This is a genomic window from Micromonospora sp. NPDC049081 (assembly GCF_040648835.1).
GTDB classification, from domain to species: domain Bacteria; phylum Actinomycetota; class Actinomycetes; order Mycobacteriales; family Micromonosporaceae; genus Micromonospora; species Micromonospora antibiotica.
This window is the reverse complement of the sequence record NZ_JBEZEK010000007.1, coordinates 125,646-183,316: the sequence shown is the minus strand read 5'-3', so window position 1 is coordinate 183,316 and position 57,671 is coordinate 125,646. Positions and strand designations below refer to the sequence as shown.

The 57,671-nt window shown below is 74.2% G+C and carries 38 protein-coding genes and 1 pseudogene (1 of these 39 only partly in view); 26 read left to right on the top strand and 13 right to left on the bottom strand.

All coding sequences use genetic code 11. The features are described 5' to 3' along the window. The 7 genes from AB0B63_RS13565 to npdG form a co-directional block, all read left to right on the top strand. A protein-coding gene (locus tag AB0B63_RS13565; protein ID WP_357017978.1) for an LLM class flavin-dependent oxidoreductase crosses the window boundary here: on the top strand, positions 1 to 521 show its 3' portion. The gene continues 481 nt to the left of window position 1, outside the view; the window shows 521 of its 1,002 coding nt (coding positions 482-1,002); its start codon lies beyond the left edge, outside the window; it ends in the stop codon at positions 519 to 521. Between the two features lie 86 nt (positions 522 to 607). Then, positions 608 to 2,374 carry an AMP-binding protein gene (locus AB0B63_RS13560; protein WP_357017975.1) on the top strand — a complete coding sequence of 589 codons (1,767 nt, stop codon included), beginning with the start codon at positions 608 to 610 and terminating at the stop codon, positions 2,372 to 2,374. After that, entirely contained in the window at positions 2,371 to 3,363 is a 993-nt protein-coding gene (locus AB0B63_RS13555) for an LLM class flavin-dependent oxidoreductase (protein WP_357017972.1), read from the top strand. Before AB0B63_RS13560 ends, AB0B63_RS13555 begins: the two co-directional genes overlap by 4 nt. Before the next feature lie 15 nt (positions 3,364 to 3,378). Continuing rightward, the gene (locus AB0B63_RS13550; RefSeq protein ID WP_208566406.1) at positions 3,379 to 4,350 is read left to right on the top strand and encodes an enoyl-CoA hydratase/isomerase family protein; all 972 of its coding nucleotides are present in this window, start codon (positions 3,379 to 3,381) and stop codon (positions 4,348 to 4,350) included. Positions 4,351 to 4,358: 8 nt separating this feature from the next. After that, positions 4,359 to 5,342, top strand: a complete 984-nt coding sequence (locus AB0B63_RS13545; protein ID WP_357017967.1) for an LLM class flavin-dependent oxidoreductase — start codon at positions 4,359 to 4,361, stop codon at positions 5,340 to 5,342. Next, a complete protein-coding gene (locus tag AB0B63_RS13540; protein WP_357017964.1) occupies positions 5,339 to 5,674 on the top strand; it encodes a VOC family protein in 336 nt (111 codons plus the stop codon). Before AB0B63_RS13545 ends, AB0B63_RS13540 begins: the two co-directional genes overlap by 4 nt. Before the next feature lie 224 nt (positions 5,675 to 5,898). Next, complete coding sequence (gene npdG / locus AB0B63_RS13535; protein ID WP_357017961.1) at positions 5,899 to 6,561, top strand: NADPH-dependent F420 reductase; 663 nt, start codon at positions 5,899 to 5,901, stop codon at positions 6,559 to 6,561. Between the two features lie 137 nt (positions 6,562 to 6,698). Here npdG and AB0B63_RS13530 read toward each other — a convergent pair whose 3' ends face one another. From AB0B63_RS13530 to AB0B63_RS13520, 3 genes are all read right to left on the bottom strand, one after another. Further along, entirely contained in the window at positions 6,699 to 7,358 is a 660-nt protein-coding gene (locus AB0B63_RS13530) for an HNH endonuclease family protein (protein ID WP_357017958.1), read from the bottom strand. Positions 7,359 to 7,458: 100 nt separating this feature from the next. Then, positions 7,459 to 8,358, bottom strand: coding sequence for an RNA polymerase sigma-70 factor (locus AB0B63_RS13525; protein WP_208566401.1), 900 nt, complete (start codon positions 8,356 to 8,358; stop codon positions 7,459 to 7,461). 65 nt (positions 8,359 to 8,423) lie between these two features. After that, entirely contained in the window at positions 8,424 to 9,167 is a 744-nt protein-coding gene (locus AB0B63_RS13520) for an SDR family oxidoreductase (RefSeq protein WP_357017954.1), read from the bottom strand. A 368-nt stretch (positions 9,168 to 9,535) separates the two neighbouring features. Here AB0B63_RS13520 and AB0B63_RS13515 point away from each other — a divergent pair, with 368 nt between their 5' ends. The 6 genes from AB0B63_RS13515 to AB0B63_RS13490 all read left to right on the top strand — a co-directional run bounded on the left by AB0B63_RS13515 (position 9,536) and on the right by AB0B63_RS13490 (position 14,133). Continuing rightward, positions 9,536 to 10,330, top strand: coding sequence for a dienelactone hydrolase family protein (locus AB0B63_RS13515; RefSeq protein ID WP_208566399.1), 795 nt, complete (start codon positions 9,536 to 9,538; stop codon positions 10,328 to 10,330). A 102-nt stretch (positions 10,331 to 10,432) separates the two neighbouring features. Further along, positions 10,433 to 10,702 carry a GlsB/YeaQ/YmgE family stress response membrane protein gene (locus AB0B63_RS13510; RefSeq protein WP_204926518.1) on the top strand — a complete coding sequence of 90 codons (270 nt, stop codon included), beginning with the start codon at positions 10,433 to 10,435 and terminating at the stop codon, positions 10,700 to 10,702. Between the two features lie 113 nt (positions 10,703 to 10,815). After that, the gene (locus tag AB0B63_RS13505) at positions 10,816 to 11,085 is read left to right on the top strand and encodes a metal-sensitive transcriptional regulator (RefSeq protein ID WP_204926517.1); all 270 of its coding nucleotides are present in this window, start codon (positions 10,816 to 10,818) and stop codon (positions 11,083 to 11,085) included. A gap of 126 nt (positions 11,086 to 11,211) precedes the next feature. Continuing rightward, entirely contained in the window at positions 11,212 to 12,612 is a 1,401-nt protein-coding gene (locus tag AB0B63_RS13500; protein WP_357017950.1) for an MBL fold metallo-hydrolase, read from the top strand. A 28-nt stretch (positions 12,613 to 12,640) separates the two neighbouring features. Continuing rightward, entirely contained in the window at positions 12,641 to 13,240 is a 600-nt protein-coding gene (locus tag AB0B63_RS13495; RefSeq protein ID WP_357017947.1) for a rhodanese-like domain-containing protein, read from the top strand. Beyond that, complete coding sequence (locus tag AB0B63_RS13490; protein WP_208566396.1) at positions 13,237 to 14,133, top strand: sulfite exporter TauE/SafE family protein; 897 nt, start codon at positions 13,237 to 13,239, stop codon at positions 14,131 to 14,133. The genes AB0B63_RS13495 and AB0B63_RS13490 overlap by 4 nt, the downstream gene beginning before the upstream one ends. A gap of 25 nt (positions 14,134 to 14,158) precedes the next feature. Here the strand turns inward: AB0B63_RS13490 and AB0B63_RS13485 are convergent, their stop codons facing one another. From AB0B63_RS13485 to AB0B63_RS13475, 3 genes are all read right to left on the bottom strand, one after another. Then, complete coding sequence (locus AB0B63_RS13485) at positions 14,159 to 18,952, bottom strand: caspase family protein (RefSeq protein WP_357017943.1); 4,794 nt, start codon at positions 18,950 to 18,952, stop codon at positions 14,159 to 14,161. Beyond that, complete coding sequence (locus tag AB0B63_RS13480) at positions 18,949 to 19,308, bottom strand: hypothetical protein (protein WP_357017941.1); 360 nt, start codon at positions 19,306 to 19,308, stop codon at positions 18,949 to 18,951. Before AB0B63_RS13480 ends, AB0B63_RS13485 begins: the two co-directional genes overlap by 4 nt. A 162-nt stretch (positions 19,309 to 19,470) precedes the next feature. After that, positions 19,471 to 20,757 carry a helix-turn-helix domain-containing protein gene (locus AB0B63_RS13475; protein WP_357017938.1) on the bottom strand — a complete coding sequence of 429 codons (1,287 nt, stop codon included), beginning with the start codon at positions 20,755 to 20,757 and terminating at the stop codon, positions 19,471 to 19,473. 83 nt (positions 20,758 to 20,840) lie between these two features. Here AB0B63_RS13475 and AB0B63_RS13470 point away from each other — a divergent pair, with 83 nt between their 5' ends. Continuing rightward, positions 20,841 to 21,932 (top strand): ferredoxin reductase, encoded by a 1,092-nt coding sequence (locus AB0B63_RS13470; protein ID WP_357017935.1) that lies wholly within the window; start codon positions 20,841 to 20,843, stop codon positions 21,930 to 21,932. A gap of 14 nt (positions 21,933 to 21,946) precedes the next feature. Continuing rightward, a complete protein-coding gene (locus AB0B63_RS13465) occupies positions 21,947 to 23,092 on the top strand; it encodes an acyl-CoA desaturase (protein ID WP_357017932.1) in 1,146 nt (381 codons plus the stop codon). 29 nt (positions 23,093 to 23,121) lie between these two features. Here AB0B63_RS13465 and AB0B63_RS13460 read toward each other — a convergent pair whose 3' ends face one another. Further along, positions 23,122 to 24,138, bottom strand: a complete 1,017-nt coding sequence (locus tag AB0B63_RS13460; protein ID WP_357017930.1) for a hypothetical protein — start codon at positions 24,136 to 24,138, stop codon at positions 23,122 to 23,124. Positions 24,139 to 24,415: 277 nt separating this feature from the next. Between AB0B63_RS13460 and AB0B63_RS13455 the strand changes: the two genes are divergently transcribed. Further along, positions 24,416 to 24,736, top strand: coding sequence for a multidrug efflux SMR transporter (locus AB0B63_RS13455; RefSeq protein WP_208566389.1), 321 nt, complete (start codon positions 24,416 to 24,418; stop codon positions 24,734 to 24,736). 192 nt (positions 24,737 to 24,928) lie between these two features. Here AB0B63_RS13455 and AB0B63_RS13450 read toward each other — a convergent pair whose 3' ends face one another. After that, a complete protein-coding gene (locus tag AB0B63_RS13450; protein ID WP_208566388.1) occupies positions 24,929 to 25,108 on the bottom strand; it encodes a hypothetical protein in 180 nt (59 codons plus the stop codon). A gap of 204 nt (positions 25,109 to 25,312) precedes the next feature. Further along, positions 25,313 to 26,026, bottom strand: a complete 714-nt coding sequence (locus AB0B63_RS13445) for a spermidine synthase (protein ID WP_357017926.1) — start codon at positions 26,024 to 26,026, stop codon at positions 25,313 to 25,315. 194 nt (positions 26,027 to 26,220) lie between these two features. On the opposite strand from AB0B63_RS13445, the gene eccB reads away from it, so the two are divergent. After that, positions 26,221 to 27,606, top strand: coding sequence for a type VII secretion protein EccB (gene eccB, locus AB0B63_RS13440; protein ID WP_357017923.1), 1,386 nt, complete (start codon positions 26,221 to 26,223; stop codon positions 27,604 to 27,606). Positions 27,607 to 27,630: 24 nt separating this feature from the next. On the opposite strand, the gene AB0B63_RS13435 is transcribed toward eccB, so the two are convergent. Both AB0B63_RS13435 and AB0B63_RS13430 read right to left on the bottom strand, forming a co-directional pair. Beyond that, positions 27,631 to 28,236, bottom strand: coding sequence for a class I SAM-dependent methyltransferase (locus tag AB0B63_RS13435; protein ID WP_208566385.1), 606 nt, complete (start codon positions 28,234 to 28,236; stop codon positions 27,631 to 27,633). 149 nt (positions 28,237 to 28,385) lie between these two features. Beyond that, positions 28,386 to 29,000, bottom strand: a complete 615-nt coding sequence (locus AB0B63_RS13430) for a class I SAM-dependent methyltransferase (RefSeq protein WP_091239114.1) — start codon at positions 28,998 to 29,000, stop codon at positions 28,386 to 28,388. A 631-nt stretch (positions 29,001 to 29,631) separates the two neighbouring features. On the opposite strand from AB0B63_RS13430, the gene AB0B63_RS13425 reads away from it, so the two are divergent. From AB0B63_RS13425 to AB0B63_RS13390, 8 genes are read left to right on the top strand one after another with little or no spacing between them, the layout of a single operon-like run. Beyond that, positions 29,632 to 33,150 (top strand): AMP-binding protein, encoded by a 3,519-nt coding sequence (locus AB0B63_RS13425; protein WP_357017919.1) that lies wholly within the window; start codon positions 29,632 to 29,634, stop codon positions 33,148 to 33,150. Continuing rightward, on the top strand, positions 33,147 to 36,317 hold the full coding sequence (locus AB0B63_RS13420) for a thioesterase domain-containing protein (RefSeq protein WP_357017916.1): 3,171 nt from the start codon (positions 33,147 to 33,149) through the stop codon (positions 36,315 to 36,317). The genes AB0B63_RS13425 and AB0B63_RS13420 overlap by 4 nt, the downstream gene beginning before the upstream one ends. A 58-nt stretch (positions 36,318 to 36,375) precedes the next feature. After that, entirely contained in the window at positions 36,376 to 39,918 is a 3,543-nt protein-coding gene (locus AB0B63_RS13415; protein WP_357017913.1) for an amino acid adenylation domain-containing protein, read from the top strand. A 56-nt stretch (positions 39,919 to 39,974) separates the two neighbouring features. Continuing rightward, on the top strand, positions 39,975 to 45,452 hold the full coding sequence (locus tag AB0B63_RS13410; protein WP_357017910.1) for an SDR family NAD(P)-dependent oxidoreductase: 5,478 nt from the start codon (positions 39,975 to 39,977) through the stop codon (positions 45,450 to 45,452). Positions 45,453 to 45,476: 24 nt separating this feature from the next. After that, positions 45,477 to 46,430, top strand: a complete 954-nt coding sequence (locus AB0B63_RS13405; protein WP_357017907.1) for a TauD/TfdA family dioxygenase — start codon at positions 45,477 to 45,479, stop codon at positions 46,428 to 46,430. Further along, positions 46,430 to 46,618: an MbtH family protein gene (locus AB0B63_RS13400; RefSeq protein WP_208566379.1), complete on the top strand. Its 189-nt coding sequence runs from the start codon at positions 46,430 to 46,432 to the stop codon at positions 46,616 to 46,618. The genes AB0B63_RS13405 and AB0B63_RS13400 overlap by 1 nt, the downstream gene beginning before the upstream one ends. Next, positions 46,615 to 49,791 carry an amino acid adenylation domain-containing protein gene (locus tag AB0B63_RS13395; protein ID WP_357017903.1) on the top strand — a complete coding sequence of 1,059 codons (3,177 nt, stop codon included), beginning with the start codon at positions 46,615 to 46,617 and terminating at the stop codon, positions 49,789 to 49,791. The genes AB0B63_RS13400 and AB0B63_RS13395 overlap by 4 nt, the downstream gene beginning before the upstream one ends. After that, the gene (locus AB0B63_RS13390; protein ID WP_357017900.1) at positions 49,788 to 55,304 is read left to right on the top strand and encodes an amino acid adenylation domain-containing protein; all 5,517 of its coding nucleotides are present in this window, start codon (positions 49,788 to 49,790) and stop codon (positions 55,302 to 55,304) included. The genes AB0B63_RS13395 and AB0B63_RS13390 overlap by 4 nt, the downstream gene beginning before the upstream one ends. A gap of 170 nt (positions 55,305 to 55,474) precedes the next feature. Here the strand turns inward: AB0B63_RS13390 and AB0B63_RS13385 are convergent, their stop codons facing one another. Beyond that, on the bottom strand, positions 55,475 to 56,857 hold the full coding sequence (locus tag AB0B63_RS13385; protein WP_357017897.1) for a hypothetical protein: 1,383 nt from the start codon (positions 56,855 to 56,857) through the stop codon (positions 55,475 to 55,477). A 40-nt stretch (positions 56,858 to 56,897) separates the two neighbouring features. Beyond that, complete coding sequence (locus tag AB0B63_RS13380; protein WP_208566375.1) at positions 56,898 to 57,413, bottom strand: NUDIX domain-containing protein; 516 nt, start codon at positions 57,411 to 57,413, stop codon at positions 56,898 to 56,900. A 54-nt stretch (positions 57,414 to 57,467) separates the two neighbouring features. Between AB0B63_RS13380 and AB0B63_RS13375 the strand changes: the two are divergent. After that, positions 57,468 to 57,671: pseudogene (locus AB0B63_RS13375) on the top strand (hypothetical protein); the annotation flags it as partial.

The following is a 57,671-nucleotide window of genomic DNA, read 5'->3' as shown; positions in this document are numbered from 1 at the left end:
CGGTCCAGCCCGGCGGTCCACCGCTGTGGATCGGCGCGTTCGCCGAACCCGCGATCCGCCGCGCCGCCCGGCTGGACGCCCCATGGCTGATCGGCCCCAAGGGCGACGACGCCGAGCTGGCCCGGCTGCTCGGCATCTACCGGGCCGACCTCGCCGAGCGCGGCTTCTGCCCGGACCGGGAGTACCCGATGAGCCGCGAGGCGTACCTCGGCGACAGCTACCCGGCGGCCGTCGCGGCCGTCCGTCCGCACCTGCAACGCCAGTACGCGGGCTACAAGTCGTGGGACGACGCCCAGTCCCTCGACCTCGACCGGTACCTCGCCGAGGACTGCCTGGTCGGCTCGGCCGACGAGATCGTCGCCAAGCTGCGCCGCTGGGAGAGCGAGCTGGGCATCACCGAGGTCTCGCTGCGTCACCAGTTCGTCGGCGCGGGCCAGGACGAGGCGATGGAGCAACTCGCCCGCTTCGGCGCGGAGGTCATCCCGAGGCTCGCCGCGACCGCCCCCGGGGTGACCCGGTGAGCGCCGGTGGTCGAGCGGGCATCGGTGGTCCAGCGGGCGCCGGTGGCCCGGTGAGCGCCGGTGGCCCGGTGAATGAGGGTGGCCCGGTGAGCGCCGGCAACCTGGTCGGCATCCTGGAGGGCCGGTGCGCCGACCGGGCCGACCTGCCCGGCCTGTACGGCGAGGACGGCAGGTCGTGGACGTTCGACCAGATCGACCTGCTCGCCGGGGGTGTCGCCGCGGCACTGCGGGCCGAGGGCGTCGGCCCCGGCGACCGGGTCGCCTGCTACCTGACCAACGGGCCCGAGATCGTGTTCCTGCTCTTCGGGGCCTGGAAGATCGGCGCGGTGCCGGTCACCGTCAGCAGCCTCTACAACGCCGCCGAGCTGGCCGAGTCGGTGGCCAAGACCGCGCCCCGGCTGCTGCTGGTCGACGACCGTCGCCCCGACGTGGTCGCCGCGTTCCTCGCCACCCGGGCTGCCGCCGGAGACGCCACCCGGGCCGCCCCCGGGGACGACGACGCCGGCGGCACCGGGGCGGGTGACGTCGCCGCAGGTCTCCCGGTGCGCTCCGTCACGGCGTCGCTGGCCGGGGTGCCGGCGTTGCCGTGGCGGCGGGAGGTGCGGGTCACCGGCGTCGAGGTCGGGCCGGAGGCCGAGGCGTGCATCCTGTTCACCGGCGGCACGACCGGACGACCGAAGGCGGTCAGCGTCACCCACGGCGGGACGCGGGAGTCGCTGATGCGGCTGGCCCGGGTCACCACCGGCACCGGGGCCGAGGGCACCGCCGCGCCGGACGCCAGGCCGAACCTCATCGCCCTGCCGCTGTTCCACAGTGGCGGCCAGCACGCGCTGCTGTTCGCGTACTTCGTCGGCCGGCCGGCGGTGGTCTGGGAACGCTTCGGCGTCGACCGGCTCGCCGACCTCATGGCGCGGTTCGGGTTCGACAACCTCTTCCTGCTGCCCACCATGGTCTTCGACATCGTGCACGCCGACCGGGACCTGCCGTTCACCGGGGTCAAGTCGGTCCTGGTGGCCGGGCAGGCGATCTCCTGGCCGGTGCGGCGCGCGTTCGAGGAGCGCTACCGGGTGCCCATCCTGGTCAACTACGGCTCGACCGAGGCCGGGCACATCGCCGGCTGGACCGGCCGGGACATGAAGGCCGGCCGGTGGAAGCCCGGCTCCGCCGGCCGGGTCTACCCGGGCGTCGAGTTGGAGATCCGCGACGACACCGGCACCGCGCTGCCGTCCGGCGCGCAGGGTGAGGTGGTGGTCCGCTCCGCCCTGACCCGAGGGTACGTCGACGACGACGCCGCCTCGGCCGAGCTGGTCCGCGACGGGTGGGTGCACACCGGCGACATGGGCTACGTCGACGCCGACGGGGTGCTCTTCCTGGTCGGCCGCAAACGGGACATGATCAAGTGCGGGGGTTTCCAGGTCTGGCCCGAGGAGATCGAGGACGAACTGCGGGCCCATCCGCTGGTGCGCGACGTCCGGGTGCTCGGCCGCCCGGACGACCGGCTGGGTGAGATCCCGGTGGCGCTGGTGGTCCGGGCCACCGACGGCACGGTCGACGACACCGACCTTTCCGCGCGGCTCGTCGCGTACGCCCGGGAGCGGCTGGCCCACTTCAAGGCCCCCCGGCGCATCGAGTTCGTGCCGGCCCTGGAACGCAGCGCCACCGGCAAGATCAGCCGCGTGGCGGACCCGGCGGCGCAGCCGGCCGGGGCCGGGGCGACGGTGCCGTCGCCCGACCCGACCGACGCCGACCGCGCGGCGGCCGCCGCACCGGCGGCGGACAGCATCGCCTCCGTGGCGGTGTCCCGGCCGGACGACGGCCGGACCAGCCGACCGACAGCTAGGGGGAGCCGATGAGGTTCGGCATCATGGCGTCGCACCAGTACCCACCCGGCGACGACCTCCGCAGGCACCTCGACGACCTGTTCGGCACTGTCGAACTGGCCGCGGAGCTGGGCTACGACTCGGTGTGGACGATCAACCACTTCCAGTCCAACCTGGCCACCCCGCAGCCGATCTCGATGCTGGCGAGCCTGATCCCGCGCTCGGGGGACATGCTGCTCGGCACCGGCATCCTGCTGCTGCCGATGTTCCACCCGGTGCACGTCGCCGAGGAGTTCGCCACCCTGGACCACCTCTCCGGCGGGCGGGTGGTCCTCGGCGTCGGTGCGGGCTACCGGGACAACGAGTTCGCCGCCTTCGGCGTCGACCCGGAAACCCGGTTCCGCCGCTTCGACGAGAGCCTGCGGCTGATCCGGGCGCTGTGGACCGGAAAGCCGGTCACCCACGACGGGGAGTTCTATCCGCAGGTCGACGCCACCATCGGCATCCCGCCGCTGACCCCGGGCGGCCCACCGATCTGGATCGGCGCCGGCGGCAAGAAGGCGGTCCGGCGGGCCGCCCGGCTCGGCGACGCCTGGTACGCCCCGGGCAACTCCCCGAGCCGCCGGTTCCTGCCCGAACACCTGGCCGTCTACAACGAGGCGCTGGCCGAGTACGGGCGGGACCCGGCGACGGTACAGCGGCCCGTCGGCGTGGAGCTGTACTGCGCGCCGAGCACCGAACAGGCCGTCGCGGAGGCGCTGCCGCACGCCCGGGTCGAGTACTCGACGTACGCCGAGTACCCGGCGCTGCGCTGGCAGCGGGACCGCTTCGACGAACTGGTCCGCAACACGCTGCTGCTGGGCTCGCCCGAATTCCTCGTCGAGCGGATCAGCGCGCTGCGGGACCTGGGCTTCGACCACCTGATCTTCCGTCCCGGGTGGCTCGGGATGCCGACCGACAAGCTCCGCGCCTCGCTGCGGCTGTTCGCCACCGAAGTGATCCCCGCCTTCCGTACCACCTGACCTAAGGAACCCGCCGTGAAGAAGACCGAAGCCGAGCTGCTGGAAAGCCAGTGGGACGTCGAGAACATGGAGGTCGACCCCGAGGTCCTGGCGAAGTACGTCCGCTACGACGTCGACGAGGAGCGGGCCGTCGCCACCATCACCTTCGACCGCCCGGAGCGACTCAACGCCATCCCGGTGGCCGCCTTCGAACGCGTCGGCGACCTGGTGAAGGAGGCCGAGACCGACGACCGGGTCAAGGTCATCGTGTTCACGGGGGAGGGGGAGCACTTCGGCACGGGCGCCGACGCCGCCGAACTCGGCCACTACATCGGCTACAAGACCGGCACCGACAAGGCGTCCCGGCGGCGACCCGCCCAGCGGCAGCGCATCCTGCCCGACCGCAACGTGCTCAGCTCCGGCTTCACCCGGCCGATCATCGAATCGCTCAAGGCGACCATCTGCCAGGTGCAGGGCTACTGCTACGGCGGGCACTTCCAGATCGCGTTGTCGGCCGACATCGTCATCGCCTCCCCGGACGCCCGGTTCACCCACCCGGCGTTCCGCTACCTGGGGCCCGCCCCGCAGGACATGTACCACTGGATCGAGAAGGTCGGCCTGACCACGATGAAGGACGTCATGCTCACCATGCGGGCGATCGGTGCCGAGGAGGGCGAACGCAAGGGCCTGGTCACCAAGGTCGTACCCCGTGAGGACCTGCAACGTTGGGTCGACGACTACGCCGACGCGATCGCGGTGATGCCGCTGGACTCGCTGATGATGGGCAAGTCGATGATGCAGGTGGTGATGGAGGCCCGGGGCAAGGGTCTCGGGGCGATGACGGGTTGGGTCGGGCACGGCTGGGCCACCAACGTCAGCTTCGCCGAGGGGGACTGGAACTTCCTCAAGGAGCGCCGGGAGAAGGGCATCGGGCAGGCGCTGGCCGACCGGGACCGGCTCGTCGCCCCGTACTTCCGGCTCAGCGACAGCCGGTCGCGGGAAGAGTAGGCGACGGCGTGAAGTTCGGCATCCTGCTCGACCACCAGTACGCCCCCGGCGACGACCTGGGCCGGCGCGTCGGTGAGACCGTCGAGTACGTCCAGCACGTCCGCGACCTGGGCTACGACTCGGTCTTCGGCATCCACCACTACCTGTCGTCGCTGAGCACGCCGCAGCCGCTGCCGCTGCTGAGCCGGCTCATCGACCACTCCGGGACGATGCAACTCGGCACCGGCATCCTCATCCTGCCACTGGGCCACCCGGTGCACTGGGCCGAGGAGATCGCCACCATCGACCAGATGTCCGGCGGCCGGTTCGTCCTGGGCATCGGGTCGGGCTACCGGGACGCCGAGTTCACGTCGTTCGGTATCGAACGGCGTACCCGGGTGTCGCGGATGAACGAGGCCCTCGCCGTGATGCAGCAGTTGTGGACCGGGGAGCCGGTGCACCACGAGGGCAAGCACTTCACCCTGGACGGGGTGCGGTGCAGCGTGCTGCCGGTGCAGCGCCCGCACCCACCGGTCTGGGTGGGCGCCAACGGCCCGACCGGCATCGCCCGGATCGCCCGGCAGGGGCTGCCCTGGCTGGCCCCGTCCAACGTGCGCCGCAACTGGGCCGTCGGCAACCTGGCCGACTACCGCGAGCAGCGACGGGCCGCCGGTTTCGACGAACGGGACGCGGTCTTCCCGATCCACCGGGACCTGTGCGTGGCCGACTCCGCCGACGCCGCGTTCGCCGTCGCCGGTGACGCGGTGAAACGCTCCTACGGCGAGTACGTCCAGTACGGCATGGACTTCTTCGAGTCGCAGTGGGACGCGATCAAGGAGAAGGCGCTCTTCTTCGGCTCGCCCGACGACATCGCCGCCAAGATCCAGGATTTCGCCGACGCCGGCTACAACCACTTCGTGTTCCGGGCCCAGTGGCTCGGCCTGCCGATCGATCGGTCGATGGAGATCGTCGAGCGGTTCGCCCGCGAGGTCATGCCGAGGTTCCGTCCATGAGGATCGGTCACGTGATCGTCCCCGCCGACGACCTGGACGCCCAACTCGCCTTCTACACCGCGCTCGGGTTGACCGTGAAGTTCCGCGACGGCGACCGGTACGCCGCCGTCACCGACGGCACGGTCACCATCGGCCTCGCCGACGCCACCCAGCAACCCGTCGCCGGCCGCACCGTGCTCAGCATCCAGGTCGACGACCTCGACGCCTGCCTGGCCGACCTGATCGCCGCCGGCGCCACCGCCACCGACCCGGTGACCGGCCCCCACGAACGCCGGGCCCTGGTCACCGACCCCACCGGCACCCCCCTGACCCTCTACCAACCCCACCCCTGACCCACCCCCAAACCCAAACCCAAACCCACCCCGCCCCACCCCCCACCCGCCCCTGCTCCGGTGATCAAGAGAAAAGCGTCAGGAATGATCTCCACGATGACGTAAACCTCTTGATCAACTGACGCAAATCTCTTGATCACCGCGACGGCGGGGTAGGGCGTGGGACGGGAGGGAGGCCGGCGGGACGGAGATCGGGGGGGCGGTGGGACGAGAAGGAGACGTACGTGAGTGTGAGTGACGAGCTGCGGGACCGTACCGTCGGCGTGCTCGGCGGGACCGGGCCGCAGGGGCGGGGGTTGGCCCGGCGCTTCGGGGCGGCCGGGTTGGACGTCGTGCTGGGGTCGCGGGACGCCGGGCGGGCCGCGCAGACGGCCGCCGGGTTGCCCGGCCGGGTCCGGGGCGGGTCGAACGCCGACGCCGCCGCGCAGGCCGACATCGTGGTGGTCGCGGTGCCGTGGGACGGGCATGCCGAACTGCTCACCACGCTCGCCCCGGCGCTGGCCGGGAAGATCGTCGTGGACTGCGTGAACCCGCTGGGCTTCGACAAGCAGGGTGCCTATGCCCTGCCCGTCCCGGAGGGCTCCGCCGCCCAGCAGGCCGCCGCGATCCTCACCGGGTCGCGGGTCGTCGCCGCGTTCCACCACGTCTCCGCCGTACTCCTGGAGGACCCGGATCTCGACACGGTCGACACCGACGTGCTGGTGCTCGGCGACGACCGGGAGGCCACCGACCTGGTCCGGGCGCTCGCCGACACCATCCCGGGGGTACGGGGCGTGTATGGCGGGCGGCTGCGCAACGCGTACCAGGTCGAGGCGTTCACCGCCAACCTCATCTCGGTCAACCGGCGCTACCGCGCCCACGCGGGCCTGCGGATCACCGACGTGTGATCCGGTCCCGGCAGAGGGAGCAGACGGCACGGATCTCCCCCGGACCACCGCCGGGGTCACGGTCACCCGGTTCGCTGGCCCCGGCGTTGCACGTCCGCGTCGGGGCGGCGTCGGGGGGCGCGGGGCGACGGGGTCGCTCAGTACGCGTAGGTGACCGAGACGGTGGCGTTGGGGCAGCCGCCGGCCAGGCTGGTCAGGGCGCTCCTCTCGACGCTGTCCACGGTGAGCCGCCAGCGGATCTTGGTGGCCACCCATTCGGTGATGTACCGGCACCGGGCGGCGGCGTACGGCGGCAGCCAGCTGGCCGGGTCCTGGTCGCCCTTGGACTGGTTGACGTTGTCGGTGACGGCGGCCAGCGGGCGGCTGTCGCCGAGATCGTTGGCGTACGCCTGGCGGCGGCTGGTGCTCCAGGTGCGCGCGCCGGAGTCCCACGCCTCGGCCAACGGCACCATGTGGTCGATGTCGAGGTCACCGGTGGCGGTCCAGGAGGCGTCGTCGTAGTAGGAGTACCAGCGTCCTCCGGTCAGTGTGCAGGTGCCGGTGACGGTGGGCGCGCTGACCGCCTCGGCGAGCAGCACCTCGTTGCGGGTGGTGCAGCCGTCGCCGTCGGCGTCGATCCAGTGCGGGAAGAGGTCGCGGCTGTAGCCGGTGCGGTTCTCGGCGGCGACGGGCAGGCCGGCGACGGCGGTGGTCAGCGGGGCGGAGTAGCCGGCGGCCTCGGCGGGGTGGGCGAGGCCGAGCGTGGCGGCGAGGACCGCGGTGGGGATGGTCGCGGCGGCACGCAGGCGTCGGTTCATGGGTGCTCCGTCCGGTCAGATGCTCCGTTGCCACATGTATAGACGGAAGTCGAATGGTCGGTCTACCGGTCGTTGCGTGAACGGTGGCGGAAATCGCCGGTCAGCGTCGGGCCGGCAGCCGACCCAGCTTGTCCGGGTTGACCACCAGCAGGAGCCGTTCGATGCCCCGGGCCGAGGTGTCCACCGTGATCAGGGTGACCGGGCGGTCGGTGGCGACCAGCACTGCCGGGCCGCCGTTGACCTCGACCAGGTCGACCGTCGTCGCCCGCCAGTACTTGCGTCGCACGTTGTCCAGGAAGTTCGTCACCCGGGCCACCCCGCACACGTCCAAGCGGGCCGCGTGTACCCGGCCGCCGCCGTCGGCACGGGCCACCACGTCGGCGGTGAGCAACCGTTCCAACGTGGTCAGGTCGCCGTCGCGGGCCGCCCCGAGGAACGCCCGGGTCAGCTGCCGCCGTCGCTGCGGCGGGGCGGGCGCGGACCCCGCCACGGCGAGGTGCCGCCGGGCCCGACTGGCCAGCTGCCGGGCGTTCGGCTCCGACGTGCCGAGCACCTCGGCGATCTCCCGGTACGGGTAGTCGAACGCCTCGCGCAGCACGTACGCGGCCCGTTCGGCGGGAGCCAGCCGTTCCAACAGCAACAGCACCGCCACGTCCAACGCGGCCGCCCGTTCCGCACCGAGGGTCGGGTCGGCACTCGTGTCGACCGGCTCGGGCAACCACGGCCCCACGTACGTCTCCCGGGTGGCGCGGGCGGAGGTGGCCGCGTTCACCGCCAGCCGGGTGGTGGTCGTGGTGAGGAAGGCCGCCGGGTTGCGTACCCCGCTGCGGTCGGTGCCCTGCCAGCGCAGCCACGCCTCCTGCACCACGTCCTCGGCTTCGACGACGCTGCCCAGCATCCGGTAGGCCAGCCCGAACAGCCTCGGCCGCACGTCGAGGAACGCGGCCAGGTCGGCCGGTGCGACGGCCGGTGGCTCGTCGGCGGCGGCCCCGGTCGTCATGGACCCACCGTAGGCGGTACGCCGCGGGGGCCCGACGTCACCCGACGCCGGGCCCCCGCAACGGGTCAGCGTGCGCGCCACTGCGCCAACCGGGTGCCACCGGTACGGGCGGCGTCGCCGAGCGGGACCAGCGACTGCTCCGCCAGCAACGCCCCGAAGTAGCGCCCCTGCGGGTCGGTGACCACCGGCCGGGGGTCACCGGCGGCGGTCAGCGTCTGCCGGCCCAGCTCGTCCAGGCGCAACCGCTGCGGCCCGGCCAGCTCCACGATCCCGTCGACCGGTGCGCCGGCCGCGATCTCGGCCAGCGCCGTCACCACGTCGTCGGCGGCGATCGGCTGGATCAGCGCGGGCGGCAGGCGTACCTCGTCGCCCGCCACGGCGGACTCGACGATGGCCGGCACGAACTCGAAGAACTGGGTGGCGCGCACCACCGTCCACGGGATGTCCGCCCCGGCGATCAGCGCCTCCTGCGCCACCTTGGCCCGCATGTAGCCGCTGTCCCGGATGCGGTCGGCGCCGACGATCGACAGCGCCACGTGGTGCCGTACGCCGGCCTTCGCCTCCGCCTCCAGCAGGGTACGGGTGGACGTCTCGAAGAACGTCAGGACGGCGGTCTCCTCGAACGACGGCGAGTTCGACACGTCCACCACGACGTCGGCGCCGTCGAGCGCCTCGGCCACCCCCGCGCCGGTGAGCGTGTCCACCCCGGTACGGGGGGAGGCGGCCACCGTGTCGTGGCCCTGCTGCCCGAGCAGCGCCACCAGCCTGCTGCCGATCAGTCCGCTACCCCCGATGACGACGATCTTCATGGTCGGTCCACTCCCTGTCTGCCCGTGGCGGTCCCACCGCCCCTGCACCACCAACGACCGGGCAGACCCCCGATCCGTGACAACTCCGGCCCGGCACGCCGTCCACCTGGCGGTTTGCCGACCGCAGTCGGGCCGCCGACGCCACCCACGCGGGTCGCTGGCCTGCGGTCACCCGTCCGTCGCCGCGCTGCTGTACCGGTCACCCGTCCGTCGCCGGGCTGCTGCCGCCGGTCACCCCCGTCCGTCGCCGGGCCACCCCGCCGGGCACCCCGTCCGTCGCGGGGACGCCGTGCTGTGTTCCGTCGGCTGTTCGCGCACCGGGTAGCGTTCCCGCGGTGGGTGCGCCGGCACCCGGGTGAGGAGACACCATGGCGGGCACGACGACGGTGGAGGTTCCGACCAGTGACGGCGCGGCCGAGGCGTACCTGGCCCGGCCGGACGGGGACGGGCCGTTCCCGGCGGTGCTGTTCTTCATGGACGCCTTCGGGTTGCGTCCCCGGCTCGCCGAGATGGCCGAGCGGATCGCCGCGCGGGGTTACCTGGTGCTGGTGCCGAACCTGTTCCACCGTGCCGGTCCGATGCCGCGCGTCGACCTCGCCGATCTGGCCGATCCGCAGCGGCGCGGCGAGCTGTTCGGCCGGATCGTGCCGCTGATCACCGCGCTCACCCCGGAGCTGGTGGCCCGGGACGCCGGGGCCTACCTGGACTTCCTCGCCGCCCGCGACGACGTCGCGGCCGGGCCGGTGGCGATCGTGGGGTACTGCATGGGTGGTACCAACGCGTTGCGGGCGATCGAGGCGCACCCGGACCGGATCGCGGCGCTGGCCAGCTTCCACGCCGGCCGGGTCGTCACCGACGCGCCGGACAGCCCGCACCGGGGAGTCGGCACGGTCACCGGTGAGCTGTACTTCGCCCACGCCGACCGGGACGATTCGATGACCGCCGACGACATCGCGGCGCTGGAGGGGGCGCTCGACGCCGCCGGGGTCGCCTACCGCTCCGAGGTGTACGCCGGAGCCCCGCACGGCTTCACGATGGCCGACACCGCCATGTACGACGAACAGGCCGCCGAGCGGCACTGGACGGCGTTGTTCGATCTGTTGGAACGGACCTTCCGGGGATCGGCGCGGCGTTCGGATGACGGTCCCCACGCGAGCGCATGACAGTCGCGTGACATTTGGTCCGTGGCGTCCCGTCGTGGTTTCACCGCCCGCCCACCCGGGGCAGAGTCCAGATCGACAGCGACTCGCGGAGGGACGACACACGTGGAAGTACAGGGCTTCTTCACCGCCATCATCATCGGTCTGATCATCGGTGCCCTGGGTCGCCTCGTGGTGCCCGGGAAGCAGAAGATCTCGATCCTGCTGACCCTGGCCATCGGCGTGGTGGCCGCGATCCTCGGCACCCTGCTCGCCGGCGCGCTCGGGGTGGACGACACCCGGGGTATCGACTGGATCGAGCTGTTCCTCCAGGTGGCCTTCGCGGCCGTCGGCGTCGCCGTTCTCGCCGGCACGTACGGCCGACGTCGGCACTGACCCGCACCCCCTCGCGTCGGCCCGCCCTCTCCCCGGGGCGGGCCGACGCGGCCGTTGCGGGCGGGTGGCGGTTCGGGTACCCCCGGGGGTATGTTGGTGGCAGGAGGTGCACCGTGAAACTGCGACCGGAGATGACCGGCGACGCGTTGACCCGGCTCAAGCGAGCCCGGGGTCAGCTCAACGCCGTGATCGAGATGATGGAGAACGGCGAGGACTGCCGGGAGGCGTTGACCCAGCTCGCGGCGGTCTCCAAGGCCATCGACCGGGCCGGCTTCAAGATCATCGCCTCCGGGATGCGGCACTGCGACGCGGCGCGTGGGCGCGGTGAGACTCCCGAGATGACCGAGGCCGAGCTGGAGAAGCTCTTCCTGGCGCTGGCCTGACCCGCGAACGGCACCCCGCCCGGCCCGCCTGAGCGCGCTCCGGGCGGGTACTCCGTACCCCGGAACACGAACACCCGGCTGTCCGTTACATACCCCCAGGGGTATAAGTGAAAAGAGAGGTTTGTCATGACTGTTGAGGTGACGGTGCTCAGCACGTCCTCCCTCGGCGACCGCAGCTACCTGGCCTCCGACGGCCGGGTGGCGGTCGTGGTCGACCCGCAGCGCGACGTCGACCGCATCCTGCGCCTGGCCGGCCAGCGCGACGTCCGGATCACCCACGTGGTGGAGACCCACCTGCACAACGACTACGTCTCCGGCGGCCGGGAACTCGCCCGGCTCACCGGGGCCGAATACCTGGTGGCCGCCGCCGACCAGGTCGGATTCCCCCGGACCCCGGTCGACGACGGCGACGAGGTGCCCGTGTCGGACACCCTGCGGCTGCGGGTGGTCGCCACCCCCGGCCACACCTTCCACCACCTGTCGTACGTCCTGGACACCGTCACCGACGACGGCTGGCAGCCGGTCGGCGTGTTCACCGGCGGCTCCCTGCTGTTCGGCACCACCGGCCGCACCGACCTGCTCGGCCAGCAGCACGCCCACGAACTCGCCCACCGCCAGCACACCTCCGCCCGACGGCTGGCCGACCTGCTGCCCGACGGCACCCAGGTCTGGCCCACCCACGGCTTCGGCAGCTTCTGCTCCGCCACCCAGGCCGACGCCCCCGACTCCACCATCGGCCGGGAACGGCAGGTCAACCCGGTGCTCCGGCTCGCCGCCGACGACTTCGTCACCGACATCCTCGCCGGCCTGGACGCCCACCCGGCGTACTACGCGCACATGGGGGCCATCAACGCCGCCGGTGCGCCGCCGATCGACCTCACCCCGGCGACCCGCGCCGACGCCGGGCAACTGCGCGAACGGATCGCCGCCGGGCAGTGGGTGGTCGACCTGCGGCACCGCAAGGCGTACGCCGCCGCGCACCTGGCCGGCACGGTCAGCCTCGGCCTCGACGGGCCGATGTCCACCTGGCTCGGCTGGCTGATCGACTGGGGCACCCCGCTCACCCTGCTCGCCGAGACCCCGGAACAGGTCGCCGAGGCCCAGCGGGAACTGGCCCGCATCGGCATCGACCGGCCTGCCGCCCAGGCCACCGGTGGCCCCGAGCGGTGGGCCGCCGACCCCGGACAGCTCCGCGAGCAGCCCGTCGCCGACTTCGCGGCCCTGGCCGCCGCCCGCGTCGGGAAGCCGCCCGCCGGGCTGCCCGCCCCGCAGGTCGTCCTGGACGTGCGGATGACCAACGAGTGGACGGCCGGGCACCTCACCGACGCCGTACACGTCCCGCTGCCCGAACTGTCGGCGCGGCTCGCCGAGATTCCCCCCGGCGCGATCTGGGTGCACTGCGGCTCCGGCTACCGGGCCAGCGCCGCCGCGTCCCTGCTGGCCAACGCCGGCCGGACGGTGGTCGTCGTCGACGACCGGTTCGACCGGGCCGCGCCCGCCGGCCTCACCCTCACCACCCCCGCCTGAGACCCCGGCGAACCCGAAACGAGGAGAGATGGACCCCACCGACCCCACCCGCGAGGCCACCGTCGACACCGACACCCTGCGTGCCCTGGTCGACTCCGGCCGGGCACCCCGGCTGCTGGACGTCCGCACGCCGGCCGAGTTCGAGACCGCGCACATTCCCGGCGCCTACAACGTTCCGCTCGACCTGCTCCGCGAGCACCGCGACGAACTACGACGACACCTCGACGAGGAGGTGGTGCTGGTCTGCCGCTCCGGCGCACGGGCCGGCCAGGCCGGTCAGGCGCTCGCCGCCGCCGGGCTACCCCACCTGCGGGTCCTCGACGGCGGCATGCTCGCCTGGGAGAAGACCTCCGCACCGGTCCGGCGGGGCACCCCGCGCTGGGACCTGGAACGGCAGGTACGCCTCGTCGCCGGGTCGATCGTGCTGGTCAGCGTCCTCGGTTCGGTGCTGGTGCCGGGCCTGAAGTGGGTCGCCGCGCTGATCGGCGGCGGGCTCACCGTCGCCGCCCTCACCGACACCTGTGCCATGGGCATGCTGCTGGGCCGGCTGCCGTACAACCGGGGTGCCGGATGCGACCTGGACGGTGTCGTCGCCCAGCTGCGCGGTGACACCGGACGGCAGGGGTGAGCGCCACCCTGCCGCTGACCGTCGGGTTGGCCGTGCTGATCGGGGTCAGCCTCGGCCTGCTGGGCGGCGGCGGTTCCATCCTGGCCGTGCCGCTGCTGGTCTACGTCGCCGACCTGCCGGTACGGGAGGCCATCGCCACCTCCCTGCTCGTCGTCGGTGTCACCAGCCTCGTCGGGGTGCTGCCGCACGCCCGGGCGCACCGGGTCCGTTGGCGTACCGGGCTGGTGTTCGGGCTCGCCGGCATGGCCGGGGCGTACGCCGGTGGGCGGCTTTCCGGTCACCTCCCGCCGACGCTCCTGCTCACCGGTTTCGCGGTGCTGATGCTGGCCACCGCCGCCGCCATGATCCGGGGTCGACGCACCACCGGGGAGGCGGCCGGGCCGCGCGAGCTGCCCCTGGCCCGGGTGCTCGCCGACGGGGCGGTGGTCGGGCTGGCCACCGGCCTCGTCGGGGCGGGCGGGGGATTCCTCGTGGTGCCGGCGCTGGCCCTGCTCGGCGGCCTGCCCGTGCCGGTCGCGATCGGCACCTCGCTGCTGGTCATCGCGATGAAGTCGTTCGCCGGCCTCGCCGGCTACCTCTGGACCGTCGACATCAACTGGCCGCTGGCGGCCGCCGTCACCGTGGCCGCCGTGCTCGGCAGCCTGCTCGGCGGGCTGCTCACCAGCCGGGTGCCGGCCGACGTGCTGGGCCGGTCGTTCGGCTGGTTCGTGCTGGTCATGGGCGGCTTCGTGCTGGTCCGGCAGCTGCCCGGCGGAGTGCGGGCCGACCCGGCGCTCTGGACCGGGCTGGCCGGCCTCGCGGTCGGTGCGGTGCTCGCCGCGCTGGCCTGTGCCCGCCGGTCGCCCGGCGCACCGGTCGGCGTCGACCGGGGGTCGACCCGACCCGCCGGCTGACCACCCTGTCCGGGGCGGGCACCGGTCACCGGGGACGGCGCAGGTTGCGCATCTTCTCCATCCCCTGCCGGTACCGGATGCTCCGCAGCAGCTCGGTGGTCACCTTCCGGAAGTGGCTGCACTGCTTGCCGAACTCACCCACCGACTCGTCCTTGCACGACTGCAGGAGCCGGTCGGCGTACTCCAGCCAGCTCTTGCCCTCCCACGGGCACGGGCCCTCGATCGGGTCGGCGGACTGGGTCAGCTCCGCGGCCAGCAGGATCGCCCGGGCCATCAGGAACCGGGTGACCGGGGTGACCCGGCCGGCGAGGTGGACCTGCTGGAAGACCCGGCACCCGTCGAAGAAGTGGAAGGCCCGGCCGGCCTGCTCGGGCTGCCGGTGCAGCTCGGCCATCCGCAGGTAGACCGCACCGAGGCCACGCAGGAGCTGGACCTCGGTGAAGTTCTCCCGCAGGAAGTCGGCGATCGTCGAGTGGGCCTCGTCGGTCACCTCCCGGTCGGCCAGCGGATGCACCCGGGGGGAGGTGTCGAAGAGCTGGTGCAGCTGGTCGGCGAACCGGCTGCCCTCGGCGATCCGCCACACCCCGGGATCGGCGAGGCTGGTGACCACGGCGTCGCCGCTCCACCGCCGGTTGAGCATCGCCGCGACACCGGCGGTGTAGCCGTCGCTGCTCATGATCTCGCCGGCGACCTTCTCGACGTCGGCCCAGTCGATCTCCCGGGCCAGCTCCAGGTCGACCCGGGTACGCAGGATCACCAACTGCTCCAGGAACGGCCCCTCCCGTTCCTCGGCGGCGAGCAGCTCACCCGCCTCGACCAGCAGCGGACGGGGGTCGGGATCGTTGCGGGGCCAGGAGAACTGGGCGTAACCGACCACCGCCTCCACCATGGCCAGCCCGTGCCGCAACCGTCCCCGACCGTCGGGGGCGGTGACGGTCAACCGTCGGTAGGCCTCGATCGCCCGCCGGTACTCCCAGATGTAGCGGTGGAACTCCGCCCGGACCTCCAGCACCCCCGGGTGGTCCGGCCAACGCTGCTCGGCGGCCCGGATGAGATCCCACACCGCGCTGTTGTCGACGTCGTTGCGTCGGGTCACCCCCTGCTCGTCCCGGTAGGTCTCCAGCACCCCCAGCCACCGCCGGTACTGCCGCTCCAGCCCCACCTCCATCTGCAACAGCTCGATGGAGTGGCTGAACCGCCGCAGGTGACCGTCGAGCTTGTCCCGGCGCACCCGGTAGAGCCGACCGATGTTGGTCAGCCGTTCCTGATGCGGGATGCTGCTGACGTCGCGCCCCTCCGGGGTGGAGGCGGCCAGCAGGTTGCCCTCGTTGCTCCACCGGGCCCGGTGGCACCACAGGTCGAGCACCGCGTGGTGCCAGGTGGTGTGCTCCTGGTCGGCCAGCCAGGACTGCACCTCCCGGATCCGACGCAACAGCTTCTGGTCCCGGACCCGGGTACGGGGTGCGTCGCCGCGTGCCGGCGTGTCCACCTCGGCCCGCCAACCCCCCAACTCGCGTTGGATGCGCAGCTCACGCAGCAGCGACTGGGCGCCCGGCTGGTCGCCGTGCGCCCGTCTGGCGCACTCCAGGGCGGTCTCGGCCTCGGTCGTCGCGTCACCGAACCGGTTGTTGCGGCGCAGGCAGTGCGCGACGAACAGGTGCACCTCCGCCTCGATGCCCGGCAACAGCGCGAACTCCCCGGCGGTCAGCACCAGGGCCATCGTCTGCTTCGCCGCCTCCAGTTGGCTGACCACGTCCGGGTCGCCGCGGTGCACGGCGTGCAGCAGCCGCCACACGTACATCCGGGTGTCGCTCGGCCACCGGCCCGGCGAACCCCACGACGACGTCAGCGCCTCGACGACCCGCCGGCCCGTCGCCGACTGGTCGGCGAAGGTCGGCTGCTCGGCGACCAGCAGCGTCGCCACCCCGCACAGCCGCATGCTCCACAGACCCCGGTCGCTGTCCGACGCGGACAGGGCCAGTCCCTCCTCGACCGCGGCCGTCGCCTCGGACAGGGTCGTCACCCGGTCGGCCAGGCGGTGCTGCCCCCGGGCCCGGCCGCACAGCAGCCGGTGGCGCATCTGCAACACCGCGAACCGGTCCCGCAGGGTGACCGGTTCGGGCATCAGGTCGAACAGGGCGAAGGCGGTGCCGAGCGCGGCCTGCGAGTCGGTGACCCGCCCCGAGGTCAGCTGGAGGTCGACGGTGTTGAGCAGCCAGGAGATGGCCACGTTGATCAGGTCGGGTCGGCTGCCGCCGGCCGCCCGGGCGCACTCGGCCAGCACCGGCGCGGCCCGCTCCCGGGCCGGCAGCAGGCTGGTCCCCGCCCGCAGCCGACGGCCACCGATGAACAGCGCGGTGTCGATCGACTTCAGTAACCGGTGTGACAACGCGTCCCGGTCGGCCTGCCCGATCGCCTCCGCGACGGCGTCGGCGGCGGCCACGAACGCTTCGCGTACCTGCTGGGTCTGCCCGGTGGCCCGCATCGCCTGGTTGAGCTGGGCGGCACCGGCGACCACTGGATAACCGGAGGCGCGCACCGGCCGCTCGGAGCGGGTCTCCCCACCGTCCGACGGTGACTCGGCGTCGGCCGGCGTGCCGACCGGGTCGGCGGCGGACGGCGTGGTCGCGGCCTCCAGCAGCACCGGGCTGAACGCCGCGTCGCCGGAGTGCGCGGCGGCGAGCTTGGTCAGCGTCTCCCGCAGCCGGGGATACCCGCCCACGGTCTCGTCGAGGCAGCCGATTGCCCGGTCGATGCCTTTCATGACGTGCCGGTCGGCGTTGGCCGGGTGCCGTTGCCGCTGCGTCAGCACCGCCATGACCAGGGCGAACATTGCCTCGGCGACCGGTTCGTCGAGCTGGTCGGGGGTCAGTTCGGCGCCGTCGACGAGGGCCCGGCCGTAGACGTTGCCGCCGCCGGTGCCGCGCAGGGTGGCGGTCAGCGCGTTGCTCAACGCGTGCCGGGTCGACCGGCCCAGGTCGAGCCAGAGCGTGCCGTCGTGCTCCTGCTGGGTGAGGATGCGCGCCTCGACCAGGTGGTGGGTGGCCATCGCGGTGAGCCCGCACCCCATCGACTCGAGCAGCTCGGAGGACATCCACAGACCGTCGGTGACGGCCCAGGCGGTCAACACGGCCAGTGCGCCCGGTCGACCCCGCCCGCCGTCGGTGCCGGTCCACAGCGCGAAGCAGTCAACGTCCCGCAGACCCGCGCCGACCGTCGCGGCGGAGCGGCGCAGCAGCGCGTCGACCAGGTGCTCGACACCGGCCTGTTCGATCCGCTTGTTGAGCACGTCGTTGGCGAGCTCGTCGATCCCGTTGTGCAGCACCCCCGGCAGCCGGACCAGCTTGTCGTCCAGCTCCGTCCAGAGCCGCCCCTCGGCGAGCCCGGCGATGGTCAGACCGCCGCCGTACACCGGGTCGGAGAGCACCTGGTCGACCAGCGCGGTGGCCTCGTCCTCGCTGAGTTCCCGCAGCTGGATCACCGGCAGGTAGCGCAGCCGGCCGTCGCCGCTGACGCTGACCGGCGCCCGGGTCGCCACGATGACCAGCGCCTGGTCGAACACCGGCAGCTCCAGCAGCCGCTCCAGCTCGGCCCGGACCACCTCCGGCGTGGTGCCCAGCCGGGACCCCTCCACGAACAGGATCAGCCGACGCCGGTGCAGCTGCTTCTGCAACTCGTCGACCAGGGTCAGCCGGACCGCCTCCGGGTAGTCCACGCCGTAGTCGGTGACGTCGTCGATGGTCACGTCGAGTTCCCGGGCGAGCACCCCCAGGACCGGCTCGGGCGCACTGCTGTTGGGAATGTCCAGCCGCAGCAGGGCCACGTCGGCGACCCGGTCGGCCTGCTCGGCGAAGCGGGCCAGCACCTCGTCGACGAAGTACCGCTTGCCCGCGTGCCGGGGCCCGACGACCGGCAGGACGGCACCCTGCTTCCCCAGGCTGGCCGCCCCCCGGGCCAGCTCCGGGATCCGGCCCTCGAACGGCACCTGACGTGTCGGCCAGGCACTCTCGAAACCGGCCCGGTCGCTGTGCTCACCGGAGGCCCCCGGCGGCCGGCGGGGGAACGGCACCGGCCGTTTCTCCGGCGGTCGCCAGGCCACGTTGCGCACCCAGCCCCGGTCGAACTCGGCCGGGCTCCGGGCCGGTCGGGGATAGCCCGCGCCGGCCAGCAGATCCCCGGCCTCCCGCAGCACCTCCGCGGGCGTCAGCCACTGCGCCGCATCCGCCCGGCCGTGGGCGAGGACGTCCAGCAGCGCCCTGGTGAACGGGGTGTGCAGCTCCTCCGGGCCGGCGTCCAGCGCCGGCCCGCTGCGGACGGCCGCCAGCAGTTGCCAGCCGCTGAGTTCCTCGTCCACCCGGAACGGCTCCGCCGGCAGGGCGGCGCTGGCGTTGCCCGCGTGACAACAGTCGAGGATCAGCAGCCGGTGCCGGGCACCGGCCCCCTGCGCGGCGGCCACGAAACCCTCCACCGGGAACTCGGTGCCGGGGTTGTCGGTGGCCTCCCGGGGCAGCAGCCGCATCGACCGGCCCACCCGGACGGCGTGGCCGGCGTAGTAGACCACCAGCACGCCGTCCTCGCCGACCAGTTGCGCCGCGTCCTCGACGTAGCCGGCCAGGTCGTCGGCCGACGGGTCGTGCACCACGTTGATCCGCCGCCTCGGCAGGCCCCACACGGCGGGGTCGGCGAACGCGGTGGCCAACGCCTCGATGTTGTCCCGCGCGGCAGGCACGGTCAGCGCCAGGTGGTCGTACCGGCTGACGCCCAGCATGACGGCGCGGGACTTCGTCGGGTCGAACCGTGGTTGGTGCGCAGTGGTCACCGCAGGCCCTGCCGGAGCACCGCGATGACGTCCTCGGCCGAGCCGCTCGCCTCGATCTTCACCTCCCGGGTGCCGTCCGGGCTGTCGGTGAGGGTGACCGTGACGGTGGTCTCCGCACCCCGGCGGGAGCCGCGTCGGGCCTGGAACCAGTCGTACACCGCCTGGATCACCACGGGCAGCAGGACGTCCTGGCCGACGAACTCCAGCACCTCGGCCGCGCCCAGGGTGCCCGGTTCGGGGGCGGTGTGCAGCAGCCGGACCCGGGCGTCACGCAGCTCCGGATCGGCCGCCAACTCGTCGCGAAGGTCGTGCACCGGCGACTCGTCGGAGGCCGAGACGGAGAAAATCAGACGCATGCCGCCATCATGGCCCACGTCCTCGCGCGCTGTCAGCCGCCGGACGCGTTCCTGTCGTCCTGTCGACACAGTCACCCCGACCGTCCACTGCGGCCGGTCCCGGTGACCGAGGTGGTGGGACGCCGGACGGTCCCTCGTGGAGCGCGGTCGCGGCGTCCCGCCTCACGGCCGCCGGGCCTCGGACGAAGGCGTAGGCGCGGTGGCCGGTGGGTGCTCGGCGGGCCCGCCGTCGCCCTCGGCGGGGGGGAACGCCAGCGCCACCGTCAGGTCGAGCACCGTGCCGGGCTCGTGCAGCCGGTCGCCGTACAGCTCGCGCAGCCGACCCATCCGGTAGCGGACCGTCTGCGGGTGCACGAACAGGTCGGCGGCGACGTCGTCGCGGCGGCCCTGGTGCAGCAGCCAGGAGCGCATCGTCTCGGCCAGCCGCGCGGCGGTCGCCGGGGAGAGGTCGGCCAACGGCGCGAGCACCTGGGCGCGCAGGTCGGCCAGCGCCTCCGGGTCGGTGTGCAGCACCAACCGGGCGAGGTGCTGCTCGGTGTCCAGCGCGGTGCCGTCCGCCGGTCGCGGCACACCGAGCATGAGCGCCTTCAACACCCGCTGGTACGACCGGGCGACCGCGACCCAGGGGCGGGCCGGCCCGAGCACCGCGCGGTGCCCGTGCAGCACCGTGCCGAGCTGCCGACGCCGGCTGCCGTGCATGTCGGGTACGAGCAGCAGCGCCTCCTCCTCGGCCCACTGCGCCCCGGGCAGGTCCTCGCCGCTCTCCAGGGTGTGCGGGGGCAGCACCGCGAGCACCCCGCGCAGGCTGCTGCGGGGCAGCACCACCACGGTCAGGGTCTGCGGCGGGGACCATTCGGCCCGTTCGGCGCTGCGCCGTAGTACCTCCTCCGGATCACCGGCGAGCAGGTGCTGGGTGAGCCGGTCCAGGTCGCGCCGCCGGGCCCGGCCGACGTTGGCCAACTCGTCGGAGTGGCCGGCGACACTGGCGGCGGAGAGTTCGTCGATGTAGGCGAACATCAGCTCGGCGAACTCGGCGACCGTCTCGGCGGACAACCCGCTGCGCACGGTGGTGGTGGAGACCTCCCGCCAGGCCACCCGGGCCCCCACCCGGTACGCGGCCAGCAGCGCGTCCATGCTCCGGCCGGCCCGCGCCTCCCCGGCGCCCAGCGCGTACGCGGCCTCCAGCGCCCGGCTCAGGGGGGTGCTCGGGTCGGCCGCCCCGGCCCGCTCGATGAGCTGGAGGAAGGTGCCCAACGCCACCCGTACCGCGTTTTCGATCTTCTCGCGCATCTGGCCGGTGAGGGTGCCGGAGTAGGCGGTCACCTCGGCGGTGATGGTGGTGACGGTGTGTGCGGCGACCATCGGCAGCCGGCCGCGTAACCGTTCGGCCACCTGGGCGTCGAGCTCCAGTCGACCGCCGAGCTGACCGGCTGCCCCTGATTCCGGCATGTTGTTCCCTCCGCACAAGTTACCGCGTCCGATTCACCTTCCTTGGTCAAGATGTTATGCGGAATAGCGAGCACTCTGGGGTCATGACCACCACCGTCCCGCATCCCCCGGCGAAGACGTCCGTCCGGGACCGGCTCCTGCGGTTGGCCGAGACGGTCACCACCCCGTTGCTGCCGGCGGACTACCTCGACCTGGTCGCGCCGCTGCGCGCCGGGGCCGCCCTGCGCGGGCGGATCGTCGCCGTCGACCCGGAGACCCGGGACGCGGCGACCCTCACCATCCAACCCGGCCGCGACTGGCGTGGCCACCTCCCCGGCCAGTACGTCCGCCTCGGCGTCGACGTCGACGGGGTGCGACAGTGGCGGGCCTACTCGGTGACCTCCGCCCCGGACCGTCCCGACGGCCTGATCAGCGTCACCGTCAAGGCCATCCCCGACGGCCGGGTCAGCAACCATCTGGTCCACCGGACCCGGGTGGGCACCATCGTCCAGCTCGACCAGGCGACGGGCGACTTCGTCCTGCCCGACCCGGTCCCCGCCCGGGTGCTCTTCCTCACCGCCGGCAGCGGCATCACCCCGGTGATGGGCATGCTGCGCTCCGGCGTGCCCAGCCGGGCCGACGTGGTCGTGGTGCACTCCGCGCCGACCCCGGACGACGTGGTGTTCGGCGGGCAACTGCGTGCGCTGGCCGCCCAGGGCGGCATCCGGCTGGTCGAGCGGCACACCGACCGGGACGGCCTGCTCGGCGTCGACGAGTTGGCCGACCTGGTGCCCGACCACCTCGACCGGCAGACCTGGGCGTGCGGACCGGTGGGGATGCTCGACGCGGTGCAGGAGCACTGGGCGGCGGCCGGCGTCGCCGACCGGCTGCACACCGAGCGGTTCCGGCCGACGGTCATCGCCCCCGGTGAGGGTGGCACCGTCACCTTCACCCGGGCCGGCCTCACCGTCGCCGCCGACGGCGGCACCCCCATCCTCGACGCCGGTGAGGCCGCCGGGGCGCTGATGCCGTCCGGTTGCCGGATGGGCATCTGCTACGGCTGCGTGCTGCCGCTGCGCCAGGGCGCGGTGCGCGACCTGCGCGACGGGACCCTCACCACCGCGCTGCCCGGCGACGGTGTGCTCATTCAGACCTGCGTGTCGGCGGCGGCCGGTACCTGCGACATCGATCTCTGACCAGGAGGCCGGACGTGACCGTCATCCAGCACAAGCCCGTCAACCCGATCGCCCACCTGAGTGCCGAGGACATCGAGATCCTCGGCAAGGAGCTCGACGCCATCCGGGACCGGGTGCTCGCCGAGCGCGGCGAGAGCGACGCCGCCTACATCCGCAAGGTGATCAAGACGCAGCGGACGCTGGAGATGAGCAGTCGCGCGGTGCTGCTCTTCTCGCTCTTCCCGCCGGCCTGGGTGGTCGGCACCGCCGGCCTGGCGGTGGCCAAGATCCTGGAGAACATGGAGATCGGCCACAACATCCTGCACGGCCAGTACGACTTCATGCGCGACCCGAAGATCCACTCCACCACCTGGGAGTGGGACCACGTCTCCCCGGCCGAGCAGTGGAAGCACTCGCACAACCAGCTGCACCACACGTACACCAACGTGCTGGGCAAGGACAACGACCTCGGGTACGGCATCATGCGGGTCGACGAGGACCAGAAGTGGTACCCGATGCACCTCGGCCAGCCGCTGTGGAACTTCCTCAACGCCTGCTTCTTCGAGTACGGCATCGCCGCGTACGACCTGGAGCTGGGCCGCAACCTGCGCAAGGGCCGGCACAAGACCCCCGAGTTCCGGGCCCGGCTGCGCGGGGTCGGCCGCAAGATCCGCCGCCAGGTGCTCAAGGACTACGTCATCCACCCGCTGCTGTCCGGCCCGTCCTTCCTCACCACCCTGGCCGCCACCTTCACCGCGAACCTGATCCGCAACCTGTGGAGCCACTCCGTGATCATGTGCGGGCACTTCCCCAACGGGGTGGAGACGTTCTCCAAGACCTCGATCGAGGGGGAGACCCGGGGTGAGTGGTACCTGCGGCAGATGCTCGGCTCGGCCAACATCAGCGGCAGCCGGCTGATGCACGTCATGACCGGCAACCTGTCCTTCCAGATCGAGCACCACCTCTTCCCCGACCTGCCCAGCAAGCGCTACCAGGAGATCGCCCCGCAGGTACGGGCACTGTTCGACAGGTACGGGCTGTCCTACACCACCGGCCCGCTGCCCAAGCAGGTCGCCTCCGCCTGGTGGAAGGTCATCCGGCTGTCCCTGCCCAACCGTGGGGCGGCCCGGCCGACCACCGACGAGCGCCCGGCCCGCGCCCTCGCCACCTCCGGCGTCTGACCACGCGGCCGGGCCCGCCGCGTGGCCCGTCAGCAGCCGGTCCAGCGCACCGGGGTGAGCCGGTCACCCACGGTCCAGCCGACCACCATGCCGTTGTCCGCGATCGCGCCCGCCCGGACGAAGCGGATCTTGTTGGTCACCCCGGGCAGCGGCGTCACCCGGTCACCGTGCCCCACCGCCGACTCGCCGAGCACCACACCGCTGGCCGTCACGCCGTAGATCCGCCACCCCACCGCCGGATGGACCGGCGTCGCCGCCCCGGTGCGCAGGTTCCACCGCTGAGGGGTCCCGTCGCCCTCCTCCGGGGTGTCGTCCACCCCACCGGCGGCCCAGTCACCCCGGCCCGCGCTCGCCCAGGCGCGGGGTTTGCCGGGCACGCTGAGCCAGCGGATGCCGCCGTCGGGGCGACGTACCCAGCCCGCGTAGCTCGGCGGTCCGGACGGCCCGACCGAGGTGCCGACGACGCTGCCGTCGTCCAGGACCGCGTTGGCGATCCCGTCGGTCAGCGGACCGACCGTCTCGACCGCGTCCGGCCGGTCAGCCGGCCACCGCAGCGGGAGCTGGGTCTCGGTGGCCTCCACCGAGCCGTGTCCCACGATGTCGCCGCGTGCGTTGATCCCCTCGGCCCAGACGTTCGAGACGGTCCCCGGGACGGGTAGTTCGGTGAGCAGGCCGTCCTGGTAACGCCAGGGGCGGTACGTCGCGGACATGGACCCGTTGCCGATCACCACGCCGGCCGGGTTGATCCCGGTGACCTCTCCGGCCAGCGGGGTGTCCACGGCGGTGACCCGATTGCCCTGCCAGATCAGCAGGACCTGCTCCCACACCCCGTCGGTGATCCGGGTGCCGATGCCGGCGACGAACCGGCCCGTCGGGTCCACCGCCTGGGCCTCGCCGTGCGTCACCCCCGCCGGCAGCGGCAGCGGATGCAGCGCGCAGTACCGCAGGCTGTCCCGGCGTGGGTCGGCCGCCGCCGTCCCGGGCAGGCCCAGTGCCGCGGTGAGCAGGCCGACCGCAGCCCCGGCGAATACTCGTTGACCGATCATGGTGGCTCCTTCGGACGTGGTGGTCCCGGCATCCGCCCGGCCCGCCACGTCGGCCGGACCCGGCGCGACCGGCGCGGGTGGGTCCGGCGTACCGGCCCGCCCTGGTGTGTCGGCCGGGCGGACCGGACGACGGTGCTGCCTGTATGACGGTCGGGGTCGGGGCCGGGTTACGCGGTGTCCGATACGCGACCGGCCCCGCCGGGCCGTCCCGCGTCGGACCCCGCCGGGCCGTCCGGGGCGGTGCGCGATCATGGGGGTACGCGGCGGAGGGAGTGAGATGGCCTACGTGTTCCTGCTGATCGCGATCAGCGCCGAGGTGGGCGGCACCAGCCTGCTCAAGGCGACGCAGGGGTTCACCCGGCTCTGGCCCACGGTCGGGCTGGCCGTCGCCTACCTGCTGGCCTTCGGGATGCTCGCGCTGGCCGTCCGGGACATCCCGGTCGGGGTGGCGTACGCGATGTGGTCGGGGCTGGGTACCGCGGCGATCGTCGCGATCGGCGCGGCCTTCCTCGGCGAGCCGTTGAGCGCGTCGAAGGTGATCGGGGTGGGCCTGATCATCGGGGGAGTGGTGGTACTCAACCTCGGCGGGGCGCACTGAGCCGGCCGCCTCGCCCCCGGCCCGCAGCCGGGGGCCGCTGGCGGGGTGCGTGCGGGTGGGCACCGGATCGCCCGGGTCGGCACCTCTCGGTGCCGCCCGGTGGGAGCGGCGGCCGGTGCGACGCCACCGGGGAGGCGGCGGGACCCGGGCCCACACGGTGGGCCCGGGTCCGTGCGTGGTTACCGGCGTCGGCTAGCGGCGGCCTGCGGAATGCCGGTGCACCGCCTGCCGTCCCCGCAGGAACGCCAGCACGATCACCACCAGCAGCGCGACGAGACCGATGATCGCCAGCCAGCGGACCGCCTCCAGGAGCAGCCCGAGCAGGATGAGCGCGCCGCCGACGACACCGACGACGAAGAGCATGGCCCGCATGTCCACCTCCTCTGACAGCACTGACCGGGCGGCATTCCCGTTTGCCGCCGCCGTACGCCTCGACGGCGTCGCGTCGCGTGCCCCGTGGGCGGTGCGCCACCTCCCGGTGGGCCGGCGTGGCCGGTGCCGGACCGGGCCCGAGCCGACCGGTGCCCCTGGGCCGGCCGCAGCGGTGGGACGGGCGTCGGGCGGGTCGCCGCAGGCTCAGCGCCGGGCGACGTAGACGGTGTTGGCGGACTCTCCGCCGGTCAGCGGGTTGGCGAACGGGACGACGTGGGCCTGCCAGGTGGGGAACACCTCGGCGAGGACCCGGCCGAACGCGTCGTCCGGCGGGTCGTCCGACCAGAGCGCGAACACCCCCTCGGGCAGCAGCAGGTCGGCCAGCCGGCGGAGGCCGTCGGGGGTGTAGAAGGCGGCGTGGCTGGGGTGCAGCACGTTGCGGGGGGAGTGGTCGACGTCGAGCAGCACCGCGTGGAAGCGGCGGCCGGGCTGGTCCGGGTCGAAGCCGACGCCGGCGGCGACGGTGGCGAAGAAGTCGGCCCGCACGAACCGGGTCCGCGGGTCCGGGGCGAGGCCGGCGGCGAAGGGGAGCAGTTGGCGGCGGTGCCAGTCGATGACGTCCTCGATCGTCTCCACCACCAGCACCGAGCGCACCCGGGCGTCCTCCAGGGCGGTACGCGCGGTGTAGCCGAGGCCGAGGCCGCCGACGACCACGTCGAGCGGCTCGTCGGCCAGCGGGGCCAGGCCCAGCCGGGCCAGTTCGATCTCGGCGACCGGAAAGAGGCTGGACATCAGGTACTCGTCGTCGAGCTTGACCTCGTACACGTCGACGTCGAGTGCGGGGTCGCGCCGTCGGCGCAGGCTGATGGCGCCGATCGGGGTCTCCCGCCAGGCCAGTTCCTCGAATCGCACGCCCACCCGGCCACCCTTCCACCGTCGTCGTGCCGGGATGCTACCGGGGCGACCGGTTCGGACCGGTGTCGGCTCGCGCACGCCCGCCGGACGGGGTCCGCCCCGGCCGGCTCCCGGCCCCCGCTGGTCGGCGACGGAGGGTCAACGGGACATCGACACAGCGCATATCCTGTCCGCCGAGGACTCGCGGAAGGGACGCCATGCCGTCGCGGCAGGACCAGCTCCACTCCTACCAGTTCACCGTGCAGCGGGCCGTCGCCGCCCTGGTCATGCGGGAGACCGACCCGGCGCGTTCGCCGTTTCGCCGGTTGGCCGGCACCGGGTTGGCCAGTGTCCTGGTCGCGGCGATCGGGCTGGGCGGCTTCGCCCTCTACGGCCTGTTCGCCGGTGGCGGGTCGGCCTGGCGCGACACCGGGGCGGTGGTCGTGGAAAAGGAGTCCGGGGCCCGGTTCGTCTACCGCGACGGCAGGTTGCACCCGGTGCTCAACTACGCGTCGGCGTTGCTGATCGTCGGGGCGGACCGGTCCCGCACGGTGCTGGTGTCGCGTCGGTCCATCGAGGGGGTGCCGCGCGGCCTGCCACTGGGCATCGCCGATGCGCCGGATTCACTGCCCGCCCCCGGTCGGCTCTCCACCGCCCCGTGGACGGTGTGTTCGCTGGAGCCGACGGAGGCGGGTCGGGCGACCTCCCGGTCGGCCCTGCTGATCGGCCGGGAGGCGACCGGCGGGCGGCGGCTCACCGAGGAGGCGGTCCTGGTCCGGCACCCGGACGGCGGCCTGCACCTGATCTGGCATCACCGCCGGTACCTGCTGCGCGACACCGCCCGGGTGCTCGCGGCGCTGGCCGCGACCCGGGAGCGCGCGGTTCCGGCCGCCCCGGCGTTGCTCAACGCCCTGCCGGCGGGTGTCGACCTGGCCCCGCCCCCGGTGGCCGGTCTCGGCGAGCCCTCCGCCGAGGTCGCCGGAGCGACGATCGGGGACGTCTACCTGGTCCGCAACTCCGGCGGTGGCCGACAGTACGCGGTCGCCGAGCGGGCCGGCCTGGCCGGCATCACCGAACTCCAGGCCGCCCTGCTGATGGCCCGCACCGGCCAGGACGAACCGGCACCGGTCAGCCTGGGTCGGTTCGCCGCGCTGCCCAAGCTGCCGGATCTGGTGCCCGCCGGCCCGACCGCGCCGCCTCCGGCCCCGCCGCGCCTGGCCGGCGTGGACGACGGCGCGCTCTGTGTCCGGGTCGGCGTCGACGGCGTGGTCCGCGACATCAGGGTCGGCGCGACCGTGCCGGACCTCTCGGCCGCCGCCCGCACCGCCGACGGCTCGGGCGGGGTGCGCGTGGACCAGGTGCTGGTCGAGCCGGGCCGGGGCGCGGTGGTCGAGTCGGTGGCCGCGCCGGGTGCGGACGGCGGTGCGGTCTCCGTGGTCACCGACCTGGGCCGCCGCTACGTGCTCGCCGACGGTGAGGTGCTCGGGATGCTCGGCTACCAGGGGGTCACCCCGGTCCGGCTCCCCGCCGGCCTGGTCAGCCTGGTCCCCGCCGGCAGCCCCCTCGACCCGGCCGCCGCCCGGGCGGTCGCCGCCCCGTCCTGACCGATTCCGCCCACCCCGGGCGGTTCAGTCGGTCGGGCGGCGCAGCAGGCTGACCGCGAAGTCGGCGTCGTCCCGCCAGGGGCGCAGGTCCCAGGTGGCGAAGCGCTGGTCGAGGCGGAGGCCGGCGGCGGCCACGTCGGCGTCGAAGTGGTCGAGCCGGTAACCCCGGTCGAGACCGAAACCGACGAGCACCACCCCGTCGGGGCGCAGGTGGGCGGCGATCCGGGTCAGCACTGTCGGTTCGGTGCCGGCGGCGACGAAGGCCATCACGTTGCCGGCGACCACGGCGGCGTCGAAGGGTTCCCCCTCGCCGGAGCCGGCGAGATCCAACTCGGTGAGGTCGGCGACCAGCCAGCGGGGCCCGGGGTGGTCGGCGCGGGCCGCCTCGATCAGGGCAGGATCGGCGTCGACCCCGACCACCCGGTGCCCCCGCGCGGCGAGGGCGGCACCGACCCGGCCGGTGCCGCAGCCGGCGTCGAGGATCCGCGAACGGGGGGCCACCACCGCGTCGACCAGGCGGGCCTCACCGGCCAGGTCGGCACCCTCGGCGGCGAGCCGCCGGAACCGGTCGATGTACCACTGCGAGTGTTCGGGGCCGGTCTCGGTCGCCCACCGGGTCGGGTTGGTCATGTCGCCACGGTAACCGGCCGGCCGGGTGCCGCGCGGCGGGCACGGACAGCTCGGGTCCCGGCCCGCGACACCGGCGGCCCCGGTCGGAGGCCCGCGGGAGCCGCGCGGCGTCCGCCTGCCGCTGGTCCGTCACCCGCGGGTGACGCGGCTCAGGGCAGCTGGGCCACCGTGACGAACTCGTTGTAGGTGAAGACCTTGCCCATCGACCGGGGGAACGGGAAGGAGTACTGCTTGACCACCGTCATGCCGAGATCGCGGGCCGCCTGCGCCGCCTCGTCGAAGCCGACGAACCGGACATGGGTCGCGTCGCTGGCGTACCCCCGCTCCTGGGGGGTGATGAAGACGGCGGTGCCGCCGGACCGCAGGAACGGCAGGTAGCCGGAGATGACCTCCAGGGCCGCCTCGGCGGGCAGGTGCTCCAGCAGGTGGGCGGCGAGCAGCGCGTCGAACGCGCCGGGCCGGGCGTGCGGGGACTGGTGGAACTCCTCGATCGTGTACGCCTCCAGGCCGGCGGCCCGGGCGTGCGCCACCGACGTCGGGTTGTGGTCCACCCCGACCGCGCCCTCACCGAGGTTGGCCAGGTTGCGACCGAGGCCGCAGCCGACGTCGAGGGTGCGCCCCAGCTCGAGCCGCTGGAGGTTCCACCGGTAGGGCGCCTGCACGTCGAGCACCTGCTTCCAGCGCGCGCCACCGAGACGCTGCAGCCGTTGGGTGTAGTCCTCGCCCTCGGTGCCCGCCGCGGTGTCCTGCTCTGCTCGACTCATCGCCGGCCTCTCTGCCCGTCGCGCAACGTCGCCACCCGGCGCGCGTGCGGAGGCACCCGGCCGGCCGTCGGATGCCCACCCCGACGCGGGCACCCCGACAGATGCTACGGACCTGGGCGGCCATCGTCAGCCCCCGTGAGCGGCGGTTTGGCACCGGGTCTTACCAGGTGACGCTCGGTGGCGTGGGGCCTCACCCTGGGTGTGCGCCGCCCCTGCTCCGGGCCGGCGGGGTCGGGCGGCGGTCGGCGCGAACGGCGTCGGTCGGGCGGGACGTCCGGCCCGTCGACCCTAGGATGGCGTGGGCCGGGCGGTCGTGGAAACCCACCTGACCTGCCGTTAAGGTGCCGTCCACGGTGGAAAATCGCCGGTTTGCAGGGGCTTTTGCCGCAAATTTACTTGCCGGTAGGCGCTTAGGCTGAAACTCCTTTTCGCGCTAGGGGGATGATCGGCCGAATTTCGCCGTCCGATCTTCAGGTGCCGATGGGCCCTTCGGTCCGACTCCGATCGATGATCTTTTCTCGGCCGCATCGAGCCCTATTCTGCTTCCATTGTGAAGTCCTGGGGGGGATCATGATCACAATCGACTGTTCCTGCGCGCCTGCCCACAGTGGAGCCGAGCTGGCCCGCTGACATGCCGCAACCGACGATCATCCAACAGTTCGCCGAGGTCGCGGCCACCCGTCCCGACCAGCCGGCGATCCTCGGCGAGACCCACGAGGTCAGCTACGCCGCCCTGGCCGCCACCGTCGGCGGGCACGCCACCGCGCTCACCACGGCCGGTGTCCGGCCCGGCGACCTGGTCGCCCTGCTCACCGGGCACGGCGTGGCCGCCGTCGCCGCGACCCTCGGCACCCTCGCCGCCGGTGGGGCGTACGTGCCGCTGGACCCCGGGTTCCCGATCGACCGCCTCCGACGCCTGCTCGACGTCGCCGCCGACGTGCGGGTCGTCGCCTGCACCGCCGAGCACCGCGCGCTGGCCGACACGCTGTGCGCCGCACGCCCCGGCACCGGCGTGCTCGTCCTCGACGACAGCGCGACAGCGCCGCTGCGGCCCACCCCCGTCGACCCCGACAGCCCGGCCTACGTGCTGTTCACCTCGGGCTCCACCGGCACGCCCAAGGCCGTCGCCCAGACCCACCGCAACCTGCGGCACGTCGTCGACAACCAGATCGACACCCTGGCGATCGGCCCGACCGACCGGCTCAGCCTGCTCGCCTCGTTCAGCGTCGACGCGGCCATCCCCGACCTCTACCCGGCGTTGCTCACCGGGGCCGCCCTCGTCCCGGTCGACCTGCGCCGACACGGCCTGGCGTACGCCGTCGAGCGGCTCGCCCGGCACCGGGTGACCGTCTACCACTCCACCCCGACCGTCTACCGGTTCCTGCTCGACACCCTCGGCGACCGGCGGCTGGACACCGTGCGGGTGGTGCTGCTCGGCGGTGAACAGGCCACCCACGCCGACGCCACCCGGGGCCGCGACCGGTTCGCCCCGGACTGTGTCCTGGTCAACGGGTACGGCGCCACCGAGATGACCTTCGCCGCCCGGTACGCGCTGCCGCTGGCCACCGCCGCCCCCGCCGCCACCGGCCCGCTGCCGATCGGCACGGCGCTGCCCGGCTACACACTGCGGCTGGCCGACTCCGGCGAGATCGTGGTGCGCAGCCGGCACCTCGCCCCCGGATACCTGGGCCAGTCGAGCGACCGGTTCGGTGTCGACCCCGACGGGATGCCCACGTACGCCACCGGTGACCTGGGGACCCGGCTGCCCGACGGTGAGCTGGTCTGCCTCGGCCGGCTCGACCGCCAGGTCAAGGTACGCGGGTTCCGGGTCGAGCTGACCGAGGTCGAGGCGGTCCTCGCCGACCAGCCCGGCGTCGCCGCCGTCCGCGCCATCGCCCGGGGCGGCGAACTGCTCGCGTACGCCGTGCCGGCCGAGGGTGGTCTCGACCCGGTGGCCCTGCGCGCCGCCCTCGCCCGGCGGCTGCCGGAACACGCGCTGCCCCGCGCCGTGCTGGTGCTCGACGCGTTCCCACTCACCGTCACCGGCAAGATCGACGAGCGGGCGTTGCCCGACCCGACCCCCGAGGTCCCCGCCGGGCAGGAGCCCACCACCGCCACCGAGCGCACCGTGCACGACATCTGGTGCGCGGTGCTGGGCCGCAGCGCCATCGGGCGGCAGGAGAACTTCTTCGACGCCGGCGGGCAGTCGCTGCTGCTCGGCCAGGTCCAGCAGCGCATCTCCGAGCGGTTCGGGGTGACGCCGCCCATGGTGCGGCTGTTCGCCCACCCGACGATCGCCACGCAGGCCCGCCTCCTCGACGGGGACCACCCGGCCGTCGGTCCGCACCCGCCCGAGGCGGCGGTCCGCACCGCGGCGGCCCCCGCGCCGACCCTGCCCACCCCGGCCACCCCGCCGGTCGCCGCCCGCGAGTACACCGGCGACGAGATCGTGGTGGTGGGGCTCGCCGGCCGGTTCCCCGGCGCACCCGACGCGGCGACCTTCTGGTGGAACGTCTGCGCCGGGGTGGACTCCGTGCACGACCACACCGACGCCGAACTGGACGCCCTCGGCATCGGGCCGCGACTGCGCGCCGACCCCCGGCACGTGCGGGCCGGCGGCCGGCTCGACGGGGTCACCGACTTCGACGCCGAGTTCTTCGCCATGGGCGACGAGGAGGCCGCCCGCACCGACCCCCAGCACCGGCTCTTCCTGGAGGCCGCGTGGGAGGCGCTGGAGGACGCCGGGCACGACCCGACCCGCTTCCCCGGCCTGGTGGGCGTCTATGCGGCGACCTCCGCCAACCGCTACTTCCTGTTCCACCTGATGGACAACCCGGCCGTGGTCGGCGACGTCGACCCGGACGACTGGGAGGCCCGGCTGATCGGCCGGCAGGCCACCGACCACCTGCCCGGCCAGGTCGCGTACCGGCTGGGGCTGACCGGGCCGGCGGTGGCGGTGCAGAGCGCCTGCTCCAGTTCGCTGGTCGCGGTCTGCCTCGCCGCCCAGAGCCTCGCCGACTACCAGTGTGACATCGCCCTCGCCGGTGGGGTCAGCGTCACCTGGCCCCGCTACCGGGCCACCCCCGGCGGGCTGGCCTCCCCGGACGGCCGCTGCCGCGCCTTCGACGAGGCCGCCGAGGGGTCCGGCTTCGGCTCCGGCGTCGGGGTGGTCGCGCTGCGCCGGCTCGCCGACGCCCAGGCCGACGGGGACCGCATCTACGCCGTCCTGCCCGGCTGGGCGGTCACCAACGACGGCCCCGACCGGGCCGGCTTCGCGGTGCCCGGCCCCGCCGGGCAGGCCGCCGCCGTCGCCAACGCCCTGGCCGCCGCCGAGGTCGCCCCCGGCGAGGTCCGCTTCATCGAAGCCCACGGCAGCGGTACGCCGCTGGGCGACGCCATCGAGGTCGCCGCCCTGCACGAGGTGTACGGCGGGGCGGCCCCCGCCGAGTCCTGCGCGCTCGGCTCGGTGAAGACCAACATCGGTCACCTCGACGCCGGGGCCGGCATCGCCGGTCTGATCAAGACGGTGCTCGCCGTCCAGCACGCGGTAATCCCGCCGAACCTGCACTTCACCCGCCCCCACCCGGAGATCGACCTGGCCGGGGGCCCGTTCTACGTACCGACCAAGGCCCGGGACTGGCCGGATGCGCCGCGCCGGGTGGCCGGGGTCAGCTCGTTCGGCCTCGGCGGCACCAACGCGCACGTGGTGGTGGAACAGCCGCCCCCGGTCGTACCGGCCGAGCCGGCGGCACCCCGGTCCTGGCTGCTGCCGGTGTCGACGCGTACCCCGCAGACGCTGCGCGCGGCGTTGACCCGGCTGCGTACCCACCTGGCCGGCACCGGGCCGGAACTGTCCGAGGTGGCCGCCACCCTGGCGCTGGGCCGGCGTTCCTTCGGCCGGCGGGCCGCCGTCGTCGCCGCCGACCTGACCGAGGCGATCGCCGGGCTGGACGAACTGCTCACCACCGGCGTCACCGTGGCCGGTGCGCCCGGCGCACTGCGGGACCTGGCCGCCGGGTGGGTGGCCGGCCGGGACGTCGACTGGGCCGCGCTGCACCCGGAGGGCGTCGTGCGGCGCACCGGGCTGCCCGGCTACCCCTTCCAGCGCCGGCGGCACTGGATCGATCCACCGCAGAGAGGCGCACGGTGAACTGGTTCGTCTCGCCCGGAAGCCGACCCCTGGCACCGGTGCAGTTGTTCTGCCTGCCGTACGCCGGGGGTGGGGCCAGCGCCTTCCGCCGCTGGCCGGCGGAGATCGGCCCCGACGTCGAGGTGCTGGCCGTGCAGCTGCCCGGCCGGGAGAACCGGATCAGCGAGGACGCCGCCTTCACCGTCGCGGAGGTGGCCACCGCCGTCGCCGACCGGGCCGACCGCCCGTACGCGATCTACGGGCACTCGATGGGCGGCCGGCTCGGCTTCGAGGTGGTCCGGGAACTGCGCCGCACCGGCCGTGAGCTGCCGCTGCGCCTCTACGTCGGTGGTGCCCGCGCCCCGCACGTCACCGCCGCGAGTCTCTTCGACGGGCTGTCCCAGGTGGCCGACGACGAACTGCTGCGCCGGCTCGCCGACGGCGGCGGCCTGCCCGCCGGCCTGCTCGACCACCCGGAACTGGTGGAGCTGCTGCTGCCGTTGCTGCGCGCCGACTTCGGTCGGGTCGACAGTTACCGGTACGTCCCCGAGGCGCCGCTGCCGGTGCCGGTGGTGGCGTTCGGCGGCCGGGCCGACCGGGCGGTCAGCCGGGAGCACAGCGCCGGCTGGGCCGGGCACACCGCAGCCGGCTTCACCCTGCACGAACTCGACGGCGGGCACTTCTTCCTGCACGACCGGTTGCCCGACCTGCTCGGTCTGATCCGCGCCGACCTGACCGCCGCCCTCGGCTCCCCGCCGCCCACCACCCCCGGTGCCCCGCGCACCGAGACCGGCACCGACCGGGCCGCCTCGGTCGGTGCCGGCCGCGCCCCGGGGCCCGTCGCGTCGGTACCGGCACCCGGTACGGGTGGGACGGTCGACCACCGGGTGCCGCTGGGCGACACCGGCTGGTCGGTGTGGCGCGACGCGATCCTGCGCAGCACCGGCTTCCCGGCCGACGGCCTCGCCCTGTTCGCCGCCCCGGCCGCCGCCGCGCTCGCCGACGAGCTGCTGGCCACCGGCGGCGGCGTCGAACGCTTCGACAAGGAGTTCGACGAGGCCGTCCGCGCCGCCGGGCAGCGGTTCACCGAACTCGCCGCCGACCCGCTGGTGCGCGAGGCGGTGACCTGGCAGAACCGGGGCGCGCTGGTGGCCTTCGACGGTCTGGTCCGGGGCGGTCCCGACGCGCCGCGCAACGTGCGCCGCCGTGACCGGGAACGGGCCCTGCTCAAGTACTGGCAGCGGTACTGCGGCAAGAACGAGACGGTCGGCTTCTTCGGCCCCAGCTGCTGGGTGACCGTCGACCCGGCGCAGCCGGAGACCGCCCGGCTGCGGGTCGGCCCGGAACTGACCCGGCGACGGTGGGTCCGGTTCGAGTCGTGGGCGCTCGACGAGTACGCCGAGTGCATCGGCGCCGAACTCGCCGTCCGGCGCTGGTGGCCGCCGGTGCTGGCCCCGCAGGTCGCGGTGCGCGACCGCACCGTGCTGCGCCCCGGACAACCACCGGTGGCGCTGTCCCCGGTGGAGGCCGCGCTGCTAGCCGCCGTCGACGGCCGCCGCCCCGCCCACGAGCTGGTCGCCGACCCGGCCATCGGGCTGCGCCGGCCCGAGGACGGCTACACCCTGCTCGACCGGCTCGTCGAACGGGAGCTGCTCACCTGGGACGCGGCCCTGCCGGTCAGCCCGGCCGCGGAGGAGGTGCTGCGCGCCCGGATCGACGCCGTCGGCGATCCGGCGGCCCGGTTGGCCGCCCGGTCAGGGCTGGACCGGCTGACCGCCGCCCGCGACGCCGTCGCCGCAGCCGCCGGTGACCCGCACCGCCTGGGCGACGCCCTCGACGCCCTCGACACCACCTTCACCGAGCTGACCGGGCGGTCGCCCCGGCGTCGGGAGGGCCGGATGTACGCCGGCCGCACCCTCTGCCACGAGGACACCGCCCGGGATCTCGACGTCACCCTCGGTGCCCCGTTCCTGGCCGACCTGGCCGCGCCGCTCGACGTGCTGCTGCGGGCCGCCCGCTGGATGGTGGCCGCCCTGGCGCAGGCGTACGACCGGGTGTTCCGTGAGCTGTACGACGAACTGCGCGGCGAGACCGGGGACGCCACCGTCTCCCTGGCCGACCTGTGGTACCTCGCCCAGGGACTGTTCTGGGGCACCGGCGACCGCCCGGTCGACGCGGTCGCCGCCGACTTCGCCGCCCGCTGGGCGGGACTGTTCGGCTTCGCCGGGCTGCCACCGGGTACCCGGGAGGTGCGCCTCGCCGCCGCCGATCTCGCCGACCGCGTCGACGAGGTCTTCCCGGCCGCCCCGGCGCACTGGTCCAAGGCCGTCCTACACAGCCCCGACCTGCAACTCTGCGCGTCCGACGCGGAGGCGTTGGCGCGCGGGGAGTACACCGTCGTGCTCGGCGAACTACACGCCGCGTGGGCGTCCTTCGACTGCGAGGTGTTCATCCCGGCCCACCCCGACCCACAACGGCTGCGGGACGCCCTCACCACGGACCTGGGCGGGCGTCGGCTGCGGCTGCTGTACCCCACCGACTGGCCACGGCGGACCAGCCGGACCGCCGAGGCCCTCGCCGGGCCCAGCGACCGGCAGTTGGCCTTCGCGGCGGCGCCCGGGGCCGACCCGACCCGGGTGCTGCCCACGGTGGCGCTCACCGTGTCCGAGCGGGACGGCCGGCTGGTCGCCACCGCCGCCGACGGCGAGAGCTGGCCGCTGACCGAGGTCTTCGGTGAACTGCTCAGCGCCCACGCGGTGGACGGGTTCAAGCTGGTCGCCGCCGCCCCGTACACCCCCCGGGTCACCATCGACCGGCTGGTGGTGGCCCGGCGGACCTGGCGTACCACGGTGGGGGAGAGCGGTCTGGCCGACGCCGCCGGGGAACGTGACCGGTTCCTCGCGGTGCGGGCCTGGCGACACCGCCTCGACCTGCCCGAGCAGGTCTACGTCAAGCTCGGCAGCGAGACCAAACCCTGCTACGCCGACCTGAGCAGCCCGGCCTTCGCGAACATGTTCTGCGCCATGGTGCGGGCCGCCCGGATGGGCGACGGCCCCGAGGTCTCCCTGACGGTCAGCGAGATGCTGCCCGGCCCGGACGACGCCTGGGTGCCCGACGCGGCCGGCCGCCGGTACCTCAGCGAACTGCGCCTGCACGTGGTCGACGACACCGCCCGGGACGACCGGTGAACCGGCACACCGTCCGCCCGGTGGGGCGTACCGCACCAGCAACCGTACGGGGAGCGACGTGACCGACATCCTGTCCATCAGTGCCGTCACCGGGGAAACACTGCCCTGGCCGGACGGGACGCTGGCCGAGCTGATCGCCGAACGGGCGGCCCGCTGCCCGGACGCGGTGGCGGTGCGCCAGTGGGACGACCGGCTCACCTACCGGGAGCTGGTCGGTCGGGCGGCGGGCCTGGCCGCCGCGCTGCGGGCCCGGGGGGTGGGCCGGCAGACCCGGGTGGGGATCTGCGCCCACCGCCGGCCCGACCTGGTGGTCGACGTGCTGGGCGTGCTGCTCGCCGGGGGCTGCTACGTGCCGTTGGAGCCCGGTGGCCCCCGGCAGCGGCTGCGGGAGATCGCCGCCGACGCCGGGGTGACGCTGGTGGTGGGGGACGCGGCGGCGGTCGAGTTCGCCGGCACCCCCGGCGTCGAGGTGGTCACCGCCACCGGCCCGGCCCCGTCGGCACCCTGCCCGGCGCGGGCCGGCGACCCGGCGTACGTGCTGTTCACCTCGGGTTCCACCGGCCGACCCAAGGGGGTGCTGACCACCCACCGCAACGTGGTGGAGTTCGTCACCGGCTGCGCCGCGCTCAGCGCCGCCGACGCCGGGGTGCGCAGCCTCGGCATCGCCTCGCTCGGCTTCGACGCGGCCAGCATCGACCTGTTCGTCCCGCTGCTGCTCGGCGGCAGCGTGCAGCTGCTCGGCGTGGACGACCGCTCCGACCCGGACCGGCTGGCCCGGTTCATCGTCGCCCACGACGTGAACTGGGGTTTCATCACCCCGACCGTGCTGTCCATGCTGGACCCGGCCCGGGTGCCCGGCTGGCGGACGGTGCTCTGCGGCGGCGAGGCCGTCCCCGCCGAGCTGGCTGCCCGCTGGGCGCCGGGCCGACTGCTGCTCAACGGCTACGGCCCCACCGAGACCACCGTGCTGGCGGTCAGCGGTGAGCTGACCGCCGCCGACACCGACCCGGTGCCGATCGGGCTGCCCCTGCCCAACCACCGGGCGTACGTGGTGGACGACGCGCTGCGGGCGGTGCCGCCGGGGCAAACCGGTGAGTTGCTGATCGGCGGGCCGGGGCTGGCCGACGGCTACCTCAACCGGCCCGGCCTGACCGCCGACCGGTTCGTCCCCGACCCGTTCTCCGGGCTGCCCGGCGAGCGGCTCTACCGCACCGGCGACCTGGTCCGGCAGGCCGGGGACGGGCGGATCGTCTACCTCGGCCGGGCCGACCGGCAGGTCAAGATCCGGGGCCAGCGCATCGAGTTGGGCGAGGTGGAGGCCGTGCTCGCCGGGGTGCCCGGCGTCGACCGGGTGGCCGTGGAGGCGGTGCCCGGCCCGGCCGGGACCGAACTCGTCGCGTTCCTCACCCCGGCCACCGCGCCCGACGACGACACCGTCCGGGCGTACGCCGGGGGGCGGTTGACCGCCGCGATGCTGCCGGCGCGTCTGCTGCGCCGCGACGACCTGCCGGTCAGCGCCATCACCGGAAAGCTGGACCGGCCGGCGCTGCGGGCGCTGGCCGACGCCGCCCTGACCGTCGTCCCCGCCGACGCGCCGACCGACGAGCCGACCGACCCGGTCGAGCGGATCGTGCGGCGGGTCTGGACCCGGCTGCTCGGCGCGGCACCCGCCCCGGACACCGACTTCCTCGCCGCCGGTGGCAACTCCGTCGCCGCGATGCGGCTGGTCGCGGCGCTGCGCGCCGAGCTGGGCCGGCACGTCGACACCCGGGACGTGCTGGCCGGGCGCACCCCGGCCGCGTTGGCCGCCCGGCTGCGGGCCGCCGCGCCCGCCGACGCCGACGGGCTGACCACCGGCAACCCGCCGACGTTGTCCCCGCCGCAGCGCCGACTGTGGTTCGTCGACCAGCTCGCCCCCTCCAGCGCCCCCTACAACATCGCGGTCGCGCACCGGTTGCGTGGCCCGCTGGACACGGTGGCGCTCGGGGCGGCGCTGCGGGCCGTGGCCACCCGGCACGACGTGCTGCGCTGGCGCATCCCGCAGAACGCCGGGGTGCCCTACGCGGTCTGCGAGGAACCGACCGACGTGGCGGTGCCGGTGGTCGACCTGACCGGTCGCGCCGACGCCGGGACCGAGCTGGCCGGGATGCTCGCCGCCGGCGCCGCGCACGCCTTCGACCTGGCCACCGGGCCGCCCTGGCAGGTGACCGTCTACCGGCTCGGCCCCGACGAGCACGTGCTGGCGATGACCATGCACCACGCGGTCTTCGACGGCTGGTCCGAGGCGGTCCTCTACGCCGACCTGGCCACCGGGTACGCGCACGCCGTCGCCGGTGCGTCGCCGACCCTGCCGCCGCTGTCCGCCTCGTACGCCGACTACGCGGTGTGGCGCGACGCGCGGGACCACCGGCAGGGCCCCGCCGACCTCACCTGGTGGACGGAGCACCTGCGGGGCGTGCCGACCGTGCTGGACCTGCCCCGCGACCGTCCCCGCCCGGCGGTGCAGACGTACGCCGGGGCGGAGGCGGCGGTGACCCTGTCCGCCACCGCCGACCGGGCGGTACGCGAGCTGGCCGAGCGGCGCGGCAGCACCGTCGCGGCGGTGCTGCTGGCCGGGTTCGCCGAGCTGCTGCGCCGGCTCACCGGCGACGACGACCACGTGGTCGGGGCGATCGTCGCCGACCGTCGGCTGGCCGCCTTCGACGACGTGGTCGGCTTCTTCATCGACACCGTCCCGGTGCGGCTGCGCACCGGCCCCGACGACACGGTCGGCGGCACCGGCGGGGTGGGTTTCGCCGAACTGGTCGACCGGTGCGCCGCCGAGCTGCACGAGGCGACCGCCCACCCGGGCGCACCGCTGGAGAAGCTCGTCGAGACCCTCGGGGTGGGGCGGGACACCTCCCGGGCCCCGCTGGTGCAGGTGCTGTTCAACGTGCTCAACTTCGCCCCGCCCCGGCTGGCGCTGACCGGCCTGACCGGCGAGGTGGTCCCGGTGCCCAAGCCCGGCTCCCCGTTCGACGTCACCGTCTACGTGGTGCAGCGCGACGGCCGGTGCGGGGTGGACGTGGTCTACAACCCGGACCTGTTCGACGCCGACCGGATCGACGCGCTCCTGGCCGACCTGGTCGACCTGGTCGGCGCGCTCGCCGCCGACCCGCACAGCCCGGCCGACACGGTCGCCGTGGCGCTGCCCCGGCCCACCGTACGGGTGGCGGCGCTCGGCGCGATGACGGTGGCCGCCACCGCGGCCCCGGTCGCGCCGGTGCCGACCGGTCCGGACGAGCTGACCGAGACCGAGGAGCTGATCGCCGGCATCTGGCGGGAGGTGCTGGACCGCGACCGGGTCGGGGTCGCCGACAACTTCTTCGACATCGGCGGGCACTCCCTGGCCCTGGCCGCGGTGCACGCCCGGCTGACCGCCGCGACCGGCCGGTCGATCACCATGCTCGACCTGTTCCGGCACCCCACCGTCCGGGCGCTCGCCGCCAGCCTCGACGGGGCCGCCGACCGACCCGAGCTGGCCCGCGCCGCGCTGCGCGCCGCCGCCCGGCGTGGCCGGACCCGTCGTACCCCACCGCCTCGCCGACCGCACCAGCCGTGACGCCGCATTCCTCCCCACCGCCTGCGGGCGGCACCTTGCGACAAAGGACTACCCCGATGCAGAACGAGATCGACACCGCGCCGCCCTCCGATGACGGCATCGAACCCATCGCCATCGTCGGGCTCGCCGCCCGGCTGCCGGGTGCCGCCGACGTCGGCGAGTTCTGGCGCAACCTGGTCGACGGCGTCGAGTCGGTCACCGAGCTGAGCCGCGACGAGCAGCTCGCCCGGGGCGCGACCACCGACGAGGTCGACGACCCGGGCTGGGTGAACCGGGCCCCGCTGATCGACGGGTACGACACCTTCGACGCCGGGCTGTTCGGGATGACCAGCCGCGAGGCGGAGGTGACCGACCCGCAGCACCGGCTGTTCCTGGAGAGCTGCTACACCGCGTTGCAGGACGCCGGCTACGACCCGGCCCGCTACCCCGGGGCGGTCGGCGTGTACGCCGGCACCGGCGGCAACACCTACCTGCACCGGTACGTGCTGCGCAACAAGCGGGTCGGCGGCAACCCGCACGGGGCGGTCTCGCTGGCCACCGGCAACTCGCCCAACTACGTGGCGACCAACGTGTCGTACCGGCTGGACCTGCGCGGGCCGAGCCTGACCGTGCACACCGCCTGCTCCACCTCGCTGGTCGCCTTCCACCTGGCCTGCGAGGCGCTGCGCAACCACGAGTGCGACATGGCGTTGGCCGGCGGGGTCAACGTGGAGCTGCCGCACGTCGGCTACCTGGGCATGGACGGTTTCACCTCGCCCGACGGCCGGTGCCGCCCGTTCGACGCCGGGGCCAACGGCACGGTCTGGGGCAGCGGCGTCGGGGTGACCCTGCTCAAGCGGCTCTCCGACGCGATCGCCGACGGCGACGCGATCCGCGCGGTGGTGCTGGGCAACGCCATCAACAACGACGGCGCCGGGAAGGTCGGCTTCACCGCCCCCAGCGTCGACGGGCAGGTCGAGGCGATCGCCCAGGCGGTCGGGATGGCCGGGATCGACCCGCGCACCATCAGCTACGTCGAGGCGCACGGCACCGGCACCGCGCTGGGGGACCCGATCGAGGTGGCCGCGCTGTCGGCGGTGTTCACCCGGGACACCGCCGAGCGGGGCTGGTGCGGCATCGGCTCGGTCAAGTCCAACATCGGGCACCTCAGCCAGCCGTCCGGCATCGTCAGCGTGATCAAGACGGTGTTGGCGATGGAACACGGGCTGATCCCGCCGACGATCAACTACGAGACGCCCAACCCGGGCATCGACTTCGCCGACACCCCGTTCTACGTGGCGAACACCCTGACCAAGTGGGACACCGACGGCGGGCCACGGCGGGCCGGGGTCAGCTCGTTCGGCATCGGTGGCACCAACGCGCACGTGGTGCTCGAGGAGGCGCCGGCGGCGTACCGGACGGACCGGCGGGTCCGGCCGGCGCAGCTGCTGCACGTGTCGGCGAAGACGGCGTCGGCCCTGGACACCGCCGTGGCGCGGCTCGCCGACCACCTGGCGGCGACCACCGACGGCGGGCCGGAGCTGCTGGCCGACGTGGCGCACACGCTGCGGGTGGGCCGGCAGGAGTACCCGCACCGGGTGGCCGTGGTCGCCACCGACCTGCCCGAGGCGGTGACCGCGCTGCGTACCCCGCGCCGCCGCCAGTCCGGGGTGGTCGACGGTGCCGCGCCCCGCACCGCGTTCCTCTTCTCCGGGCAGGGTGCCCAGTACGCCGGGATGGGCGCGCAGCTCTACGCCGAGGAGCCGGCCTTCGCCGCCACCGTCGACGAGTGTGCCGCCCTGCTCCACCCGGAGCTGGGCCTGGACGTGCGGGAGCTGATCCTGGGCCGCGACCCGCAGGCGGCGGAGAAGCTCACCGAGACCCGTTACACCCAGCCGGCCCTCTTCGTCGTCGAGTACGCCCTGGCGCTGCTCTGGCAGCGGGCCGGGGTCCGCCCGGCGGCGATGATCGGCCACTCGATCGGCGAGTACGTCGCCGCCACCGTCGCCGGTGTGCTGAGCCTGCCCGACGCGCTGCGGGTGGTCGCCGCCAGGGGTCGGCTGATGCAGTCGATGCCGGCCGGGGCGATGCTGGCCGTCTCGCTCGACGAGGCGCAGGTCGCCGCCCGGCTGCCCGAGGGGCTGGCCATCGCCACCGTCAACGGCCCCGGCACCTGTGTGGTGGCCGGCGAGAGCACCGCCGTCGCCGCGTTCGCCGACAGCCTCGGCGGCAAGAACAAGAGCAAGCAGCTGCGCACCTCGCACGCGTTCCACTCGCCGATGATGGACCCCATCCTGGCGGAGTTCACCGCGTTGATGGCGACGGTGCCGCTGCGCGCGCCGGCCATCCCGTTCCTGTCCAATGTGACGGGCACCTGGATCACCGCCGAGCAGGCCACCGACCCGGCGTACTGGGCGGCGCACCTGCGTCAACCGGTGCGCTTCGGCGACTGCGTGGCGACCCTGCTCGGGGCGGGCACCTGGGCGCTGCTGGAGTGCGGGCCGGGCCGGCAACTGGCCAACCTGGCCCGGATGCAGGTCGCCAAGGGTTCCCCGCAGCAGCGGGCGTTGACCCCGCTGGGCAGCCTGCCCGGCCCCGGTGAGCCGGCCGGTGACCTGGCCGCCCTGCTCACCAGCGCCGCCGCGCTGTGGTGCGCCGGGGTCGGGGTGCGCCTCGACGCCGACCCGGCCGCCCGGCGGGTGCCGCTGCCGACGTACCCGTTCGAGCGCCGGCGTTACTGGGTCGACCCGGACCCGGTGGTGGCGGTGGCCGACGTGCCGGCGGAGACCGGTCCGCGTGCGCTGCCGCAGTGGTTCGCGGTGCCGGTGTGGCGGCAGGCCGCCGCCGACCCGGCGACCGTGCCGGCGGGCCGCTGCCTGGTGTTCGCCGCCGGTCCGCGCGCCGACGCCCTGGTCGCCGCGTTGCGGACCGCCGGTGACGACCCGGTCGTGGTACGCCCCGGCGCGGCGTTCGCGGCGGCCGACGACGGGTACCGGCTGCGCCCCGGCCACCGCGAGGACCACGACGCGCTGGTCGCGGCGTTGACCGCAGGCGGGGTGCCGGACCGGTTGGTGCACGCCTTCGCCCTGGACGGCCCGCCGGCCGGGCTCGACGCGACGGCCGCCTGGGACGCCCAGCAGCGTGGCTTCTTCGACGCCCTGCACCTGGTGCAGGCGCTCGCCGGGGCGGGGGCGACCGCCGGGGAGCAGCCGCTCACCCTCGACCTGGTCACCGCGGGCGTCGGCGACGTCACCGGTGCCGACCTGGTCCGGCCCGAGCACGCCACCCTCGCCGGTCTGGCCCGGGTGCTGCCGGCCGAACTGCCCGGCCTGGCCGTACGCCTGGTCGACGCCGACCCGGCCGACGCCGGGGTCGAGACGCTCGCCGCCGAACTGCGCCGCCCGGTGGACCCGCAGCGGGCGGAGCTGACGTTGCGCGGCACCCGCCGCTGGGTGACCGGGTACGAGCAGGTCACCGTGGCCGCCGAGGGCGAGCCGGGGGCGCTGCGCGACGGCGGCCGGTACCTGGTCACCGGTGGCCTGGGTGGCATCGGCGTCACCCTCGCCGAGGACTTCGCCCGGCGGGCCGGGGTGAAGCTGGTGCTGCTGGCCCGCTCCGGGCTGCCGCCGCGTGAGCGGTGGGACGACCACCTGGCGGTGCACGGCGGCGCGGACCGGGCCGGCCGGGCCATCGCGGCGATCCGCCGGATGGAGGCGGCCGGCGCGACGGTACGGGTGCTCGCCGCCGACGTCACCGACCCGGCCGACCTGCGTCGGGTCCGGGCCACCGTGGAGGCCGAGTTCGGCGGGCTGGACGGCATCGTGCACGCCGCCGGCCTGCCCGGCGGCGGCATGGCCGAAGTGAAGGAGCGGGCCGAGGCCGAACGCGTGCTCGCCCCTAAGCTCACCGGCACCCTCGCCCTGGCCGAGGTCTTCGGTGACCTGCCGCTGGACTTCGTGGCGCTGTGCTCCTCGATCACCTCGGTGATCGGCGGCTTCGGCCAGGTCGACTACTGCGCGGCGAACGCCTTCCTCGACGCGTTCGCCCGCTCCGGCGTCGGTTTCCGGGCCCCCGTGCTGTCGCAGAACTGGGGTGGCTGGGCGGAGGTCGGCATGGCGGTGGAGACCGCCGCGCCGGCCGCGTTCCGGGCCGCCGGCCGGGACACCGTCACCACGCCGGTGGACCACCCGGTGCTCACCACGAAGGTGGCCGGTCCGGAGTCGACGGTGCTGCACGGGCTGGTCTCCGCCGGCACCCACTGGCTGCTCGACGAGCACCGCATCGGCGGGGTGCCGGTGGTACCCGGCACCGCCCACCTGGAGTCGGTGCGGGCGGCGGTGGCCGCCGGGGTGCCCACCCCCGCACCGCAGGCCGTGGTGGAGTTGCGCGACGTGGTGTTCCTGGAGCCGTTCGCGGTGCCCGAGGGCACCGTCGCGCAGTACCGGGTCGAGCTGACCCCGGCCGAGGAGGGCGTCGACTTCGCCGTCCGCAGCCTCGCCGCCGGCCAGCTCCGCACCCATGTGCGCGGGTCGGCGGGCTGGGTCGTCGAGGCCGCCCCGGCGGCCCGGGTGCCGGTGGTCGACGGCCGACGGGTCGACGACGACGCCTCGTTCGGTCGGGGCCGTACCAGCATGCTGACCTTCGGCCCGCGCTGGGCCTCGCTGACCGAGCACCGCCTCGGCGACGGCGAGGAACTGGCCCGGATCGAGGCCCCGGAGCCGGTCCGGGCCGACCTGCCGGCGTGGGGGCTGCACCCGGCGCTGCTGGACGTGGCCACCGCGTTCGGCCGGGGCCAGGGCGACGGCACCTACCTGCCGCTGTCGTACGGGCGGATCGTGGTGCGCGGGCCGCTGCCGGCGGTGTTCCACAGCCACCTGCGGCACCGGGCCAGCGCCACCGACGAGGTGGTCGCCGCCGACCTGTCGCTGACCGACACCGAGGGCCGGGAACTCGTCGCGATCGGCGACTTCGTGCTGCGCCGCGTCGACCAGAGCGCGGTCACCGGCGGGTTGACCGGCACCGCCGACGCGGGCCCGGTCGAGCCGGCGGCCGGGGCGCTCACCGAGGACATCCGCCCGGTCGACGGCGCGGAGGCGTTCCGGCGCAGCCTCACCGCCGGTCTCGGCGCGCAGGTGGTGATCGCCACCCGCCCGGTCGAGGAGATCCGGCGGCGGGCCTCCCGGGTCACCACGGACAGCCTGGAGCAGGACCCGGAGCCGTCGGCCACCGCTCCGGCGGCGACCGGGGGCGGCTCGGCGGCCCCGCGTACCGAACTGGAGATCACCATCGCCGGGGTGTGGCGGGACGGGCTGGGGGTGGCCGAGGTCGGGGTGGACGACGACTTCTTCGCCCTCGGCGGCAACTCGCTGGTCGCGGTGCAGCTGATCGCCGCGATGCGCAAGGCGACCGGGGTCCGGCTGCCGATGCGCAGCCTCTTCGAGACCCCCACCGTGGCCGGCCTGGCCGAGCGCATCGCCCAGCTGCGGGCCGCCGCCGCCGACGAACCGGCCGCGCCGGCCACCATCCCCGCCATCCCGCGGCTACCCCGCGCCTGACGTCGAGAAACAGGAGACCACGCCATGAGCGACACGATCGCCACGCTGCCGGTGGTCGTCGAGAACGACGGCACACCCCTGACCGAGCTGATCGGCCGACGCCGGGCCGAGCTGCGCGCCGACCTCGTCGCGCACGGCGGGCTGCTGTTCCGCGGCTTCGACGTGGGCGGGGTGGACGGCTTCGACGCGGTGGTGCGGGCGTTCTCCGGCGAGCCGCTGACCTACACCGAGCGGTCCTCGCCCCGGCACGCCATCAAGGGGAAGGTCTACACCTCGACCGACTACCCGCCGGACGAGGAGATCTTCCTGCACAACGAGAACTCCTACCAGGCGCGTTGGCCGCTGACGCTGTTCTTCTACTGCCTGACCGCGCCGCAGACCCTCGGCGCGACCCCGCTGGCCGACGTGCGCCGGGTGTACGCCGAGATCGACCCGGCGGTACGCGAGGAGTTCGTCAGTCGGCGCTGGCTGCTGGTGCGTAACTTCCACGCCGACTTCGGCACCCGCTGGCAGGACGTCTTCGGCACCGACGACCGGGCGCAGGTGCAGGCGTACGCGGCGGCGAACCGGATCGAGCTGGAGTGGGTGGGCAAGGACGGGCTACGGACCCGGGCGGTACGCGACGTGGTGCACCACCGGCCCGGCTCTGACACCCCGCGCTGGTTCAACCACGCCACCTTCTTCCACCTGAGCACCCTGCCGAAGGACTACCAGGAGGGGCTGCTGGCGATGTTCGGCCCCGAGGGGCTGCCGGCGAACACCTACTACGGCGACGGCGGCGAGATCCCCGCCGACGTGCTGGACCACCTGCGGGCCGCGTACCGGGCGGCCAGCGTCCGCTTCGACTACCAGCGCGACGACGTGCTGGTGGTCGACAACATGACCGCCGCGCACGGGCGGGAGCCGTTCACCGGCCCCCGCAAGATCGCCGTCGCGATGGCCGAACCGCACACCCCCGACACCGCTGGAGCGAACTGATGGCCGACACCCGATTCCTGGTCGTGCGCAACGACGAGGAGCAGTACTCGATCTGGGCGGCCGACCGCGACCTGCCCGCCGGGTGGCACGACGCGGGCTTCGCCGGCAGCCGCGAGGAATGCCTGGCTCACGTCGACGAGGTCTGGACCGACATGCGTCCGCGTTCGGTACGGGAGCAGACGGCATGACCCGCGAGTGGACCTTCCCCGCCTCGTTCGCCCAGGAGCGGGTCTGGATCGCCAACCAGCTCGACCCGGCGTCGCCGGTCTACAACGTCTCGATGCCGTGCCGGTTCCCGGCGGGGCTGGACGTCGACGCGGTGACCGGCGTGTTCGACCAGGTCGTCGCCCGGCACGAGGCGCTGCGGACCTACCTGCGGGTCGACGACGGCAACCTGGTGCAGGTGGTCCGGGAGCACCAGCCGACCCGGCTGCCCACCGACGACCTGCGGGAACTGCCCGAGCAGGAACGCGCGCAACGCTACGCGGCGCTCTGCGTCGAGCTGGCCCGCACGCCGATCCCGCTGGACGCGCCGCCGCTGTGGCGGGCCCGGTTGGTGCGTCTCGGTGAGGCGTGGACGCTGCTGCTGGTGGTGCACCACGCGGTCTTCGACAGCCACTCGGCGGTGCTGTTCGACGCCGAGATCGCCGCGTTCGCGCAGGCCGCGTCGACCGGTGCGCCGGCCGCCGTGCCGGAGCTGCCCATCCAGTACGCCGACTTCGCGGCCTGGCAGCGCGACCAGCTCACCGGCGCGGAACTGGCGCGGCAGCTCGCCTTCTGGACCGGTCACCTGGCCGGGGCACCGGCGGTCACCGGCCTGCCGCTGGACCGGCCCCGCCCGGCACAGCTCGGCTTCGCCGGGGACGAGGTGCGTTTCGACCTGCCCGACGGGCTGCTCGACCGGGTCGGCCGGCTGGCCGGCGGATCGGCGGCCACCCCGTACATGGTGCTGCTGGCGGGTTTCGCGGCGCTGCTGTCGCGGATCTCCGGCGACACCGACGTGGTGGTCGGGGTCTCCACCGCGGGCCGCGACACCGCCGAGTTGACCTCGCTGATCGGCATGTTCGTCAACCCGGTGGCGTTGCGCTGCGACGTGGGCGGTGACCCGTCCTTCGTCGACCTGCTGGGGCGGGTCCGCGACGCGATGGTCGACGCCCTCGACCACGGGCAGACCCCGTTCCAGCGGATCGTCGAGGCGGTCGCCCCGGAGCGGGACCCGTCGGTGCAGCCGGTCTTCCAGACCGCGCTGAACTTCATCCCCGGTTCCGGGCTGGACCTGGTGCAGCTGGGCACCACCAAGGATGACCTGGCCTTCGACATCACCACCGGGGAGAGCCGGCTGGTCTACCGCACCGACCTGTTCGACCGGTCCACCGCCGAGACGGTCGTGGCCCGTTACGTCCGGCTGCTCGACGCGGCGGTCACCGACCCGCAGCAGCCGGTGTCCGCGCTGCCGCTGCTCGCCGACGCGGAACGCGACCTGGTGCTCGGCGACTGGGCGGGGACCGGGCTTGCCGGTGCGTCGTCCACCGTGGTCGACGAGGTGCAGCGGCAGGTGGCGGCCACCCCGGACGCCACCGCGCTGGTCTGCGACGACGTCAGCCTCACCTACGCCCGGCTCAACGCCGCCGCGAACCGGCTGGCCCGGGTGCTGGTGGGCCGGGGCGTCGGCCCGGAGACCCGGGTGGCGCTGGCCCTGCCGCGCGGCCCGCAGTTGCTGGTGGCGATCCTCGCCGTACTCAAGGCCGGGGGCGCGTACGTGCCGGTGGACACCGGTTACCCGGCGGGCCGGATCGGTTACCTGCTCACCGACGCCGCACCCGCGCTGGTGCTGGCCGTGGCGGAGACCGCCCCCCTGGTGCCGGCGGACGCGCTGCTGCTCGACGGGGTGCTCGACGTCGACCCGACCCCCGTCGACGCCGGTGTGGCCGGTGCCGACCCGGCCCGGGGCGAGGCCGACCTCACCGACACCGACCTCACCGACACCGACCGGGTCGCGCCCTTGCGCCCGGAGCACCCCGGTTACGTGCTCTACACCTCCGGTTCGACCGGCCGGCCCAAGGGTGTGGTGGTGGAGCACCGGGCGATCACGGCCTACCTGGCCTGGGCCCGGGACACCTACCCGGGGCTGTCCGGCACCGCGCTGCTGCACTCGCCGGTCTCGTTCGACCTGACGGTGACGGGGCTGCTCGGCCCGCTCACCGCCGGGGGCACCGTCCGGCTGGCCGGGATCGACTCCCCGGCGGCCCGGACGGGTGGGCGGCCGACGTTCCTCAAGGTCACCCCGAGCCACCTGCCGCTGCTGGAGGAGGCCCTGTCGCCCACCACCGACCTGGTGATCGGCGGTGAGGCGCTCACCGGTGAGCAGCTCGCCGACTGGCGGGCCACGCACCCGGACGTGGCGGTGGTCAACGAGTACGGCCCCACCGAGGCGACCGTCGGCTGTGTCGCCGCCCGGCTCGCCCCCGGGCAGCCGGTGCCCGCCGGCCCGGTGTCGATCGGCCGGCCCACCGCCACCAGCCGGGTGTACCTGCTCGACGCCGCGGGGCAGCCGGTCCCGCCGGGGGTGGTCGGTGAGCTGTACGTCGCCGGTGACCAGCTCGCCCGGGGCTACCTGGGCCGGCCCGGCCTGACCGCCGAGCGGTTCCTGCCCTGCCCGTACGGCCCGCCGGGGCAGCGGATGTACCGCACCGGTGACCTGGCCCGGTGGCGGGCCGACGGCACCCTCGACTACCTGGGTCGCCGCGACGACCAGGTCAAGGTGCGCGGGATGCGCATCGAGCTGGGCGAGATCGAGGCGGCGATGCGGGAGCACCCGGAGGTCCGGGAGGCGGCGGTGGCCGTGCGCACCGACTCGGGGGAGCCGACCCTGGTCGGTTACCACGTCGGCACCGCCGAGGAGGCGCACCTCGCCGCCGAGCTGGCCCGGGAGTTGCCGGCGCACCTGGTGCCGGCCGCGTTCGTCCGGCTCGACGCGTTGCCGTTGACCCCGAACGGCAAGCTGGACCGGGCCGCGCTGCCCGCCCCGCCGGAGTCCGTGGCCGGCGACGGCTACGTGCCGCCGCGCACCGACGCCGAGACCCTGGTCGCCGAGGTGTACGCCGACATCCTCCAGGTGGAGAAGGTCGGCGCGCTCGACGACTTCTTCGCCCTCGGCGGCAACTCGCTGCGCGGCATGCGGGCGATGGCCCGGATCCGGGCCGAGGTGGACGTCGACCTGCCGATGCGGGCGCTGTTCGGCAGCCCCGTGGTGGCCGACCTGGCCGCCCAGATCGAGGCGCAGATCGCCGCCGAACTGGACGACCTTTCCGAGACCGAGGTCGCCGCGCTGTTGGCGGCGGATAAGGACACTTCCGCATGACGGACCTGAAGGATTCCCGGGACGCCGCCCGGGCGGCACTGATCGCCCAACGGTTACGCCGACGGCAGGCCACCCCCGCCGCCCGCGTCACGCCGCGCCCCGAGGGTGTCGAGGTGCCGCTGTCGTACGCCCAGGAGCGGGTCTGGTTCATGGACCAGCTCGCCCCCGGCGAGGCGGCGTACCACATCGCGGTGCCGTTGCGGGTGCGTGGCCCGCTCGACGTCACGGCGCTGCGCGCCGCCCTCGCCGCGCTGACCGCCCGGCACGAGTCGCTGCGCAGCCGGTTCCCCGCCGACGCCGACGGCAAGCCGACCGTGGTGGTCGCCGACACCGTCGAGGTGCCGTTGACGGTGGTCGACGCCCCCGACGAGCGGGCCGCGCGGGAGCTGGTGGAGGCGGCCTCGCTCGCGCCGTTCGACCTGGCGGCCGGGCCGCTGCTGCGGGCGCTGCTGATCCGGCTGGCCGCCGACGACCACGTGCTGTTCCTCAGCAAGCACCACATCGTCGGTGACGGCTGGTCGGTCGACGTGCTGCTGCGCGACCTGATCACCGCCTACCGGGGCGGTGAGCTGCCCACCCTGCCGGTGCAGTACGGCGACTTCGCCGTCTGGGAGGCGCAGGAGCTGGCCGGCCCGGCGGCCCGGTCGCACCTGGACTGGTGGAAGTCCCGGCTGGCCGGGATCACCCCGCTGGAGCTGCCGCTGGACCGGCCCCGCCCGGCCACCCAGACCTACCGGGGCGACTTCGTCGAGTTCCGGCTGACCCCGGCGGAGACCGAGCGGCTGACCACCCTCACCCGGGCGGCCGGCGGCACCCTGTTCATGACGCTGCTCGCCGCCTACCAGGTCTTCCTGGCCCGGCACGCCGGCCAGGAGGACTTCGCGGTCGGCGCGTCGGTGGCCGGCCGGTCCGCCCCGGAGCTGGAGGACCTCGTCGGCATGTTCATCAACATGCTGCCGTTGCGGGCCGAGTTGGGCGGTGACCCGACCTTCTCCGAGCTGCTGGAACGCACCCGGCGCAGCGTGCTCGACGGTTTCGAGCACGCCGAGGTGCCGTTCGCGCGGGTGGTCCACGAGCTGGGCCTGCCCCGCGACGTCAGCCGGTCACCGGTGTTCCAGGCCATGTTCGTGTTGCAGAACTACGAGATGGGCCGGTTCACCGAGGTCTCCGACGCCACCGACGTGACGTTCGACTGGACCCCGATGGAGCTGCGGGCCACCCGGTTCGACTTCGAGCTGCACGCCGTGGAGACCGTCAACGGGCTCTGGGGCAAGCTGGTCTTCAACACCGACCTGTTCGACCGGGCCACCGTGGACCGGATGGCCGACCGCTGGGGCGCCCTGTTGCGCGCGGTGGCGGCCACCCCGGACGTGCCGGTCTCGGCGTTGGACCTGCTCCCCGCCGACGAGCGGGCGTTGCTGGCGTCCTGGAACGACACCACCGCCGACTTCCCGGCCGCCGAGACGCTGCACGGCCCGATCGAGGCGGCAGCGGCGGCGACCCCGGACGCGGTGGCCGTCACCATCGAGGGTGTCTCGACGACGTACGCGCAGCTCAACGCCGCGGCGAACCGGGTGGCGCACCGGCTGCGGGCGGCCGGCGTCGGCCCGGAGACCCTGGTCGGGGTCTGCGCGGAACGCTCCGTGGAGCTGGTCGCCGGCCTGCTCGGGGTGCTCAAGGCCGGTGGGGCGTACCTGCCGCTGGACCCGGAGTATCCGGCTGACCGGTTGGCCTTCATGCTGACCGACGCCGCCGCGCCGGTGGTGCTGGTGCAGGAGCAGCTGCGCGACGTGCTGCCCACCGTCGACGCGACGGTGCTGGCCCTGGACGACCCGACCCTCTGGGCCGACCAGCCGCAGACCGACCCGGCCCCGCTGGCCGGCCCGGAACACCTGGCGTACGTGATCTACACGTCGGGGTCGACGGGTCGCCCGAAGGGGGTGCCGAACACCCACCGGGGCATCGTCAACCGGCTCGACTGGATGCAGAAGACCTACCGGCTCGACGCCGACGACGCGGTGTTGCAGAAGACCCCGGCCAGCTTCGACGTGTCGGTGTGGGAGTTCTTCTGGCCGCTGCGGACCGGTGCCCGGCTGGTGCTGGCCAAGCCCGGCGGTCACAAGGACGCCGGTTACCTGCGTGACGTGCTGGTGGCCGAGCGGGTCACCACCGCCCACTTCGTCCCGTCGATGCTGACGGTGTTCCTGGCCGAGGAGGGGGTGGAGGCGGCCACCGCGCTGCGGCGGGTGATCTGCTCCGGTGAGGAGCTGCCGCTGGCCTCGGCGGTCGACTTCACCGCCCGGTTGCCGCACTGCGCACTGCACAACCTGTACGGCCCGACCGAGGCGGCGATCGACGTCAGCGCCTGGCACTGCGACCCGGCGCTGCTGGCCGGGTTGACCGGTGTGCCGATCGGTGGGCCCATCGCCAACCTGCGGCTGCACGTGCTCGACCCGGCCGGTCGGGAGTGCCCGGTCGGGGTGGCCGGTGAGCTGCACATCGGCGGGGTGGGGCTGGCCCGGGGCTACCACCTGCGGCCGGCGCTGACCGCCGAACGTTTCGTGCCGGACCCGTTCTCCGGTGAGCCGGGCGCCCGGCTGTACCGCACCGGTGACCTGGCCCGCTGGGTGCCCGACCCGGCGGGGCCGACGACCGGGGCCGAACCGGCCGGCGTGATCGAGTTCCTGGGCCGCATCGACCACCAGGTCAAGCTGCGCGGTCTGCGCATCGAGCTGGGCGAGATCGAGAGCGCCCTGCGCGAGCAGGCCGGGGTGGCCGAGGCGGCGGTGATCGTCCGCGAGGACAGCCCGGGCGACAAGCGGCTCACCGCCTACCTGGTGGGCGGGGCCGAGCACGCCGCGCTGAAGTCGGCGCTGAAGGAGACGCTGCCGGAGTACATGGTGCCGGCCGCGTTCGTCACCCTGGACGCGTTGCCGCTGACCCCGAACGGCAAGCTCGACCGCAAGGCGTTGCCCGCGCCGGTGGTCACCCGCGAGGCGTCGGTGGCCCTGGTCGAGCCGCGCGACGACACCGAGCGGCTGCTCGCCGGGATCTGGTCGGAGGTGCTGGGCGTGCCGACGCTCGGCATCGACGACGACTTCTTCGACCTGGGCGGGCACTCGATGCTCGCCACCCAGGTGGTGGCGAAGATCCGCCGGGCCGAGCACGGCGGCCGGGCGGTCGGCGTGATGGACCTGTTCCAGCAGCGCACCATCCGGGAACTGGCCGCGTTCATGACCGGTGACGCCGCGGCGGCCGGCCCGCGTCGGCTGCTCTACGAGCTGACCAAGCCGATCCCGGCCGGTAGGCGGGTGCTCAGCTACGTCTGCGTCCCGTACGGCGGCGGCAGCGCCATCGTCTACCAGCCGCTGGCCGACGCGTTGCCCGCCGGGCACGCCCTGTGGTCGCTGGCCATCCCCGGCCACGACGTCGGGTTGACCGAGGACGCCCTGCCGTTCGACGAGCTGACCAGCCGGGTGGCCGCCGAGATCGTGGAGCGGATCGACGGTCCGTTGGCCCTCTACGGTCACTGCGGGGTGGGCAGCGCCATCGTCGCCGAGGTGGCCCGCAAGGTGGAGGCCGCCGGGCGGGAGCTGGAGGTCGTCTACATCGGGGCGATGTTCCCGTTCGCCCGGCCGAAGGGCGCCTTCGCGGCGTTGCGCAACCGGCTGGAGCAGCTCAGCAGCAACCGGCACTACGCGAGCTGGCTCAAGAGCATGGGGGTGGACACCGACGAGCTGGAGCCGGAGCAGGCCGACCGGATCATCAGCAACATGCGGGCCGACTCCCGCGCGTCGGAGGAGTACTTCACCGGGCTGCTCGACCGGGGCGCGGAGAAGCTGCGTGCGCCGATCGTCTCGGTGGTCGGCTCCGAGGACCCGGTGACCGACTACCACGCCGAGCGGTACGCGGAGTGGCAGTTCCTCAGCGACACCCTCGGTCTGGTGGTGCTCGACCAGGCCGGGCACTTCTTCCTCAAGTACCGGGCCGACGAGCTGGCCGAGATCGTCACCCAGGTGCACCCGGCGGTACGGGCCGGCGACGTGACGGCGCTCGGCCCGGCGGCCCGGGGTGAGGACGCCGGCTGGGTGGTCGCCGACCACCAGCGTGTCGGCGACGCCGACGGGCCCGCCCCGGCGGTGGTGAAGCCCAGCATGGCCCGGTTCGTCGCGGTCACCGCCGGGCAGCTGGTCTCCACCACCGGTTCGGCGTTGACCGCGTTCGCCCTGCCGATCTGGTTGTTCACCCGGACCGGCTCGGTGGCCGACCTGGGTCTGTTGTGGGCGTTGGCGCTGATCTGCGGGGTGCTGATGCTGCCGGTGGCCGGCGCGCTCACCGACCGGATCAGCCGGCGACGGATCATGATGATCGCCAGCTGCGTCTCCGGCACCATCCAGCTGGTGCTGGCCGCCCTGCTCTGGACCGACAACCTCGCCCTGTGGCACATCTACGGGCTGGTGGCGTTGAGTCAGGTGGCCGGGTCGTTCCAACGGATCGCCTTCCAGTCGGCGGTGCCGCAGCTGGTGCCGAAGCGCTACCTGGGGCACGCGATGGGCATCACCCAGCTCTCCAGCGGTTTCGCGATGCTGCTGATGCCGGTCTTCGCGGCCGGCCTGCTCGCCGCGATCGGCCTCAAGGGCATCCTGCTGATCGACGTGGCGAGCTACCTGGTGGCGGTGCTGACGCTGGCCGTGGTCCGCTTCCCCGACCTGCTCGGCTGGCGGCCCCGGGAACGGCTGCTGGTGGCGATCGCCAACGGTCTGCGCTACTCGTGGCGGCACAAGGGTTTCCGGCTGATGCTCGGCTACTTCGCGCTGGGCAACGTCTTCCTCGCCCCGGCGCTGGTGCTCACCACCCCGCTGGTGCTGTCGTTCGGCACCGCCACCCAGGTGGCGCAGGTGGCGCTGGCCGAGGCGATCGGCGCGGTGGCCGGCGGGGTGCTGATGTCGCTGTGGGGTGGGCCCCGGCAGCGGCGCATGATCGGGGTGCTGATCGGCAACCTGGGCACCGCCGTCGGGTGCCTGCTGATCGGCCTCGACGCCTCCGTCGTCATGATCGCCTTCGGGGCGTTCTGGCTGGCCATGGCGATGACCACCGCCCAGTCGATCTACGCCACGATCGTGCAGGTCAAGGTGCCGCAGCGGTTCCACGGCCGGGTGTTCAGCCTGAACCAGACGATCTCCTGGTCGACCCTGCCGATCGGTTTCGCGCTGCTCGCCCCGGGCGCGACGGCCCTGTTCGAGCCGATGCTCGCCGACGGCGGCACGCTCGCCGGTTCGGTGGGCGCGGTGATCGGGACCGGTCCGGGTCGGGGCATCGGCTTCGCGTACGTCTGCTTCGGGTTGGCCCTGGTGCTGATCACGCTCGGTGGGTTCGCGATCCGGATGCTGCGCCGCTTCGACATCGAGGTGCCCGACTCGCTTCCCGACGACCTGATCGGGGCGCAGGAGCGGCAGCGGCGGCTCGCCGAGCGGGCGAAGACCCGCCCGGAACCGGCGTCGGTGGCCGGCTGAACACCCGCGCGGGCACGGCGACACCCGTCGTGCCCGCGCGAGCGCGGGACCCCCGACCGCGGCGGGTCCCCGGGGACGGTGCCGCCTCGGGGACGAACGTCGCGGTCGGGCCTGGTCGCCGCCGCCGGATCTCGGCAGCGCCGACGCCGGTCAGAGCCGGTCGACGCCGGTCACCAGGACTCGACCGGGTCGACGAGGTCGGTGTCAGACGGTTCCCGGGGCTCGGCCACCCAGGCGGAGAAGACCGGCAGCCCGTGCCACGGCCCGGGTTCCCCGTCCCGGTGGTCGGTGGCCACCGCCAGCACCGCGTACGGGTGCCCGAACCGCAGCTCGGCGGTCCGCCGGACCCCCTCCGGCGGGAGGCTGGTCAGGGCGAACGCCCCGGTCACGGCGGCGGCCTCGAAGCCGTACCGGCCGTAGTGGGCCACCGTCGCCTGTCGGGCCTCGACGCCCACGTCTATGCCGAGCAGCCCACCCAGCGCCCGCCCCACCGCCGCGAACCCCAACCCGGGGGCGGTCAGGTCGTGTTCATCGTGCGCCGACCAGCAGGGCAGCACCGCCCGGTGGCGTTCCTCCCGGCCGCCTCTGGCGGCGGTGCGCACCGATTCCTCGCGCAGCGTCCCGAGCGGTCCCACTCCCAGCGGCAGGTCGAACAGCGACCGCCGGCCCGGTTCCCCGTCCACCGCCGCGCCGGCCAGCGCGTAGCCGGCGGCGAGCACGTCGGCCGGGGGGACCGCCGGGTCGGCGAGCACCGAGAGCACCAGCAGCCCGCCCCCGTCGCGTTCCACCGCGCCGGCGGCGTGCACGGCGACGTCACCGGCCGGTCCGGTCGCCGCGATCCAGACCCGGTGCCCGTGTTCCGGGCTGCGCAGCGCCCGGGCCAGCCGCCCGGCCCACCCGCTGTCCGGGGCACCCCGGTCGGCGGACCCCGCCGGCCCGGCCGGCCGGTGCCCGGGGCCGGCGTCGCCCCCCGGCCCGGCCCGCCCGTGCGCCTGGTCGGGGCGGGGTACCGTGCCCGGTCGGCGTTCGTCGCCGGGCAGGTCCGCCGCGCCCGGGCCGAGCATCGCGCCGGGCACCAGGTCGAACGGGGTGGCCCAGGAGATCCGGGTGGCGAGGGCGCCGGCCAGCGCCAGCAGCACCCGGGGGGAGACGGTCAGCGGGAACCGGTCGATCAGCCCCAGGGTGTGCTCGCGGGCCCAGGCGTCCAGGCCCGCCTGGTCGGGCAGCGGCCCGCTGGCGGTGGCCCGGGGCAGTCCGTCGGTCCAGCCGGCGAGCTTCCCGGTGTCCGCGCCGGGGCGGTGCCAGAGCGCGGTGGCCGACGGCACCAGCGGGTGCGGGCGGTCCAACAGGGCGGCGGCCGTCGCCGCGGCGGCCTCCCCGTCGACGCCCAACACCTCGGCCAGCTCGGCCCGGACCGCGCCGGTGGCGGCCGGCGCGGCGAGCGCCAGCAGCAGCCAGGCACCGAGCGGGGAGGCGACGTGGTGCCGGTCGCCGAGTTCGGCGTGCAGCCGGGCGGCGTACCGGGCCAGTGGGGTGTACGGGATCGTCGTCATGCCCCCACTGTGCCCACCGTTCGCGCCCGCGGCACCCCGGTCAGGACCACAGTTCGAACGGTTCGTCGATCTGCTCGCCGGCGAGGAAACCGGTGAGCAGCTCGGGCAGCCGGCCCGGATAGAACCGGGCGGTGCTGGTGACGATCTCGTCGGGCGGCCACCAGCGGAACCCGAAGTAGTCCTCCACCTCGTAGTCGAGCCGGTCGGCGCCGTCGATGTCCGGGGCGGCGGCGTCGAGGCGTACCGTCAGCACCACCTCGTCCTGGACGTGGCGCAACCGGCGGTGGATGAAACTGGCCCGCCGCCGCCAGGTGGGCGGGCCGAGCTGCGCGGCGGCGACGACGAACCCGGTCTCCTCCCGCAGTTCGCGCAGGGCGGTCTCGGGGTACGTCTCGCCGGGGTCGACGCCCCCGCCGGGCAGCTCCCACCAGGTGCCCAGCCGGGGGTGTTCCGGGTCGCGGGTGTGGAACAGCAGGATCAGGCCGTCGAGGTCGCGGACCACCAGCCGGACGGCGGTGCGTTCGATGACCGGCAGGTCCCGGGGCAGTTCGGTCATGGGCCTCCCTCGACGGGGCACCGTCGGGGCGGCGGCGGTGCGACGATGGCGATCATGGCGGAGCTCTTCGGTGAGGTGGCGGGCGACTACGACGAGATCCGGCCGGGCTACCCGGCCGCCCTCGCCGCCACCATCCTCGCCTATCACGGCGGACCACCCAGCCGGCTGGTCGAGGTCGGCGCGGGCACCGGCCTGGCCACCGCGCTGCTGCGCGACCTCGCTGCGGCCGCCGCCGCTGCCGGCCCGGCCCGGCCGGCG

Bases quoted from the DNA above. Each gene is read 5' to 3' on its own strand.
- AB0B63_RS13555 (WP_357017972.1), top strand. From the start codon at position 2,371: ATGAGGTTCGGCATCATGGCGTCGCACCAGTACCCACCCGGCGACGAC.
- AB0B63_RS13540 (WP_357017964.1), top strand. From the start codon at position 5,339: ATGAGGATCGGTCACGTGATCGTCCCCGCCGACGACCTGGACGCCCAA.
- AB0B63_RS13530 (WP_357017958.1), bottom strand. From the start codon at position 7,358: ATGAACCGACGCCTGCGTGCCGCCGCGACCATCCCCACCGCGGTCCTC.
- AB0B63_RS13525 (WP_208566401.1), bottom strand. From the start codon at position 8,358: ATGACGACCGGGGCCGCCGCCGACGAGCCACCGGCCGTCGCACCGGCC.
- AB0B63_RS13520 (WP_357017954.1), bottom strand. From the start codon at position 9,167: ATGAAGATCGTCGTCATCGGGGGTAGCGGACTGATCGGCAGCAGGCTG.
- AB0B63_RS13515 (WP_208566399.1), top strand. From the start codon at position 9,536: ATGGCGGGCACGACGACGGTGGAGGTTCCGACCAGTGACGGCGCGGCC.
- AB0B63_RS13500 (WP_357017950.1), top strand. From the start codon at position 11,212: ATGACTGTTGAGGTGACGGTGCTCAGCACGTCCTCCCTCGGCGACCGC.
- AB0B63_RS13495 (WP_357017947.1), top strand. From the start codon at position 12,641: ATGGACCCCACCGACCCCACCCGCGAGGCCACCGTCGACACCGACACC.
- AB0B63_RS13480 (WP_357017941.1), bottom strand. From the start codon at position 19,308: ATGCGTCTGATTTTCTCCGTCTCGGCCTCCGACGAGTCGCCGGTGCAC.
- AB0B63_RS13475 (WP_357017938.1), bottom strand. From the start codon at position 20,757: ATGCCGGAATCAGGGGCAGCCGGTCAGCTCGGCGGTCGACTGGAGCTC.
- AB0B63_RS13470 (WP_357017935.1), top strand. From the start codon at position 20,841: ATGACCACCACCGTCCCGCATCCCCCGGCGAAGACGTCCGTCCGGGAC.
- AB0B63_RS13460 (WP_357017930.1), bottom strand. From the start codon at position 24,138: ATGATCGGTCAACGAGTATTCGCCGGGGCTGCGGTCGGCCTGCTCACC.
- AB0B63_RS13455 (WP_208566389.1), top strand. From the start codon at position 24,416: ATGGCCTACGTGTTCCTGCTGATCGCGATCAGCGCCGAGGTGGGCGGC.
- AB0B63_RS13450 (WP_208566388.1), bottom strand. From the start codon at position 25,108: ATGCGGGCCATGCTCTTCGTCGTCGGTGTCGTCGGCGGCGCGCTCATC.
- eccB (WP_357017923.1), top strand. From the start codon at position 26,221: ATGCCGTCGCGGCAGGACCAGCTCCACTCCTACCAGTTCACCGTGCAG.
- AB0B63_RS13435 (WP_208566385.1), bottom strand. From the start codon at position 28,236: ATGACCAACCCGACCCGGTGGGCGACCGAGACCGGCCCCGAACACTCG.
- AB0B63_RS13430 (WP_091239114.1), bottom strand. From the start codon at position 29,000: ATGAGTCGAGCAGAGCAGGACACCGCGGCGGGCACCGAGGGCGAGGAC.
- AB0B63_RS13425 (WP_357017919.1), top strand. From the start codon at position 29,632: ATGCCGCAACCGACGATCATCCAACAGTTCGCCGAGGTCGCGGCCACC.
- AB0B63_RS13410 (WP_357017910.1), top strand. From the start codon at position 39,975: ATGCAGAACGAGATCGACACCGCGCCGCCCTCCGATGACGGCATCGAA.
- AB0B63_RS13405 (WP_357017907.1), top strand. From the start codon at position 45,477: ATGAGCGACACGATCGCCACGCTGCCGGTGGTCGTCGAGAACGACGGC.
- AB0B63_RS13400 (WP_208566379.1), top strand. From the start codon at position 46,430: ATGGCCGACACCCGATTCCTGGTCGTGCGCAACGACGAGGAGCAGTAC.
- AB0B63_RS13395 (WP_357017903.1), top strand. From the start codon at position 46,615: ATGACCCGCGAGTGGACCTTCCCCGCCTCGTTCGCCCAGGAGCGGGTC.
- AB0B63_RS13390 (WP_357017900.1), top strand. From the start codon at position 49,788: ATGACGGACCTGAAGGATTCCCGGGACGCCGCCCGGGCGGCACTGATC.
- AB0B63_RS13385 (WP_357017897.1), bottom strand. From the start codon at position 56,857: ATGACGACGATCCCGTACACCCCACTGGCCCGGTACGCCGCCCGGCTG.
- AB0B63_RS13380 (WP_208566375.1), bottom strand. From the start codon at position 57,413: ATGACCGAACTGCCCCGGGACCTGCCGGTCATCGAACGCACCGCCGTC.